This is a genomic window from Streptomyces sp. 4N509B (assembly GCF_052245655.1).
Lineage (GTDB): Bacteria > Actinomycetota > Actinomycetes > Streptomycetales > Streptomycetaceae > Streptomyces.
Genome location: NZ_JBQQBZ010000026.1, coordinates 57,274 through 114,944, shown reverse-complemented (window position 1 = coordinate 114,944; position 57,671 = coordinate 57,274). Strand labels below are relative to the sequence as shown.

Below are 57,671 nucleotides of genomic sequence, written 5' to 3'. Positions count from 1 at the left end.
ACAGTCCCGCAAGGGTCCATTCGGCCGCCACGCGCGCCTTGCGGTTCAGGGTCGGTACGCGCCCGAGGTGGTAGGTGCGGTGGAGGAACCAGGCGGGGTAGCCCTTCAGCCTCCGGCCGTAGACCCTCGCGACGCCCTTGTGGAGGCCGAGGGAGGCGACGGAGCCGGCGTTGCGGTGACGGTACTCGGTGACGGGCCTGCCGCGTAGGGTCGCCTCGATGTTCCTGGCGATGTGCCGGCCCTGGCGCCAGGCGTGCTGCGCGTTGGGCGGGCAGAGCGGGGCGGGCTCGTCGGGGGAGGCGGGGGCGGCGGTGAGGTCGGGGACGGCCGCGGCGTCGCCGGCGGACCATATCCGCTCGTGGCCCTCGACGCGCAGGGTCGGGGTGCAGCGGACGCGGCCGCGCTCGTCGAGGGGGACGTTGAAGTCGGCGAGGGCGGGGTTCGCCTTGACGCCGGTCGTCCAGACGAGGGTGCGAGCGGGGTGGCGTGAGCCGTCGCTGAGGATGACGGTGCGGTCCTCGCAGGACTCCAGGCGGGTGCCGAGGCGGACGTCGATGTTGCGTCCGCGCAGCTCGCGTACCGCGTACCGGCCCATCTGCTCACCCACCTCGGGAAGGATCCTGTCGGTCGCCTCGACCAGGATCCACTTCTGTTCGTCCGGGCGGATGTTCGGGTAGTAACGGCAGGCGTAACGGGCCATGTCCTCCAGTTCGGCGAGGGCCTCGACGCCGGCGTAGCCGCCGCCGACGAAGACGAACGTGAGGGCGGCGGCGCGGACGGCGCTGTCGCGGGTGGAGGCGGCGATGTCGAGCTGCTCCAGCACGTGGTTGCGCAGGCCGATGGCCTCCTCGACGGTCTTGAAGCCGATGCCGTGCTCGGCCAGGCCCGGCACGGGCAGGGTGCGGGAGATCGAGCCGGGGGCGAGGACGAGGTGGTCGTAGGGCAGCTCCACCGGGTCGTCGCCGGTCTCCGCCGTCGCGCGGGTGCGCACGGTCACGGTGCGGGCCGCGGGGTCGACGGCGACGGCCTCGCCGGGGACCAGGCGGCAGCGGTCGAGGATGCGGCGGAGGGGGACGACGACGTGACGGGGGGAGATGTTGCCGGCGGCGGCCTCGGGGAGGAAGGGCTGGTAGGTCATGTAGGGGTCGGGGTTGACGACGGTGATCTCGGCGACGCCGCGGCGCAGCGCGCGCCGCAGGGTGCGTTGGAGGCGGTGTGCGGCGTAGAGGCCGACGTAGCCGCCGCCGACCACGAGAATGCGCGCGACGCGCCGCGTTCGCCTGGCTGTCTCGTCTCCGTTGGCTCCTGTCACCCGTCCATGAGGCACCCCGGGTCGGCCGTTTGTCCACAGCTCGTACGTGATGCTGCGCCGTTCGGGCTGCGCTCGGCAGCGGGCGCGTGTGCGTCGCGCTTCTCACACCTTGCGGCCTGAACTATGTTCGTACTCTCCACTTTCCAGAGGAGTGGCAGACGGGGCGTCTTATCAGGGGGGCGTCCGCGCTACTGGGGGATTCCGGGGGATTCGACATGCGGATAGAGGGGACCGAGGACCGCCGTTCGATGAATGGATCGACCACGTCGGGTGGGTCGAACGGTGGGAGGGCGTCGGGCGGCGTGGAGGGGCTCACGGCTCCTCGTGCCGAGGGTCGGGCCGTGGCGAGAACCGTGGGACGGCAGGGGCCGTTGCGCGTGGACGCGCAGCGGAACCTGCGGCTGGTGCTCAGCGCGGCGCGGGACGTCTTCGGCGAGCAGGGCTATGGGGCGCCGATGGAGGAGGTGGCGCGGCGGGCGCGGGTCGGCGTCGGCACCGTGTACCGGAAGTTTCCCAACAAGGAGGCGCTGGTCCGGTACATAGCGGAGGAGGAGACGCAGCGGCTGACGGACAGCGCCAGGGAGGCGCTCGTGGCGTTGGAGAAGGAGCCGTGGGCCGCGTTGGAGGGGTTCGTGCAGCGGTCGGCGGCGGCGGGGACGGGTCGGCTGCTGCCGCCGGAGCTGCTGGCGGCGAGTGCGGCGGCCGGGGGGTCGGCGGGCGTGGCCGCGTCGGCGGGCGCGGCGTCGGTGAACGTCGCGTCGGCGGGGGCGGAGTCGGTGGGCGGTGCGGCTGGCACCGGTGGGCCGGCCGTCGTGGACCGGGCGGACTGGGCGGGTCGTGGTGGCGGGGAGGGCGGGGTCGAGGCGGCCGACGTCGCCGGCGGTGCTGGCGAGGGGCGCGGGGCGCGGGTGCCGTCGCAGCGTGGGGCCGTGGACCACGGCACCCGCGAACTGCTGGCGGCCGTCGGCCAGTTAGTGGAACGCTCGCGCGCCGCGGGTGAGTTGCGGGCCGACGTGACGGTCGCCGACCTGATGTTGGTGATCGCGACGACGCCGCCACGGCTGGAGGACCCGGCGCGGCGCGCCGTGGCGGGGCGGCGGCTGCTGGAGCTCCTGCTCCAGGGGCTGCGGGCTCCCGGGCCTCGACCGGCGGCGGGGGACTAGCGGTCCCGGTCCCTGTTCCGACCCCGGTCCAGGTCTGTGAGGCCGCTGTAGGACGCTCCGGGCGGTTTACGGCCCGTACGGGCGTGTTCGTGGCGGCATGATCCCCCCGGAAGAGTGGTTCTCCCCTGCGGCGCCCCGGGCGTGACGCGTCGTTGTGGCAACCTGACTGCCGCTGACGGTTGTGTCAACAGCCACTCGCAAGGGGGACTCGTTCATGGGTGTTGGGGATCCGGTGGATCCGGAGGGAGGGGACGTTCCTCCCTCCGATCTCGAACTGCTGGACCGGATACGCGAGGGCGAGGCCGAGGCCTACGACGAGCTGTACCGGCGCCACGCCGCGGCCGTCCGCCGGTACGCGCGCAGCTGCTGCCGTGACGCGGACACCGCGGACGACCTGACGAACGAGGTCTTCGCCGCCACCCTCCAGGCCGTGCGCAGCGGCGCGGGCCCCCGTGCCGCGGTGCGGCCGTACCTGATGACCTCGGTGCGGCGGGTGGCGGCGGACTGGGCCAGGACGGCCCGACGCGAGCACCTCGTGGAGGACTTCGCGGACTTCGCCCTGGCCGTGGCCACCGCCGACCCCGTGAGCCGGCCCGACGTGCGGACGATGCGCGAGGCGGAGGCGAGCATGGCGGTGCAGGCCTTCCGCAGCCTGCCGGAGCGTTGGCAGGCGGTGCTGTGGCACACCATGGTGGAGGAGGCGCCGCTGCGCGAGGTGGCGCCGCTGCTGGGCCTGACGCCCAACGCCGCGGCGCAGTTGGCGCACCGGGCCAGGGAGGGCCTGCGGGAGGCGTACCTCGCGGCCCACGTCAACACGGCGGAGCCCAGGGGCTCCGAGTGTGAGCGGTACGCCAAGCACCTGGGGAGCTACGCCCGGGGGAAGCTGCGGGCGCGGCTGCTGCCGGGGATGCGGGGGCACCTGGCGGGGTGCGACGCGTGCACCAGGGCGGCGTTGGAGCTCCAGGACCTCAACGAGCAGATCAGGAGCCTGCTGCCGCTGGTGGTCCTGGGCTGGTTGGCGGCCGGCTGGTCGGTGAAGTGGGTGGCGTTCCTCTCGGGTGCGGGTGGCGCCGCCGGGGCCGGGGCCGCCGCGGCGGCCGGTGGCGCGGGCGCGGGCGCCGGGGCGGCGGCGGGGGCCGGCGGTGGTTCCGCCGCGGGGGGCGCGGGGGCCGGCGCCGCGGCCGAGGGCCTGAGCGCGCCGGCGAAGGTCGGCCTGGCGGCCGGGGTGGTGGCCTCAGCGGTCGCCGCCGCGCTGGCGCTGGCGCTGATGGGGGGCGAGCCGCCCGAGGAGGTGGCGCGCCCGCCGGCGGAGACGACGCGGCCGACGCCGTCGCCCGAGCCGTCCCGGACCACGTCCCAGCCGCCCGCCGCCACGCCGGAGGAGAGGCCCACGGGCGGGACCTCCCGGTCGCCCTCGCGCCCGACGCCCGAGGAGTCCGCCGAGCCGACGCCGGAGCCCTCGCGGCAGCCGACGCCGACGCCGACGCCGACGAGCCAGCAGCCCCGACCGCCGGCCACGTTGCCGCCGGCTCCCTACGAGGTGAGCGGCCTCCGGTTCGACGTGGCCGGCGGGGACGGCGACGAGCCGGTGATCGCGTTGAGCGAGAGCGGCCCGGTGCGGCAGCGCGACGGGCTGACGATCGGCGGCGAGCGCTACGACCACGGCATCACCGTGCAGGCGCCGTCGTCGGTCACCATCGAGCTGAATCGTCCCTGCCGGGCGTACCGCGCCTTCGCCGGCATCGACGACATGACCGAGGACATCGGGGCGGCGGTCTTCCGGATCTACGGCGACGGGCAGGAGCTGTGGCGCTCGTCGGTGGTCGAGGCCGGCGACCCGGCGGTGCCGGTGGAGGTTCCGCTGACGGGGTTCGACGCCCTCCAGCTCGTGGTGGAGCCCGACGAGGACACGCCGTTGAGCGAGATCACCCAGGGGAACTGGGCGGACTCGGAGATCGACTGCCGCTGAGCTGGACTCCCGTCAGGCCAGAGGGAGAGGCGGGGTCGGCGTCCGGGTCGGGGACGGCGTCCGGGTCGGTGTCGGCGTCGGCGTCGGGGTCACGGGCTGACGCCGCTGGTGACGGCGCGCGGATCGTGGTGCCCCTCGGCGGTCCAGCAGGAGCCGCGCCGCGTCAGCAGGCGGCGCAGCCAGACCTCGGTGGAGACGATGTCGGCGAGGCCGTCGAGCGGCAGCGGCTCGCCCTCGGCGGCGGAGCGCAGCGCCTTGCGGATGGTGCGGGCCTCGATGAGGCCGGCGTCGGCCAGCAGCGGGGCGTCGAAGAGGTCGACGAGGTCCCCGACGTGGGCGCGCAACCCGGCGCGGAGCGTCTCGGCGTGGGAGGCGGGGGTGGTGGCGCCCCAGCCGGGCGGCAGGTCGCGGACGCCGGCGCCGGTCAGGACGGCGCGGAGCACGTCGGCGCGGGCGCCGGGCTGGACCCGGAGGCTCTCGGGCAGGGCCTGGCAGGCGCGGACCACCTGGTTGTCGTAGAACGGGGCGTGCAGCCGCTGGTGACGGACCTCCACGGCCTGCTCGAAGACGCGGTGGTCGGCGGCGTGGCGGGCGAGCGCGGCGCGGGCGCGGCGCGCGCCGGGCCGGCCGCTGGCGGCGGAGGCCCTGGGTCTGGCGGCGACCGCCTCCAGCCGGATCGACACCTCGGCCAGGGCCTCGCCGGTGAGCCAGCGGGCCGCCGGTCCCGGTCTGCACCAGGCGAGGGCGGCGAGGGAGGCGCCGAGCGCGCTGCCGCCGGCGCCGTTGACCTCGTGGGGCTGGCGCAGCAGGTGGGCGGCGCCGGCGATGCCCTCGGTGTAGGAGGTGCGGGCCAGGCGGCGGGCGGCGCGGTAGACCGTGAAGGGGACGACGAAGGCGGGCCGGTTGGCGGTCTCGCCGCGGCTGGCGCGCGCCAGGGCGGTCACCGGCCGCAGCAGGTGGCGACGGCGGCGGTCGAGGAGGAGGTCGGCCAGGCGGGCGGGGTGGGCGTCGAGGACCTGGCGGGCGCCGTTGCCGATGAGGTGGTCGGCGCTGCCGGAGGCGAGGCGGTGCCGGTGGCGGGCGGTGGTCACCAGCGACGGACCCGGCTCGTCGGTCAGCGGTCCGGCGTCGAGGTCGGCGAAGGGCAGGGCCTCCTCGCCGGCGGGCACGACGAGGTGGTGCAGCCGCGGGTTCTCGGCGATGGCGCGGGCGCGCTCCATCTCGGCGGCGCGGAGCACGGCGGTCGGTCCGTTGGTGGCCGCGGCGGTGAGGTCGTTGAACGTGACGGCCAGCAGGCGCTCGCCCGCCAGGGTGGTGCCCGTGCCGTAGATGGTGCCCGGCATGCCGGGCAGGCCGGCGGCGAGGAGGGCGAGGGTGGCGGAGGCGCTGCCGCCCGAGAGGTCGGCGCCGACGCCGGGGGCCGGCTCGGGGGAGCGGGCGGCGCGGCGGTCGGCCGGGCCGAGCCCGGGCACAGGGCCCGGGTCGCGGGTGGGCGCGTGCCGGGGGGCAGCCAGGCGGGTGCGGACGGCCTCGACGAGGGCCTCGCGCACGCCCGCGATGGCCTCCTCGCGCTCGACGGGCGGCGCGGCGACGACGGTGGGGGTGGCGGGCTCGTAGTCCACGGTGACGGCCATGCCGCGACTGCCGCCCTCGCGGAGCGTGAGGGCGTGGCCGGGGGGCACGCGGTGGACGCCGCGGTACGGGGTGCCGGTGCCGGTGGCCTCGGGTGCCTCGGGGCAGGCCAGGAGGGCGGCGAGGTGTTCGACGTCGAGCTGGGCCTCGGTCAGGTCGGCGAGGGGCAGGGCGGCGGTGGCGTACGCCGTGCCGCCGGCCCAGCCGGCGTGGAAGACGGGGCGGGTGCCGGCGAGGTCGGTGGGGATGACGGTGCGGCGGCCGAAGCGGGCGACCGCCGTGTAGCTCCCGGGCCAGGTGGTGAGCTGTCGCAGGGCACCGGCGCGGGCGGAGACCAGGGAGCGGCGCAGCTGGGCGTCGTCGGCGCCGCAGTACCCGAAGACGGCCAGGTGGGTGTCGCCGTCGGCGTAGACCAGGCGGATCTCGTCGGGGCGCCAGTCCCCGACGGCCCACAGCGGGTCGGGGCCCTCCCAGAGCGGCATGGCGCCCAGGGGCTGGATGTCCCGCGCAGCGCTGGCGGAGGCGCCGCACCACCCGACCAACCACCGCATCGCTCCGCCTCCCCCTTGCCAGGACTCTGAGGACGCTCCCGGCGGGTCTCCGGGGAGCTTGTGAACGTCCGGCATCTCACCGTGCGTGCCGCACTCGTGCGCGCCCGGACGCCTTGTAGGACGCTGACAGCCACGTTGGTGTTGAGGCCATGCTGCCACGGGAGGGGCGGGAACGGTGCATGCCGCGGCGCGAGTTCACGGCGTGGCGAAGCGACCGTCGCCCGTGGGGCGCGGCCAACCAGTCGTCAACCGGACGTGAAGCGATCGCGATCGGCCGTTTTCTGGCAGGCACCGACCGGTATCGGGTCACGGGAAACCGGCGATTTTCGGCCAATGTTTGGCCGCTTGGAACGAGCGCACGGTGCGGAGTGGCGCCGCGTGGGGCGTTCCGGTCCGGGAGACGGCGGACGCCTCCCGGACCTGACCGCCGTCCGCGGGGAATGAGACGACGGCTTCCCCCGGCCCACGGATCCGTCAGGACCGCAGGCCGACCCACGCCTCTCCATCGAACGTCGGCCGCCGTCTCCTGCCCAGAGCGCACACCCGGGCGCACGGCCACATGCCGGGAGCACAGTCGCGCACGCAACCGGTACGGGGCAGCGCTCGCACGGGCGTACGGTCAAGAATTCGCCATCCGGGCTTCACCCCCTTAACGGTCAGGAGGCATCGAACTACGCTGGGTTGGCGGAGTTTTTACGGGAAGGCCCCGTGCTGGTCGCGGGGCCGCCGTTGGTGTGGAGTGGGTGCGCGCATGACCAGGGAGCCACGCGGGCCGAACGAGAAGCTCGGAGCGATTCTCGCCCTCGCCGGAATCAGCAACGCCGGACTCGCCCGCCGCGTCAATGACCTTGGCGCGCAACGGGGATTGACACTGAGATATGACAAGACCTCGGTCGCGCGCTGGGTGGCCAAGGGGATGGTGCCGCAGGGTTCCGCGCCCCATCTCATCGCCGCCGCCATCAGCAGCAAGCTGGGCCGGCCGGTCCCCCTCCACGAGATCGGGCTGGCCGACGCCGACCCCGCGCCCGAGGTGGGCCTCGCCTTCCCGCGCGACGTGCGGGCGGCCGTCGACGCCGCGACGGAGCTCTACCGCCTCGACGTTGCCCCCGGCAAGGGGATCTGGCACATGCTCGCCGGCTCGTTCGCGGTGTCGGCGTACGCCACGCCCATCTCCCGCTGGCTGATCAACCCGGCCGACGCCTCGGTCGCCCGGCCCGCGCCCGGCGGCACGGGCGCGGCCGGAGCGGCGGGGCAGCCGGGGACGGCGGGCGCCCTGGGGGCGGCCGGGCCGCGCGCCGGCGGCGCCGGCGCGGTGGCCGGCGTCGCGGGCCGGGTGGGCCACTCGGACGTGAACAAGCTCCGCGAGGCCGCCGCGGAGGCCCGCCGCTGGGACTCGAAGTACGGCGGCGGCGACTGGCGTTCCTCCATGGTCCCCGAGTGCCTGCGCACCGACGCCGCCCCCCTCCTCCAGGGGAGCTACAGCGACGAGGTCGGCCGCTCGCTCTTCGGGGCCACCGCGGAGCTGACGCGGCTCGCGGGCTGGATGGCGTTCGACACCGGCCAGCAGGAGGCCGCCCAGCGGTACTACATACAGGCGCTGCGGCTGGCCCGCGCCGCCGCCGACGTGCCCCTCGGCGGGTACGTGCTGGCGTCCATGTCGCTCCAGGCCACGTACCGCGGCTTCGGCGAGGAGGCCGTGGACCTCGCGCAGGCCGCGCTCACCGGGAACCGCTCCCTGGCCACGGCCAGGACGATGAGCTTCTTCCACCTCGTGGAGGCGCGCGCGCTCGCCAAGGCCAAGGACGCGGCCGGCTGCGGCACGGCGCTCTCCGCCGCCGAGAGCTGGCTGGAGCGCTCCCGCGACGGCGACGGCGACCCCGGCTGGCTCGACTTCTACACCTACGACCGTCTCGCGGCCGACGCCGCCGAGTGCTACATCGACCTGGAGGTCCCTGGGAAGGTCCGACGCTTCACCGAGCAGGCGCTGAGCGAGCCGACGGAGGAGTACGTCCGTTCGCACGGCCTGCGGCTGGTGGTGGCCGCCGTCGCCGAGCTGGAGTCGGGGAACCTCGACGCCGCCTGCGAGGTCGGCGCCCGCGCGCTCCAGGTCGCCGGCCGCATCTCCTCCGCCCGCACCACGGACTACGTCCGTGACCTCCTCCACCGTCTCCAGCCCTACGAGAACGAGCCCCTGGTCAGGGAGCTGCAGGAGCAGGCCCGCCTGATCCTCGCCGCTCCGGCATGATGTCGCACATGACAGCGGCACGGGACGACGGCGGGCGGCGGCCCGCCACGGAGCGGGCGCACGCCGTCGGACGGGCGCGTTCCTCCGGGCGGGCGCGTTCCTCCGGGCTGTCGCACGCCTCGGCGCGGGCCGTCGCGTACGACTGCGAGGTGGTCGTGGTCGGCGGCGGCCTCGTCGGTCTCGCCACGGCGCACGCGCTGCGCGCCGCGCGTCCCGGCGTCGAGGTCATGGTGCTGGAGAAGGAGCCCGCGCCCGCCCGGCACCAGTCCGGACGCAACAGCGGCGTCATCCACAGCGGTGTGTACTACCGCCCCGGCTCGCTCAAGGCGCGTTTCGCGGTGCGCGGCGCGGCCCGGATGGTGGCGTTCTGCGCCGAACACGGCATCCCGCACGCGGTCACGGGCAAGCTGATCGTCGCCACGGAGGAGCGCGAGCTGCCGCGGCTTCGGGAGCTCGCGCGCCGCGCCGGGAGGAACGGGGTGCCCGTCACCGAGCTCGGGCCCGACGGCATCGCGGAGTACGAGCCGCACGTGCGCGGCATCGCCGCGTTGCGCGTGGAGACCACGGGGCTCGCGGACTTCCCCGCCGTGGCGCGGCGGCTGGCGGCGTCGGCGGGCGAGGTGTGGTGCGGCGCGCGGGTGGTGGCGGTGCAGCAGCGGCCGGGGGTCGGGGTCGCGGTGAAGCTCGTGGAGCACGGCGCGGACGGAGCGGACGGAGCGGACGGCAAGGGCGACGGGAACGGGGCGGACGGCGGGCGCGGTCGGGTGCTGCGGGCCAGGATGCTGGTCAACGCCGCCGGCCTCCACGCCGACCGGGTCGCCCGGCTGGCGGGGGACGAGCCCGGCGTGCGGATCGTGCCCTTCCGCGGCGAGTTCCACCGGCTGCGGCCCGAGGCCGCCCCCCTCGTGCGCGGCCTGGTCTACCCCGTGCCCGACCCGGCCTTCCCGTTCCTCGGCGTCCACCTCACCGCCGGCCTCGACGGCGAGGTGCACCTCGGCCCCAACGCCGTGCTCGCCCTGGCCCGCGAGGGCTACGACTGGCGCACCGTCCGCCCCGCCGACGCGGCCGCCACCCTGGCCTACCCGGGCGTGTGGCGCATGGCCCGCCGCCACTGGCGGGCCGGCGCGCTGGAGCTGCGCCGTTCGCTCTCCCGCCGCGCCTTCGCCACCGCCGTGCGCCGCCTGCTGCCCGAGGCGGACGACGCCGACCTGCTGCCGGCGCCCGCCGGGGTCCGCGCCCAGGCCGTCCTGCCCGACGGCACCCTCGCCGACGACTTCCGCATCACCGAGGGCCCGCACGCGGTCCACGTGCTCAACGCACCCTCCCCCGCCGCGACCGCCTGCCTGCCGATCGGCGAGGAGATCGCCGCCCGCGTGCTGCGCCGCCTGGACAGCCCGGCGTGAACCTGGCGTGAGCCTGGCGGGAGGCGGGTCGGCTCGGGCCGGCCGGGTCCGCCTGAGCCGGTCGCCGTGAGCTGGGGCGTGCGGGCCCGGGACGTAGACTCGTAGGCACTGTGTCCGAGATCCACTCCCGCCCCGACGACGCCCGCCCGGCCGCCCAGGCCGTGGTGTCCGAGGCCGCCTCGCCGGACGGCGTCCCTCCCCGCACCGCCCCCGCCGCAGCGCCACCCCGCGAGGGCAGAACGCGCGGCTTCCAGCCCCGGCGCGGGCGGGTCACCCCCGGGCAGCGCCGGGCGTTGGACCGGCTCTGGTCGACGTGGGGCGTCGAGATCGGGGACGGCGCCGACGCGGCGCGCGGCCCGCTCGACCTCGGCGAGCTCTTCGACGGGCGGCCCGTCGTCCTGGAGATCGGCTTCGGCATGGGCGAGGCCACGGCCGAGATGGCGGCGGCCGACCCCCACACCGGCGTCCTCGCCAACGACCTGCACACCCCCGGCCTGGGCAACCTGCTGCGCCTCGCCGACGAGCGGGGCCTGGACAACGTGCGCGTGGCGCGCGGCGACGCCTTCGTGCTGCTGCACCGGCTGCTCGTCCCCGGCTCGCTCGCCGGGGTCCGGGTCTTCTTCCCCGATCCCTGGCCGAAGAAGCGGCACCACAAGCGGCGCCTGGTCCAGTCCGACTTCGCCGAGCTCGTCGCCTCCCGCCTCGCGCCGGGCGCGGTGCTCCACTGCGCGACGGACTGGGAGCCGTACGCGGAGCAGATGCTCCAGGTGCTCGGCGACTGCCCGCTGCTGGCCAACGAGGCGCCCGACGGCGGGTACGTGCCGCGCCCCGGGGACCGGCCGTTGACCCGCTTCGAGCGGGCCGGGCTGGCCAAGGGGCACGTCGTGCGTGACCTGCGTTTTCGCCGCGTGTAGCACCCGCGGGACACGATCGCGGGTCGCGGACGGGGCCTTCGGCGGTCGGCGTCGGCCTGACGGCCGTCGTCAGCGTTGGAAGGCGCGCAGCCTCAGCCGGTCGGAGCCGGTCTGGCTGACGACGTACAGCTGGTGCTCGTCGTAGGCCAGCATGACGTGGTCGCCGGTGCGGTCCGGGTCGAGGGGCAGCTCGCCGGCCGGGTGCTGGGTGCCGTCGGCGGGGTCCAGCCACAGCAGCCGCATCCGGTCGCCGTCCACGTGGCCCAGCAGCGTCATGCCGTTGCTGTCCTCGCCGTGGACGCGGGTGCCGGACGGCAGGCTCGTGGTCCACCGCGGCTGGCCGTCGGCCAGGCCGTACGCGGTCAGCGTGGGCGAGGACAGCAGCAGCACGTCGTCCACGACGGTGACGGCGCCCGGCGTGGCGGTGAGCCCGCCGGCCGGGAGGCGCCACAGCTCCTCCCCCGTCTCGGCGTGCGCCACGATCTCGTGCCCCGCGCCCCCGCCGCCCCGCAGCACCAGCACCGGGTCGCCCGCCAGCAGGCCCGTCAACGGCGTCGCCTCGGCTCCCTCGGCCGACCGGGTCCACAGCAGCTCGCCGCTGTCCGCCGCGTAGGCGCTCACCGCCCGCCGGTCGGGCCCGCAGGCGTGGCTCGCGAGGATCCGCCCGTCGGCGTGGCGCAGCGCGTCCGTCTCCCAGACCCCGCTCGGGCACTCCCCCGCCTCGGCGGGCGGCGGCTCGGGCGGCGGGAGCGCGTCGCCGGTGTCGAGGGCGAAGCGGTGGAAGGCGCCGACCGCGCCGCTGGCGCCGTCGAGGCTCACGTTCACGGTCTCCTCCCCGACGCCGAGCACGGGCGACGCCGCGCCCGTCGCCGGCTCGTCGAGCGTCGCCCACCACCGCAGCCCGCCCCCGGAGGCCCGGGTGTCGACGACGCCGAGCACCGTGCAGGCTCCCGACGCCCCGCCCTCGTAGAGCACGGCTCCGACGCCCGCCACGTTGGTGCCGCGGCTCGCCGCGCAGGGCGCGCCGGCGTCGGGCGGGGCGGCGGCCTGCCACAGCGTCCGGCCGTCGACCGTGTCGAACGCGACGACGCCGCGCGTCGTGACGCGGACGAGCGTCTCGTCGTGGACCCACAACCCGAGCGGACTGGCGTCGACCTCCGGTGTCCGCCACACCTCCGCCAGCCTGGACGGCTCGCTGGGCGGCGCGGCGCTCGTCTCGGCCGTGCCGCCGACGATGTCCCGGCTCAGCACGACCACGCTCACCGTCAGCACCGCCAGCAGCAGCACGCCGACCGTGGCGAGGAGCCCTATCCGTCCCTCGGCGTCCCCGCCGGTGGGGCCTCCGGTGTGACCTCCCGTGTGGCCTCCCGGGCCCCCACCCGACTCCCCGTGCCGTTCCCCACCCGCCGCGCCGCGCTGTTCCCCGTCGTACCCCGTGCCCCGGTCCGTGGCCCGGTCGCTGCTCTGGTCCGTCTGAACGGCCATCGCATGTCCCCCAAGTCCCCCTGCGTCCTTCTGACATGCCTCACGTGCGACGTCGCACGCGACGGCCCGACAGAAGCGACGTCCACTTCCCGGCACGCGGTTCCCGCCTGACACCGGGTGCCCGTAAGGTCAGAGGGGTGCGCCTCCTCGTCCCCCCACTCCGCTGGCCGGAGCCACGCGCCCTCGCGGTCGGCGCGCCGCTCGCGCTGTGCGGCGTCGTGGTGTTGACGCTGGTGGGCCGGGAGACCGGAGGCGAGGGCCTGATCGCGGGGCTGGTGCTGGCCCTGCTTCCCATACCGCTGCTCGTCGGCGTCTTCCGGTGGCTCGACGGCGTGACGCCGAAGCCGTGGGGGCAGCTGGGGTTCGCGTTCGCCTGGGGCGCCTGCGCCGCGACGCTCGCCGCGCTCGTCACCAACGGTCTGCTGGTGCGGCTGCTCACGGGCGACGAGGCGTCGCTGGCACCGGCCGGCTCCGGGCCGTTGGACACGCTGGAGCTGACGGTCATCGCCCCGGTGGTGGAGGAGACCGCCAAGGCCATGGCGGTGCTGCTGCTCTTCCTGCACCGGCCGCACGCGTTCAACGGCGTCCTCGCCGGTCTCGTCGCGGCCGGCGTCACGGCGACGGGCTTCGCGTTCACCGAGAACGTGCTGTACCTGGGCAGCGCGGTCACGCAGGACCGCGCCGGCGACGGGCTGTTCAGCTCCACGGTGGCGACGTTCTTCGTGCGGATCGTGCTCGCGCCCTTCGCCCATCCCGTCTTCACGGCGATGGCGGGCGTCGGCCTCGGCCTGGCCGCGGCGCTGGCGCCGCACCGGCACCCGCTGTGGCGCCTGGCGCTGCCGGTGCTCGGCTTGGCCGCCGCCATGGGCCTGCACTCGGCGTGGAACGCGTCCACCTCGCTGTCGTTCTTCGGCTTCGTCGCCGTCTACGGGCTGCTGATGGTGCCCGTCTTCGTGTCGCTGGCGTGGCTGGCGCTGTGGTCGCGGCAGCGGCAGCTGCGGGCGGTGCGGATCTGGCTGCCCGGCTACGCGGCGGCCGGCTGGCTCAGCCACGAGGAGCCGCAGGTGCTCGGCACCTCGCGGGGGCGGTCGCTGGCCCGGCGTCTGGGGCACAAGGCGCACGGCCGCGCCGGCACGCGCGCGGTCGCGGACTACCAGGCGACGGCCGGCGCGCTGGCCGAGCTGCGGCAGCGCGCGGAGCGGCAGGGGACGGCCGGCACGGACTTCGCGGCGAGGGAACGGGACCTGCTGGCGCGGCTGGCGTGGCTGCGCGAGACGGCGGGGGATCCCACGGTGCGGGCGGCGGGGCAGCTGCGGGAGATGCTGGCCGAGTCCGCGGCGCCGAGCGGCGCGCGGCAGGGTGGGGACCGGGGGCAGGGTGGGGACCGGGGGCAGGGCGCGAGCCCGTACTCGGCGGACCTGGTGTGACGCGGAGATGCGACGCGCGGCCCCGAAGCGGGGCCCTGACGCGGGCCCTCGCCTGACGCGGGCCGCGCTGCCCGTGTGACGGCCGCCCTCCCGACGACGCGCGCCGTCCGGGCAGCGCAGCTCAGCGAAGCGCGATCCGCATCCCGTCGCTGTCGCTGTGCCGCGCGTGGGCGAGGACCCACTGCCGTTCCTCCGGCCGCAGCTGCCCCGGCTGGGAGAAGCCGATCAGGTCGATGCGCGGGCTGACGTCGAGGAAGTCCAACAGCCGCACGACGGTGAAACCCGTCGTGGCGTCGGCCGCCCACCCCGGCTCGCCGATCAGCGCCGCGTCGCGCACCGGCCGGGCCAGCGACTTGTCCCCGACGTAGGTCTGCGCCCCCGGCACCAGGCGGTGGCGGACGGCGTCGCGCCACTGGACCGGCTTGTCGCCGAAGACGAGCCGGATCTCGGCAGGCCGCCGCCACGCCCCCGGGGCGGCGCAGCGGTGCGAGACGGCGTGGAGGTGAAGCCGCGTTCCCGTGCCGGCCGCCGCCCGGCCCGCCTGGCCCACCTGGCCCGATTGGCCCGATTGGCCCGCCTGGAAGGAGTCGAGCCGCACGACGAGGTCGTAGGCGTCGATCTCCTCGCCCAGGCCGCTGGCGGCGACGGCCTCGCCGTTGGCGACGACGCAGACGTTGCGCCCCTTGAGCTGGCTGCGCAACGGGCCGACGCCGATCGGCTCGCTGCCGCCGAGCAGCGGGTCCTCGACGCGCCCCTGGCCGGCGAGCCGCGTGTAGGTGGCGTAGGAGTCGGCGAGCCGGCGCGTGTCGGGATCGCCGGAGCCGTGGTGGGTGAGCCGTTGCTCCACGGCACCCGCCAGCACCTCCTGGAGCTGTCGCGGCGGCTGCTCCGCCAGACGGGCCTCGGGAACGATCCGGCCGGCCGTGGCCAGCGCCGCCCACTGGTCCGCCAGGGTCTCGCGGCGCCGCAGGATCGCGCGGTCGCTGCCGCCGAGCGCCTCGTACCTCTCGTACGCGTCGAGTGCCTCCCGGTCACGGCCGGCGGCGTGCAGCACGTCGCCGCGCAACCGCCACGCGCCCCTGGACCGGGAACGCAGCACGACGGCGGTGTCCGCGAGGTGCCGCGCCAGGCGCGTCTCGCCCGCGTCGAGGGCGGCGCGGCCCGTGGCCAGCAGGGCCGCGTGGCTGCGGTCCTCGTCGGGCTCTGCGGCGGTGTGCTCGACGACGAGCCCGCCGATCGCGGCCAGCAGCGCGGTGCCGTTCGGGCCGGGTGGTCGGGCGGGCGAGACCGCCGCGAGGTGACGGGCGCACTCGCGCACGCAGGCGTGGAGCATGTTCTCCGCACGGGCGACGCTGCCGGGCCTGAGCCTGGCCAACCCCGCTGCCCAGGACGTCTTCATACCGTCGACTCTGCCCCACGGGTGCGTGCGTGACATGACCTGAAAGCGCCATCAAGGTGAACGGTTTCTGACACCGGGAACGCACCCGCTTCCCACCCTCTAGCGGAACGCACCCACTGACCGTAGCGTCACCCTCACACCTCGCCGCGCCGTTCCTCGCTTCCGTCCTTCTGTGGTTCTGGAGCCCGACGTCCGATGTTCACCGAACACCAGCAGCAGCTCCGTGAGCGCTTTCTGGCCGCGCCGGTCACCCCGGCCCCGGCCCCGTGGCGCCCCGTCTTCCGCCCCCACCCTGCCATCCCCATCGGCGGCCTCTTCGGCGTCGGCTTCGCGCCCGACCCCGCGCGAACCGACGACGAACTGCTGATGGTCGTCTCACAGGAGGGCCTGGGCGTCTTCCACGTGGCGACCGGCGTCCTCCTCGCCCGCGACCGGGACCCCGATCCGGGCTCCACCGAGCCGTCGGGGCCGCAGCTGACCGTCAAGGGCATCGGCCCGCTCGCGGGCCTCCCGATACCCGTCGCCGGGCTGTACGGCGGCGGTCTGCACTCGATGACGTCCGACGGCTGGACCATCGACGTCGTCAGCCCGGACTGGCCCCACCACCGCGTCCTCCTCTCCACCGACGGCGGCCTCTACCACGGACCCACCGGCACCCACTGGTGGCACATCCACCACGCCACCCTGGCGCCGCTGCGCACGGCGGGCTTCTCGCCGTCGGGCAACGCCCTCGTCGTCGCGACGAGCACGAGCCTGATGCTGCTGACGCGGGGGTGACCCGCTGGGAGGCGTGCGGGCGGATGTCCGAACGACGACCAGGACCAGTGGCCACACGGTCACCGGAAGGGACCAGAAGCCATAACCTTGGACACGGTGCTGGAGGGGCCGCCACACATCGCGGTCAGCACTCGTGGGGAATGTGGGGAGGATGGCGATGAAAGCCGTGGGTGAGGGGTTCGGGCAGTACGACGTCGCCACGCCCGACGCCGCTGGGATGGTGGCCTCCCTGAGTTCGTTCGGCTACTCGTTGGAAGCCGCGGTGGCCGACCTGGTCGACAACAGCGTCTCGGCGGACGCCCACACCATCGACGTCGTGTTCACCTGGCTGGGACGGGACTCGTGGATCGCCGTCGTCGACGACGGCACAGGAATGACCCCCGCGGAGCTGGTGACCGCCATGACGGTGGCCGCCCGGGGACCGAAGACCCAGCGCTCTGCCTCCGACCTGGGCCGTTTCGGCGTCGGCCTCAAGTCAGCCTCCTTCTCCCAGGCGCGGCAGCTGACGGTCTCCACGGCCACCTCCGGCGTGTGGCACACACGCACCTGGGACCTGGACACCGTGGAGCGACACGGCGAGTGGCGGCTTCTGCACGGGGCCGACGAGGAGACATCGGCCGTACTCGACGAGCTCCGTGATCGGGCGACGCGCGGAACCGTCGTGCTGTGGCGCAGGCTCAACGGCTACCACTCCGACGCCGTTGACGGGCGCGACGAGAAGACCCAGCAACAGTTCTACACGGAGGCCCGACGCACGGAGGCCCACCTCGGCATGGTCTTCGCCAGGTTTCTCAGGGGAAGCCGCCTGCGTCTGACCGTGGCCAGCACACCCGTCGAGCCGTGGGACCCGTTCCTCTCCAACCATCCATCGGTCCATCGACTCCCCGTGGAGGAGTTGCCGCTCGGCACCGAGACCGTCCGCGTCGAGGGGTTCGTCCTGCCGAGTGCGCATCGGCTGGAGAAGGACGAGTTCGAGCGAGCCGGAGGACCACGCGGCTGGCTCGACCAACAGGGGTTCTACGTCTATCGCAGGGACCGCCTCATCGTGGCGGGAAACTGGCTGGGGCTACGTGGCCTGCGGCGTGAGGAGAAGTACGCGCTGGCCAGGATCGCCGTGGACATTCCCGCCGAGACGGATGTCGAGTGGGGCGTCGACGTCCGCAAGTCCAGCGTCGTCCCACCCGTAGGCCTGAGAGGCCACCTGCGACGCGTCGCCCGTCAGGCCCGGCGGCAGGCCGAGGAGGTCCTGCGGTTCCGCGGACGCATCGCGGCGCGGACCCACAGCGGAAGACTGGTCTACGCCTGGAGTGTCCGGCGGCTGGACGAACAGGTCACCTGCAGGATCAACCGCAGCCACCCGCTCGTGAGGGCCGCCCTCCGGCCGGGCGCCGAAAGGAAGGACGTCCACGCGCTGTTGCGGCTGTTGGAGGAGACCGTTCCGGTCATCACCCTGCGCACCATGCACGAAACCGACTCGGGCGACGACCCGGAGCCCTTCGGCGGTGCGGGCCCCGCTGACGCCGACGCCACCGCGATCGCGCGGCGGATCTACGAGGCACTCGTGCTGGAGGGCTACTCCCCGGCGGACGCACGCGAGCGCGTGCGCACGTATCCACCCTTCGACCAACTCCAGGGGTTCTGGAGCTGACAGGCATCACCGAGTCCCCACACCCACGTCCTCGACCACCCCGTGAACTGGAAGGCGCCACGTGAGTCCCGTTTCTGACGAGTCCGCCGACGCATTCGCGAAAGCCCGAAGCATGGTCCTCACCATGCACATGGACGACGATCAGCCGACGCCGGAGGAGCTGCGGCAGACGATCGACGACCTCCTCGGCATCTTGTCCGCCAAGGGCGCCCACGTCGACCGGGAGTTACTCGAGAAGGAGGTGACACAGCTCCTCTCCGTGTCGCAGGACGCCGCGACAGGGCCGAACAACGACGACGGAGGACACCGGGCCTGGCTGGCTGAGGCCAAGACTGATCGACCGTGGGACTTCTGGAAGAGATACCGCTGGTACCTGGACGATGTCCGGGCACTCCCGCGTGCCGTGGTGCGCCGGCTCGACCAGAGCACGGACGACGTGCTGGGGCAGTTGGAGGATCCGCAACGCCCCGGTCCCTGGCGGCGGACCGGACTGGTGATCGGCCAGGTCCAGTCCGGGAAGACGGGACACTACATCGGGCTCGCGGCGAAGGCGGTCGACGCCGGGTACCGCCTGATCGTGGTTCTCGCGGGTATCCACAACGACCTCAGGAGCCAGACACAGCTCCGCATGGACGAGGGTCTACTCGGATTCCACACAGACGAGAAGAAGAGGTTCTCCCGCAGCGGCCAGTCTCCCGTGATAGGCGCTGCCCGCATGCCCGGTGGCAGAAGGCTGGACATCGGCACGGCGACGAACAGCTCCCAGAACGGTGACTTCGGTCGTTCGACGGCGAACACCATGCGGAACCTCCCCGGGCTCGGACACTTCCCGCTGGTTCTTGTCATCAAGAAGCACCACAAGATCCTCGACTACGTGCGCCAGTGGGTCACCGAGGCGAAGGGGTTGACGGACGAACACGGTCAGAGAGTCGTTCGCGACTTCCCGTTGTTCGTCATCGACGACGAGGCCGACAACGCGTCGATCAACACCGCGGACCCGGACGCCGACCCGACGAGGATCAACGCAGCCATCCGAGAGCTTCTCAACAGCTTCGACAAGGCAGCGTACGTCGGGTACACCGCCACGCCGTTCGCCAACATCTACATCGACCGGGACGCGAGGCACGAGAAGTTCGGGGCGGACCTCTTCCCCGACAGCTTCGTTCGCAGCCTGCCGTCTCCTTCGAACTATCTCGGCCCGGAGCGGGTCTTCGGCCTACAGACCGAGGACAGTGACGAGGAGGACATCGAGCCTCTACCTCTCGTTCGAAACGTCACCGACCACGACAGTTGGCTACCGACCAAGCATGAGGCGAACGACGAACCCTCCGAAATCCTTCCGGACTCCCTCCGTGAAGCGGTCATGGCTTTCGTTCTGGCCTGTGCCGCAAGAAGAGCGCGTGGTCAGAAGCAGGAACACAACTCCATGCTCGTGCACGTCACCCGCTTCATCAAGGTTCAGAACCGCGTCCACGAGCAGCTCCAGGACTTCGTCGATTTCCTCCTGGACTCGCTGAACGACAGCTACGGCCAGTCCCGACAGCGTCTGTACGAGTTCCGTAAGCTGTGGGAACGTGACTTCGTTCCCACCACACACCGGTTCCCGGCCGACAGAGCCGAGCGAGTGACCTGGCAGGACGTGGCCCGACAGCTCACTCCCGCGCTCAAGAAGATCCATGTCAGGCCGGTCAACGGCTCGTCCCGCGATGCGCTCGACTACTACGAGAACCGCAGGACGGGTTACTCGGTCATCGCCGTCGGCGGCCAGAAGCTCTCCCGCGGCCTGACTCTCGAGGGCCTCACCGTCAGCTACTATCTCCGCCCGTCGGGAACGTACGACTCGCTTCTCCAGATGGGTCGATGGTTCGGCTACCGCCCCGGCTACGAAGACCTGTGCCGCCTCTACACGACCCCGGGACTCCAGCTGCGCTATGTCGAGGTCACGGCGGCCCTCGACGAACTTCGCCGCGAGATCGAGGACATGGCGGACCAACAGCTCTCGCCCGAGGTCTTCGGGCTGAAGGTCCGCGCATCAGCCTCACGCGGTCTGCTCGTCACTGCCGCGAACAAGATGAGGAGCGGCACCCGGGTCCTGCTCAGTTTCTCCGGGGCGGGGCCCGAATCCGTACTGTACGACCTCGCCCCGGAGATCCGCGAGAACAACGTCTCCGCCCTCAGGGATCTCGTCCAACAACTGGACGCCATCACGACGCCTGACTACGTGGGCAGCAACGTGAAATGGAACGGCATTCCACCCGAGGTGGTCTCGGACTTCCTCCATCGCTACCAGAGCAGGCAGAAGGCGAAGACCGCCCGTCCCGGACTCATCGCCGACTATATCGACAAGTGCACCCAGGCTGGGGAACTACGGAACTGGACGGTGTGCGTCGTCGGGAAGACCGGTGCCGAGAGCACGGAGAAGGTCGGCCGCCACACCATCGGGCTGGTCGAGCGTTCCCCCGTCAACAAGGACGAGTACGAGCAACAGGGCCGCTATGTCCTGCGACGCGTGCTGAGCCCGCTCGACGAGGAGATCGACCTCGATCAGCAGCAGAAGGACGCCGCGTACGAGGCGACCAGAAAGGCCTGGGAGGCGAAGGAGAGAAAGAGCGAACCGAAACGTGCCTCTGGTCGACACCTGCGGCTCCAGCGGCGAGCCGACCAGGCGTTGTTGCTGATCTATCTCTTCGAACCCAGGGAACGGGACAGGCTCCCGACAACGATCGACGTAAGGCCACCGCTCGTCGGCTTCAAGCTGAGTTTCCCCCGCTCCGAGCACCGTGCCGCCACCGAGTACGTCGCCAACGGCGTGTGGCTCGACGAGCATCTCGGACTCGACGACGAGGAGGATGACGAGGAGTGACCACACGAGACGTCCTGTCGGGAGTCCAGCATGTCTGACCAGGAGACCGTCGAGTTCGCCCGTGGCCTCATCGCGGAGGTCAACGCGACCGCCGACGCCGAGGAGGCCAGCCTTCCCGAGGTGTTCACCCGCCGCGTGCTCGACGAGCTCGAGGAGGCCGGCGTCGCGTCCAACACCTTCACCGCATACCACAAGGCACACGGAATCGAGGTCCACGGATACGCGGTGGCCGAGTCCGGTGAGACCCTGGACCTGTTCACCACGGACTTCGACCTCCGGCCGCTGGTTTCGAAGCTCACCAGGACTGACGCGGAGACGAAGTTCCGCAGGCTCCTGACCTTCGTCCGACGGACGCGCGACGGTATGCGTAAGGACCTCGACGAGTCACACGACGTCCATGACATGTGTGCCTCGCTCGAGAAGGCCCTCACCGAGGTACAGCGGATCAGGTTCTTCCTCCTCAGCACGCGGGTCGCGACATCGACGGAGTTTCCGCCGACAACGTTTGACGGTCTGCCCGTGAGTCACGAGGTGTGGGACCTGGCGCGACTCCACCGCCACGCGACGTCGGGCCGCATGGGCGAGCCGATCGTGGTCGACTTCGACCCTCCCCTGCCCTGTGTGGCGGTCCCCAGCACCGAGGAGGACCACTCCGTGGTCCTCACCGTCATCAGCGGCCAGCAGCTCGCCGACCTGTACGCCGAGTACGGAACGCGGCTGCTCGAACTGAACGTGCGCTCCTTCCTCCAGGCCCGCGGCACGGTGAACAGCGGCATTCGGAGGACTCTGCTCAATGCGCCGGGACGCTTCCTCGCCTACAACAACGGCGTCACCGCGACGGCCTCGCGGGTGGACCTGGTGTGGGGACCCGACGGCACGGTCACCGGCATCAGGCGCGTCCACGGCCTCCAGATCGTGAACGGCGGGCAGACCACCGCCTCGCTGCACTACGCGGCCACAAGGGACAGGGCGGACCTCAGCGACGTGAGCGTACAGATGAAGCTCACGGAGGTGGCCCCCGAGCGGCTCGCGGAGATCGTGCCGAAGATCTCCGAGTACTCCAACACCCAGAACCGTGTGACGCTCGTGGACTTCAGTTCCAACCACGAGTACCACGTCGCGTTCCAGAGGATCACACGCTCCCTGTGGGCACCGGCAGCGGACGGCAGTGGCCAGGAGACGCACTGGTTCTACGAGCGGGCGCGCGGCCAGTACACGGACGAGCTGGCCAAAGCCCGCACCCCTGCGAGGCAGCGCGAGTTCAAGCGGCTGAACCCCTCCAGGCAGAAGTTCACCAAGTCGGACCTCGCGAAGTTCGTGAACTCGTGGGACCAGCTCCCTCACCTCGTCAGTAGGGGCGCACAGAAGAACTTCTCCCACTTCATGCTGCGCATTGATGAGACGCCGCCCCACGTCGACGTGCAGTACTGCCAGCGCGTCATTGCGATGGCCATCCTCTTCAGGGCGATCGACCGGATCGCCGCCGCGCACGGGGCCGGAAGCCACAAGAGTTTTGTCACCACCCACACGATGGCCAGGCTCTCCCGCGCGACGAACCGACGGATCGACCTCGACCGCGTCTGGCGGGAGCAGCGTGTCTCGCCCGTGCTCGAGGAAGCCGTCGACGAGCTGTGCCCGCGCGTGATGGGCGTGGTGGCCAACCCGCGTGAAGGTGTCCATGCCGGTGAGTGGGCGAAGAAGGAGGCCTGCTGGATCACCGTCTCGGAGATACCCTGGAGAGTGCCGCGCAGCCTGGCGGAAGAACTTCGCGGCACCCCCCTTGACCAGGAGGAACTCGGTCGGGGGGACACACACGAGAGTGCACCAGCGGAGGTGGCGCTTGTTCCCGCTTCCGAGTGGTTCGCCGTCGAGCAGTGGGCGAAGCAGACGCGGAGCCTCGATCCCTGGCAGCGTCAGGTGGCGCGGAAGGTCGGACAGCGGGTGCAGCTCGGTCAGGAGGTGCCGGTGAACCAGGCCGTTCAGGCTCTCGACATCAGGAAGGAGGCCCAGAAGCTGGGCTTTCTCCCACATGCCCCATCAGGCGAACCCGACACGGAAGGTGTTGGCTCAGCAACTCGGACGGTCTGAGATCACTCATGGGACAAGACGACACGGCGGCTTCGCCTCGGTGGATCAGCACCGACAAGGGGCAGCATCTCCGTGGCCGGAAGGTACGCGACACGAAGCCGGAGATCGCCCTCCGCCAAGCGGTTCACCGCCTCGGACTCCGTTTCCGCCTGCACCGCAGGGTGACCGACCGTTGCACCGCCGACCTCGTGTTCCCGCGCTACGGGGTTGCCGTGTTCGTGGACGGATGTTACTGGCACGGCTGCCCGCACCACGGCCCGGCCGTGTTCCGCGGACCGAACGCGGCCCTGTGGAGGGAGAAGATCGAGACGAACAGGGAGCGCGACCGCCGCAACACGGAGGCCGCCCAAGCCGCGGGGTGGACCGTGATCCGGGTCTGGGAGTGTGAGATCCGTAGGGACGTCGAACAGTCGGCACTCGATGTCGCCCGCAAGTGTCGTCCCCGGGATCAGGAGGCCGACGACACGGCCGGTGCCGACTCCTGAACGAGATCGGGTGCGTCCGTCGCCATGGTGAACAGGGTGGCCTCTGACGAGAACGTCTGTTTCGCCTGCGGCGGAGGCGCCGGCCCCTTCTTCGGACAGTACTCACTGAGCGGGCACTGCTGACACACAGGTCGTGACGGAAGGCACATCGTGTTACCGATCAGACGCAGGGCCGCCATGCGGAGCGGGGCGTCGGCGCCCGAACCAACCAGCCTGACCAGGTCGACGCGGCCGTCGCTCAGCCGGTTCTTCTGGTCCGACGTACTTCCGTTGACCCGTGCGGCCACGCGCACAGCCCCCTGCCCGACCCAGAGTGCGTCGCGTCCGATCAGAAGGTCGTACAGGGTGGCCTCCGAGGGTTTCAGCGGCACGGCCTCGGGGACGTCGTCCCCGCTCTGCCAGAGTGCGGACCTCCCCACCACCGTTCCGAGCCGCTCGAGCCGGGTCCGAGCCGCCGTCGTCGGCGCGGACTCCAGCAAGTCCTTCAGGACCTTTACGGAGAGGACCTTCCGCTTATGGACCATGCCGACCAGTCGCTCCAGCTCAGCGCGGCGCAACTTCGCCCCGGACAACACAGCCACCACGGCTGCGGCAGGTGCGGAGAGCGTGGGCAGCTCGAACCAGTGCGCGTCGCGCTGGCGCCTCGCCCACTCCGTCAGGCGGCCCCGCACCGTCACCCAGTACGGCGCAAGCCCGCCCGGGGATGCCACCACGCCGGGCAGCGGACGCAGCACCCGGGCCGCGGCCTGCCCGAGTAGCGGCGGAACGGCGTTGCCGATCTGTGTGAAGGCGTCGCTCCTGGTGCCGGCGAAGCGGAAGCGGTCCGGGAACGTCTGCACCCGCGCGGCTTCCCGCACGGTCAGCGTGCGGTGTTGGTCCGGATGGATGTACCAGTACCCGTCCTTGGCGATGTGGGCCGTGATCGAGCGACTGAAGTCGTTCCAGCTGAGTCTCTTGTACTTGTCGGTGAAGTGGTCCGCGCGGTACCGCTGCAGTTCACGGGGCACCTGAGAGTAGAGGGTCCGGGAGTCCATCCCGGAGAAGATCTTTAGGTCGTCGGTCCTGACACGGCGGGTCATGTGATCCCAGACCACGTCCTCGGGTACCCCCTCACGCATGATCCCGACGAACGTCGACGGTTCCTCCGGCGGAGCGTAGGGGAGCTCACGCTGTCCCACGCGCTCCCGCGCGACCACGGGTAGCACCGGCAGGTCGCCGATGGCGTCACGGAGACGGACCGGCTCCCGTTCCTGTCCCCAGTCGAACCGCTCCACGTCCCGCCTGGCCAGGAGGATCAACCGCTTCCTGTGCTGGGGCACACCGTACTTCCAGGCATCGACGAGACGAACCTGGGTGGCGTATCCGAGGTTCTCCAGCCTGTGCTCCATGGCACGCACCACGGAGAAGTCGTCGCTGAGGCCCATGTCGGGCACGTTCTCCATGAGTACCGCACGCGGGCTGAGTCTCTCCACCATGTCGAGGTAGGCGAGCCACAGTTCCTTACGGCGGTCGTGCGGGTCGCGGCCGTGCTGGTCGACGAGGCTCCTGATCTTGCTCCTGCCCGCCCTGCTGTAGGGCTGGCACGGTGGGCCTCCCGCCACGAGGTCGATCATGCCCCTGGCGGGTTCGAGGTGGCGCTCCAGCTTCTCGCGCTCCTCGGGGTCCCCCAGATCCATGTGCAGGCTCATGCCGGAGAAGTTCGCGGCGTGCGTCTCCAGGGCCCGCTCGTTCATGTCCACCGCGGCAGCGATGGTCCACCCGGCTCGCTGGAGTCCGAGACTCAGGCCGCCAGCACCGGAGAACAGGTCGACCGCCAGGCGCTTGCCCTGGCCGAAGCCGTCGAGCCACTGGGCGAATCCCTCTGGGGCACAGCTGTGCTCGTTGGGCTCAAGCTTGAGGTAGTCGCTCCGCTCCAGGGGGACGCCGTACTGGCCCTTCCTCACAGCACACCCCCCCGCGGCCCGGACATCGTCGAGCACCAGGGGAACACGGAGACCTCGATCGAATCAAGGGCCGCGGCATGCCGATGACGAACTAAGCGGATGATGCAACGACGCCCAAGGTCCTGGTGAGCGAACGAATCCATGGGACCCCCCTGACCTTGGTTCGAACCGATGTTCTGACGAGGTGAAACCTGATCAACTCTAAGGGATAACGTCCACGGAGGCAGCCCTCGGCCCGTTCCGGACGGTCACTTCCGGTCGGGTGACATCACGTTCAACGACTCAGTGACCAGCAACGACATGCTTCCGAGCATGCCCGCCTCCCACGATGCCGACGCTGCCCCCAGCGGGATCACGGGTTCACTACAAGCTGGCCCTGAGTACAATCGGCCCACTGCGGTGTGCAGTCGACAGAGAACGGTCCGTTAGTGGGGGCGCAGGTGGACTCGGAGACGTCGAAGGCCTACCTCCGGCCTCGGGCTCGACTGATGAGCACGCTCGGGGTGGAGCTGATCAGCAACGAGCGGGTGGCCCTCACCGAGTTGGTCAAGAACGCGTATGACGCGGACGCCAGCCTCGTCGTGATCCGGTTCGTCGACCCCCTGGAGGCGGGCTCCGGGGCCATCGAGGTCTGGGACGACGGCCACGGTATGTCGCCCGAGACGGTCAGGGGGACCTGGCTGGAGATCGCGACGCCCCACCGCCACCGCGCCCCCCGCAGCGAAGGGCTAGGGCGCCGCGTCCTGGGAGCGAAGGGAATCGGCCGGTTCTCGGCCGCCCGTCTGGCCTACCTCATGTCGCTGACATCGCGTCGGAGGGACGAGCGGGAGGTGAGCGTCCGGGTCGACTGGGGCGAGTTCACCGACGACGACGCGTATCTCGACCAGGTTCCCGTCGGGTGGTCAGTCGCCGAGCCGGACGTCTTCGCACCCGGTGGCGTGGCACAACAGCTCTTCGACCGCGTCACGCAGGGCTTCCAGAGGCCCACGGCGGCCAGTGACGGCGCTGGCGAGGAGGGGGCAGGGCCGCAGGGGACGGTCGTCCGGCTCCAGGGTCTGCGGCAGGGCTGGACAGAAGAGTCGATCACGGTCCTCAAACGGTCCCTGTCGCGGTTGCTGCCACCACCGCCGCCTACGGAGCTGTCCGTGCCCGACCAGCCGGAGTTCGCGATCTACGTGGCCACACCGCAGGGCCCGCTTCAGCACCTCTCGGGTTTCGTGGCGGCCAGCGAGGCCCTGGCCCACCCGCACCACCGACTGGTCGGCTCGGTCGACGCCGACGGCGAGGCCAGGTTGACAATCGAGGTGGGGAAGCACTCGCACGAGGAGACGATCCGGGAGAACCTCGCCTCGGGCTCGGCGGGCCCGACGTGCGGACCGTTCAGGCTCGACATCCGCGCGTGGGACCTCGACGCCGACTCGATGCGCGAGTTGATGAAGATCGATCTCGGTGCCTCCAACGTTCCCGAGATGAGAAAGCACATCCGGGGCAACAGTGGCGTTGCGCTCTACCGTGATGGCTTCCGCGTCCAGCCCTTCGGCGAGCCGGAGTTCGACTGGCTCAACTTCGACCTTCGTCGCGTCAACAACCCGACGATGCGGTTTTCCAACAACCAGGTCGCGGGATTCGTCTACATCTCCGCCGACGAGAACCCAGGGCTCCAGGACAGGTCCCACCGCGAGGGCCTGATCGACTCGCCCGAGTACGAGGAGCTCAAGCGACGCATACTCCAGGCGGTGAGCCGGCTCGAGTCCCGACGTTACAGGCTCAGGCGCCCCCTGGGGACGGTCTCGCAGGCCGCGACCCCCGGTCTCGTGTCGGATCCGAACCGCGGGACGAGCGTCTTCGACGCCTTCAGCCTGGATCCGCTGCAGAGGGTGGTGAGCCGCCGGTATCCGGACGACGTCGAGCTCAGCAGGGCCGTGGAGCGGGCCAACGAGACGATCCAGTCCGGAGTCAAGAGGGTTCAGGAGATCATTTCCCAGTTCTCCCGGCTCGCGACTCTGGGAACGCTGGTGGACGCCGTCCTCCACGACGGCCGCTCCGCTCTGGCCAAGATCGCTTTCGATCTCTGGAAACTCAACAAGCTCGTGAAGGGCCTCCAGGACAAGGATCCCGACCTCTCCCGGGAGCTGATGAAACTGCACACGGGTTTCGCGACGCAGGAAGCCGCGATCGACCGCCTGTTCACTCGTCTCGAGCCCATGAGTGGACGACGGCGGGGGCGTCCGCAGGAAATCTCCCTCCAGAAGACCATCAAGCAGGCGGTTTCCGTCCACCAAGCCGACATCGACAGGCACGGCGTGTCGGTCACGTACGGGGGGGAGGACGTAACGGTGACGGCCGAGCCCGGAGACATCAACACGCTGATCCTGAACCTGGTCGGGAACTCGATCTACTGGCTCAGCACCCTCCCACCCTCCGCCGAGCGCATCATCCACGTCGAGACCGAGCGCACCGGTGCCGGCGACGTGGACATCATCGTCAGCGACAGCGGGCCTGGAGTTCGGGAGGAGATAAAGGACGTGATCTACGACGCGTACTTCAGCGACAAGCCCGACGGCATCGGCCTGGGGCTCAGCATCGCCGGCAGCGTCGTGAAGGACTTCTACGACGGTGAACTGTCCCTGCTCGCTCCGGGGCCTCTCCCCGGCGCGTGTTTCAGGGCCCGACTCCGAAGGAGGGTTGGGTGACCCCATCACCCGTGAACCACCGTCTGCTCATCGTCGACGACGAGGCGGACATGGCTGAGCGACTCCAGGAAATGCTCACGGAGGAGCTCGCTGACCTGGGAGACCTCAGTCTCCAACGCAGGGAGAGCTTCGACGAGGCCGAGCATCTGCTGAGCAGGGAGCAGTTCGACCTGGTAATCCTCGACGTGCGGGACTCGGGAGGAAACGGAGACCTCGCCCGGACCCTCGAGGGGCGGGGCCGCGAGCTGTTCGAGAGAATCTCGGGTTCCCGGTGGGTTCCGGTCGTCTTCTACACGGGCGTGCCGGAGCAGGTGCGGAGCCTGGAACAGCCCCCACTCGTCCAGGTCGTCACGAAGAACCGGTTACCGGAGATCGTGGAGGCGGTCCGCGTCGGCCTCGAGTCCGGCGTCCCCTCGTTGACCCGACGGATCGGTGAGCTCGTGGACGGGGTTCTGCGCAGCTTCCTCCGGGACGAGATCGCTCCCCACTGGTCAGATCTGTCAGAGAACGACAGGGACGAGATCGCGCCCGTGCTGGTCCACCGGCTGGCCGCGTGGCTCAAGGAGAACGCGATCAGGGAGCTCGACCGCGTTCTGGACGGCTCAGGCGGCAGTACCGTCGGACACTCGTCCGCGGCCCGCGTCTATCTGAAGCCCCCGGTGACGCACCACGTCACCGCTGCGGACATCCTGCTCGACCCCGCCGGACAACGCTGGCTGGTGCTCACACCCGCCTGTGACCTCTACGAGGACCCGCCGTCCGCGATGGTCGCCAGCCCGAGGACGGCCAAGGCAGAGTTCGTCCGTCTGGCGAAGGCGGATCCCCTTTCTGAGTCGCAACTCGTCAGGGAGGTGAAAGCCGGCGTGCGAAGCAAGGATCAACTCAGGGACATTATCAGGGAGAAGTCGAACAGGTTCCGCATTCTGCCCAAGTACCTCGACATTCCCGATCTCCTGGTCGACTTCGAGAACGTCACCTCCGTCCCGCTGTCGGACGTCAGCACGTGGGGGCGGGTGGCCACGCTCGACAGCCCGTTCGCCGAGGCATGGCTGACGACCCACAGCCGCGTTGTGGGACGAATCGGGACACCGGACATCAGGCTCGAGCACATCGAACAGGAGTTCAACCTCGTGAAGATCAAGAAGGCCAGGAAGCAGATCTCGCTCCCTGGCCCGCGTCCGGGTGAGCTCCAAGCCGCTGGCGACTGAGCCTGTTCCGATTCCGAACCGCCCCCGCATCGTCAGTAGACGATCGAGACGATCTGGCGGGCGGTTCGGCCCGAGGTGTGGTCGTCGGTGAGGCGGGGTGTGGGTGAGGCCATGGAGGGGGTGAAGCCTCGGATGCACAGGCGTCAGGCGGTCTCCGAGCGAGGCGGACGTTGGTGGCGGGCTGTCGTTGACAGCGCTGGGCGCAGAGGCAGAGGGGTGCGGAGTGGACGGGCCAGATGAGGGACCTGGGCCTGGAGCGGCTGGTAATGGCATGATGCGCACCGTGTCGCACGAATTTTCCGCAGCGCGCCGCCCGCCCCTGCTGTGGGAGCAGCACTGCTGCCTGCCGCTGAAGCGGCGTGCGGAGGTCGGCGAGCTGGCCCGCTACCGCAGGCCGGGCGGCAGCTTCGTGTCGGTGAACGTCGGCTACGCGCCGCACGGCGCCGACGACGTCACCGGCCTGATCACGAGCTGGCGCGAGCGCATCGCCGCGGACGACCGCCTGCGGCTGGCCGCGAACGTGGACGACGTGGACGCCGCCGGGCGCGCGGGCGACGTGGCGGTGGCCTTCGACCTGGAGGACTCCGCCCCGCTCGAAGGGCGGCTGGAGCGGGTGCGCCACTTCTATGAACTCGGCGTCCGCACGATGCTGCCGAGCTACAACAACCGCAACGCGGCGGGCGGCGGCTGCCTGGACGAGGTCGACGAAGGGCTCACCGCGTACGGGCGGGCGCTGATTCGGGAGACGAACGCCGTCGGCATGGTGGCGGACGGCTCCCACTGCGGCGCCCGCACCGGGCTGGAGATGTGTGAGGTCTCCGAGCAGCCGGTGGTCTACAGCCACTCCTGCATGCGCGCGCTGTGGGACCACCCCCGCAACATCACCGACGAGCAGGCCAAGGAGTGCGCCGCCACCGGCGGCGTCGTCGGCATCACCGGCGTCGGCATCTTCCTCGGCCCCAACGACGCCAGCGTCGACGCGCTCGTCCGCCACATCGACCACGCCGTCGACCTCGTGGGCCCGGCACACGTCGGACTCTCGACGGACTTCCCCTTCGACCACGACGACTTCAACGCCCTGCTCGCCGAGAGCCCGGAGCTCTTCCCCGACTGCTACACCCGTTGGGGACCGATCGACTTCATGCCCCCGGAAGGGCTGCTGACCGTCGAGGCCGCCCTCCGCTCCCGCGGGTACCCCGACGACGCCGTCACCGCGATCCTGGGCGGCAACTTCCGCCGCGTGGCGGCGGAGGTGTGGCGATAGCGTCTCGGCGCCTCAGTAGACGACGGAGACGATCTGGCAGGCCGCCTCGGCAAGGTGTCGGTCGCCGGTGGTGTGGGCGCGGGTGAGGGCGGTGTCGGGGTCGATGCCGCGGGCGCACAGGCGCCAGGCGGTTTCGGGATCCAGGCGGACGGTCGCGGCGGGAGGGCCGTCGGGCGTCTCGGCCAGCGACCAGCGGCCACGCTCGCCGGTGGCGGTCGCGGTCCAGGTGCCGCCGGCCGGGCCGTCGACGGTGAAGGCGAGGGACGTGCCCGGCGGGGCCGGGGCGCCGCGCAGCGTGTGCGGCAACGCCCGCAGGAAGGTGTCCAGGACGGTGCCCATCGCGCGGGGCTCGGCGTCCGTGGCGAGGCCGACGGCGTGGCGGATCTGCTGGCGGTGGGTCCAGTACTCGGTGAACTCCCGGGCGATGTCGAGCCACGCCGGGGCCGGGTCGGCCCCCGCCCAGGACACGCCGATCGGCGCGCTCGCGTGGAGGTCGGCGCTCTCGTAGTGGCGGGCCAGCTCCGTCCCGCTCTCCTCCAGCGCGGTGAGGAGCCTGGCCGGGCCGTGGTCGGCGTGGCGGTCGACCCACTCCTGGTTGGTGCGATGGATGAAGGCCGCGAGGCTCTCGCCTGGCGCGGGCGCGCCTCGCCAGTTCCCTCCGCGCCCGAGGCGGCCGTGGAGGTCGCCGAGGAGGTGAGCGGCGAGATCACGGACGCTCCAGCCGGGGACGGCCTCCCTGTCCCAGTCGGCGGGTGCGAGGCCACGCAGGAGGTCGAGGAGCGAGGCCAGTTCGGGCCGGAACAGCGGCCGAGCGTCGATCGGCGCGCCCAGCCAGGCGAGGTCTGAGGGGTCGAGCTGCGCGTCCATGGGTCAGAGCCTGTCATCGGTGACGGGCGAGCTGCCAGCGAATACGTTCACCGCGACGGGCAGTGGAGGGCGAAGTACACCGTCTTGCCCGTGGGCTGCGGGCCGCCGTGGATCTTGTAGCCCCAGGAGGAGGCGCAGTGCTGGAGCAGCGCCAGGCCGCGCCCGTGCTCGGCGCTGAAGGCCGTGGCGGGGTGGGGCGGCGGGGTGGGGAGAGGCGTGGGATCGGTGTCGTAGACGGCGACCCGGAGGGCGGCGGGGCGGATGCTCGTCGTCAGGCGGATCACGCGGGTCGGGGTGTGCTGGTAGGCGTTCGTGACGATCTCGGAGACGAGGAGGCGGGCGGTGTCCACCTCGGCCGGGCATGCCGTGTGGCGGAGGAGGAGCGCCACGTGGTCGCGCGCCAGCCTGGCGGCGTCCGGGGTGTTCAGGGTGGCGAGGTGGTAGATCCGGAGCCTCGGCTCGGAGATAGGTGGCGCGGAGATCGTCATGGGAAGCCCTCGGTGTGCGGACGACGGGGCCTCCGTAGGCCCACGGTAGGGATTAAGCTAAATCCCTAGGCAACGAAGTGCCAATGAAGGCACATAAGTTCATCCCTGTGGGTGACTTCGCTGCTCCGACATCGTTGGGCTCGGCAGACGTCCGAGCGCCACGAGGGGAGGGAATGATGGGCCTGCGCGCCAACCCGACGCAGCGGCAACGGCGTTTGGGCACGGAGCTTCGCAGACTGCGGGACGAGAGTGGCCTGACCGCCACCAGCGTGGGGCGCGAACTCGGCTTCAGCGCCGCCCACCTGAACAACATCGAGTCGGGGCGCACAGGGATCTCGGCGACCAAGCTGAGGACCCTCGCTGAGCTCTACGGCTGTCGGCACGCCCCACTCATCGACGAACTGGTGGCGATGAGCCAGTCCAACGGTAGGGGCTGGTGGTCGGAGTTCAACCACCCGCCGCACAACGACAGCGCCCGCGACCTGGCCGAGCTGGAGGCGATGTCGGTCAGGCACCGCAACTTCCAGTGGGTCAACATGCCCGGGCTACTCCAGACCAGCGAGTACATGAAGGCCCTGTTCCGGAGCGGCCAGCCGGACGGCGACGAGGACACCTGGGACCGCTTCGTTCAGTTCCGTCGCCGCCGCCAGCGACTGTTGACCGAGGCGCGACCTCCCACGTACCACGCGATCATCCATGAGGCGGCGCTGCGTATGGAGTTCGTCCCGCGTGGTGTGATGCGGCGCCAGATCGAGCATCTGGTCGACATGGCGAGGCTGCCGAACGTGACCGTCCAGATCCTGCCGTTCCACGCCGACGAGTACCCTCCGGCCTTCAGCAGTCCGTTCAACTGCCTCGACGCGGCCCTCCCCGAGCTCAACACGGTCTACGTGGAACACCCGACACTCTGTCCCTTCGTGATCGACCAGGGCCATCTCACACAGTTCTCCGACGCCTTCCAGAAGCTCAGCGAGGTCGCCCTGCCCCCGATCGATGTCGACGATCGGGACCGAGGTCGATCGAGGAGAACCTCCCTCGGACTCGTCCAGCACATCCTCTACGAGCTATGAAGGGCCATCTGATGTCCGCGAATCCGTGGCAGAAGTCAAGCTTCAGCTCCAACGACGGCAACAAGGACTGCCTGGAGCTCGCCTCCACCGGCGGTGGGCCGTTGCTCCTCCGCGAGAGCGACGAGCCTGAGGTGGTCATAGCCAGCCATCCCATGCGCGTCGCCGCGCTGCTCGGTGCGATCAAGGGCGGGCTCCGGCCGTAGCCGGGGCAGTAGCCGACTCCACATCCGTCCGGTGGGCGAGTTCTGAGGGTTCCCGGGACATGGGGATCTCGGGTGACGGTCAGGGGGTGTACGACCTCAGAGGGAGAGGCGATTCAGTAGCGCGAGGGATGTGGGGGGTGGGGAGGGCGGGAGAGGGTGGGGGTGTGGGTCCGCCCCTGACAAACGGGCGGGGGGCGGACCTCCTCCTCGTTCCGTTCGCGGACATGAGCGGACGTGAGCGGACATGAGGGGGCCGGCGGCCCTGGCGTCGGGGGGAGCCACCAGGGCCGCCGGCGGTCTTGTGGGAGGACGCGGCGGAGCGGAGGTGTTCGGCTAGATGGTGAGGCCCTTGTCGCGGAGCCAGGCCAGGGGGTCGATCGGGTCGGAGCCGCCCGGACGGACCTCCAGGTGGAGGTGAGGGCCGGAGGAGTTCCCCGTGGAGCCGACGTAGCCGATGACGTCCTCGGTGACGACCTCCTGGCCGACGGACACGTTCATCGACGACAGGTGGCAGTACCAGACCTCGGTGCCGTCCTCCAGCTCGATGATGATGCGGTATCCGTAGTCCCCGGCCCAGGCGGCCTCGGTGACGACGCCGGTGTGGATGTTCTTGATGGGCGTGCCGGCGGGGGCGGCGAAGTCCTGGCCGGTGTGGGTGGAGGCCCAGTACGAGCTGACCTCGCCGAAGTACGAGGAGAGGCGGTAGTCGCTGAGGGGGAGGGTGTAGCTCGCGCGCAGGCGCTCCAGCTCGGCCTGGCGCTGGCGCTCCAGCTCGGCCTGCCGCTCGGCCTCCGCCAGCGCGGCGGCCTCCTCGGCGGCCTCGGACTCCGCCTCCGCCAGGGCCTCCTCGCGGGCGGCGTCGGTGGCGGAGGACTCCTGCTGGTCCGCCTGCTGCATGATGCGGGCGCGCAGCGCCTCGCCGGCGTCGGTCTGGCCCGCCTCGACGTCGGAGGCGGTGAGGCCGGCGGTGGTGAACGGGGACTGCGCCACCATCTCGGCCGGGGTGGCGAGGGTGTCGCCGCCGTCACCGTCGGAACCGGGGTCGGAGGAGTCCTCGCCGGAGAGGCCGCCCACGAGGGGCAGTCCCGCCGGGATGGCCTCGCGCACCTTCTCCGCGGCACCGCCGAGACCGGGCACGGAGCCGGCGCCCTCCTCGTTGGCCGTGGCCATGCCGCCGGCGCCGACTGCCGCGATCACGCCGACGCCGAGGACGGCGCGGCTGCGGGCGATGGTGCCGCCGCGCTGGCGGGAGACGCGGTGCCGGCCGCGGAGCGGGCGGAGGCTGTCCTCGCTCGGGTTCCACTCGCCGGGGGCCGCCTCGGGCTGGTCGTCGCTGTCGGCGAACGACACGGGGGCCGGGGCGGGCGCGGGGGCGGGAGCCGGAGCGGCGACGGGGGCCGCGAGGGTGGCCGTGGCGGCGTGGCCGTCATGCGGCTCGAAGCTCTGCGGTCCGAAGGGGTCGAACGAGGTGAGCGGGGCGTCGTAACCCGTGTCGTACGGGGCGCCCGCGGCGGCGTAGGCCGTGTCGTACGCGGGGGCCGCGCCGTAGGGGGAGGGGGAGGGGGCCGGGACAGTGGCCGTCGCCGCTGTGGTGGCGTACCGGTCGTCGAAGAACTCGCCGTAAGGATCGCCGTATGAGTCGCCGTAGAGATCTGTGGGCGTGCCCGCGAAGCCATGCTCGGGGGCGGCATACCGGTTCGACGCCACGGAGGCGCTCTCCTTTCCTTCCCTCGCCTACCGGGTTAGCTGACGGGTTCGGAGCAGGAAGGTCTCCTACGGGCGGCAGGCCATGGTGGCTACCTGCTGTCCGATTCACCCCGGATAGTGGTTCCCCGGTTCCTTTGGTGCAGTTGTGACGCACACGCCGGATTCAGCGACAGAGCACGGTGCCGTCCTTGCGACGGCGGTGACGACCGCGCTGCGTTATCGAACGTTAATAGACGCCCCCGCCAGATTCAAAGGCCCTGAGAAAAATAAAACCCGGATCCGGTAGGGACTTTCAGCGCCCAAGCATGCCAAACCGGGCATACGTACTGCTGAGTACGGGCGGGATGTGGCCCACGCCTCACCACGGAAACAATCTGACGCTGCGTCAATTGTTATCGCAGTGGCGTATGGTGCTCACCCTCGGTGAGAAATTCCGCCGCGAACATCCGACCGCGTGCGAGGAAGTGAAGGAAGAAGGCTGCGCGAACCAGCCAGAGCCGGAGCGGAGTCGGAGTCGGAGGAGCAGAAAAGAGTAAAGAAAAGTAAAGAAAGAGAGAAAGGCGGCGGAGGCTCGGTCGTCGAGCGTCCGCCGCCTCCGCGCTCTCGCGCTCAGCCCTCGGCCGGCTCGGGCAGCTCCAGGCGCGGGAAGATCGGCGGGGACTTCTCCAGCGTGCGGCCGGTCAGCTCCGAGGCCGCCGCGCCCTCGGGCGTGAGGTCGGGGGCCTCCCCGATCGCCGTGAGGATCCGCGCGCTGGCGCCCGGCACGAACGGCCGCAGCAGGATCGCCAACTCCCGCACCGCGACCAGGATCGTGCGCAGCACGACGTCCAACGACGCCTCGGCCTCCGGCGTCTTCTCCTTCGCCAGGTGCCACGGCGCCCGCTCGTCCACGTACGCGTTGACCCGGCGGACCAGGTCCCAGACGCGGCTGAGGGCCTGCCGGTGGTCGTACCCGTCCATGGCGGCGGCGGCGTCCCGCGTCACGGCCTCGGTCAGCTCCGCGAGCTGACGCTCCAGCTCGCCGACGGCCTCCTCGCGCAGCGGCGGCACCACGCCCTCGCGGTACCGCACGGTCATGGCGGTGACGCGGCTGACCAGGTTCCCCAGGCCGTTGGCCAGGTCCGTGTTGTACCGGGTGACGAGGCGCTCCTCGCTGAAGTCGCCGTCGCCGAAGGGCGAGAAGTCCGCCAACAGGTAGTACCGGACGGCGTCCTGGCCGTAGACGTCGACCAGGCCCATCGGGTCCACGACGTTCCCCAGGGACTTGCTGAGCTTCTGGCCGGCGGTGGTGATGTACCCGTGGACCACCACGTCCGTGGGCAGCGGCAGGCCGGCGGAGAGCAGCATGGCGGGCCAGTACACCGCGTGGAAGCGGAGGACACCCTTGCCGAGCACGTGCACGCGCTTCTCGGCGTCCTCCCAGTACCGCGCGTACTTCTCGTCGCCGCGCGTCCAGCCGAGCGCGTTGGTGTAGTTCGCCAGCGCGTCGATCCAGACGTACATCACCTGGGAGGGGTCGTCCGGGACGGGGATGCCCCAGCCACGGGCGCGCTCGGTGGAGCGCGAGATGCTGATGTCGGCCAGGCCGGAGCGGATGAAGCTGAGCGTCTCGTTCAGCCGCGTGTCGGGGACGACGCGGAGGCGGCCGGACTCGATGGCCTCGACGAGCTGGTCGGCGTAGCGCGAGAGACGGAAGAAGTAGTTGTGCTCGCGGATGATCTCGGGCTCGGTGTGGTGCTCGGGGCACTTCCCGTCCACGAGCTCGGACGGGCTGTAGAACTGCTCGCAGCCGACGCAGTACAGGCCCTCGTAGTCCTTGGCGTAGATGTCGCCGGCGGCGTCCATGCGGCGCCAGATCTCGGCGGCGCCCGCGAGGTGGTCGGGGTCGACGCTGGTGCGCACGAAGCCGGAGCGGTCCACGCCGAGGACGCCCTGGAGGTCGAGGAAGCGGGTGACGTTCTGGTCCACCAGCTCCTGGGTGGTCAGGCCCAGCTTCTCGGCCGCGAGCACGTTCTTCAGGCTGTTCTCGTCGGAGCCGCTGAGGAGGAAGACGTCACGGCCTCGCAGGGTCATGTGCCGCGCGAAGGAATCCGCCTGGAGGAACTCGAACGCGTGGCCCACGTGCGGGCTCGCGTTGACGTACGGAATCGTCGTGGACACGAAGGCGGTGGCGGACATGATCTCCTCGGCTCTGACGGCGCCGGCGGCTTGGGCCGTCGGCTTCGAAGTCTAACGAACGGCGGGTCGGCGGGCCGAAGCCTCGCGTCCCGCCGCGAGGCGGCCCGGCGGGGCCGGGGGGAGGGCCGGCCGGGGGGCGGACGGTGGCGCCGTCGCGCGCCGTCGCCGGCCGCCGCCATGTCGCCGCCGGCTATGGCGCCGCCGGCGAGCGGGGCCACGACGGGCGCGATCCCGCCGAGGGTCATGAGGAGGCCGAAGAGCCGGGCGGCGGTGGCGCCGCTGGCGACGACGGCCCAGCCGACGACGACACCCGCGGCGCCGGCGAAGCCCGCCACGAAGCGGGCCGCGACGAGCACGCCGAGCGTGGTGGCGAGGGCGCAGACGACGGTGGCGAGGAGGTTCCGCACCGCCGTACCCGCGCTGCGTTCGCTCGGCGCCGCGTTGCGCGAACGCGGCGCGGCGGGCGGCGAGAGAGACGCCGGGGGAAGTCGCGGTGGCCGGGAAGGCGATCTTCGCTGACGGGGGGCCGGATTACGCCGTGGTAAAGACGTCTTGTCGACGAGCTGTAGGGAGAACGTGCGGGAGTGTTCCGAGGGGTTGCGATTCGGCTCGCGCTGCCGATTTGATGTCTTCCGACACGCCGAAGGGACCGGAGGAGGGGAACCGGACCGTGGTGGTGATACGCCAGTGTGAGTCCGCCGTACGGCGGGCGTTGCTGGTGTTGCTGTTCACGGGTGGTCTCCTCGTCCTGGCCGGCCTCATGGCGGAGCGCGCCGAGGCGGCGGTCCATCCGCAGACCGGCGCGGTGGCCGAGAGGCCGGATCGCGGCGTGGCCAAGCCGGACGTCGTCGAGACGTCCGACGTCTCACCGCCGTCCGAGACCGGAACCGAGACCGAGACCGAGGTGTCGGGTACCGAGGGCGTCGAGGACGGTGGGGGCACCGGGGACACCGGGGACGTCGAGGCGGAGCCCGACACGGACGCCGTCGCGGAGACCCCGGACGTCGAGCCCGACACGGACGCGGAGGACGTGACCCCGTCGGAGCCGGAAGCGCCGCAGGAGCCGTCCACGGATCCTCCCTCGACGGGCACCGGGAGCCCTGGCACCGACGATCCCGGGACCGGGGACCCCTCCCTTCCCGACACCGTGGACGGTGAGGGGACCCCGGACGGCGAGGACGACGGGGACGACGGGGACGGCGACGACACCCCGGCCCCCTCCGACGGGGTGACCCCTCCCGGTCACGGCTCCGTGTCGGCGCCGGGGAACCGGCCCACGTCGCCCGGCAGCAGCCAGGGCAGCGGGCAGGGCCAGGGCAGCTCCCCCGGGACGGACGCCCCCTCCGGAGGCGGAACCGAGCCCGTCCCCGACACCGACCCCGTCACCCCGATCGTCGACCCCCCCACCGACGAGGTGCCGCAGGACCCGACCGACACCCCCGGCTCCGGCCCGTCGACGGGCACGCCCATCGACACCGGGGGTATCGACACGGGGAGTGAGGAGCCGTCGACGAGCGGCGGCGGCGCGTCCGGAGGCTCCGGCTCCGGCACAGGCGCCGGCTCCGGCTCCCAGGGCGGGAAGCCGCCGTCGGGCCAGGCCGCCCAGGCGGTCTCTCAGTCGGCGCAGTCGAACGCGAAGCCCGACCGCCCCGCCACGCGACCCGTGACGCCCTGCACCGCGGCGACCTCGTCGTTCGGATCGGGCGGCGACGCGGAAGCCCGTTCCTCGGGTCACGCGCGTCACCTCGGCTCCGGGGGCGACGCGGACGACCGCTGGTACGCCGACGACGGCCTCCTCTCCGAGGCGCCGCCGTCCACGCCGCAGCAGCGGGAGCCCGGCACGCCGGGTCCGCTCTCGCCGGCGGTGCCCGCCCCCACGCCCGCCTCGACCGCCCACCTGGTCGGGGGCGGCGACCACTCCCAGCGCACGCTCGACACCTGCGCCGCCTTCACCACGTTCCAGATGCCCATGCCGGCCTGGGGCATCCACCGGCACGGCGACGTCGCCTCGCCCCTCAGCGAGCGGCCGTACGACTGCACCGCTCTCCCCGGCTGACGCGGACCCGCCTCCGCACCCGTCAGTCCGAGCCAGAGAGCGCTCTCACGCTCTCGCGAACGGGGAGATCGTGACGTGAAGAAGTCAGACAAAGAGATCATCGACATTCTCGTGGCGTACGACGCCACCGAATCCGTCTACGCGGCCGCCCGGATCACCGGCTGCGACCCGAAGACCGTGCACCGCTACGTGACCGCGAGGAACACCGGCCGCCTGGCGACGGGACCGTCGCGCCGGCCGCGCCTGGCGGATCCCTACTCGGCGAAGATCGAGGAGTGGGTGGACCGTTCCCACGGCCTCATCAGTGCCACGGCAGCCCATCAACGCCTGCTGCGCATGGGCTTCACCGGAAGCGAGCGCACCACGCGCCGCATGGTCGCCGAGGCCAAGGACCGCTGGCGGGAGGGGTCGAGCCGCGCCCGGCGGTCGTGGACGGCCGAGCCGGGTCTGTGGCTGGAGTTCGGTTGGAGTTCGGGACCGGTCGTGCCGGGGCCCGACGGCAGCCCGCGCCGGTCCGTCATATTCAGCGCCTGGCTGGGGTGGTCGCGGTTCCGCGTCGTGATCCCCTGCCGGGACCAGACGTTGGCCACGCTGATCTGCTGCCTGGACGCGACGTTCCGCACCGTGGGCGGCGCGCCGACGTACGTGATGAGCCGGCCGACGGCCGGCGCGGGGAACCGGCATCCCCTGCTCGTCGAGGCGGCCCGCCACTACGGCGTCCAGTTGCAGACCTGCGTGCCGGACGACGTGGCGGCGGACACGGCGCCGGGCAGCGTGGCGCTCGGCCGCGACGACCTGCTTCCCACGGAGGTGGTGTGGCTGCGACCCCGCTACTGGTCCTTCTCCGAGTTGCAGGACGCCTGCCGCGAGGCGACGATGCGGATCAACCAGGGGGCGCCACGGCAGCGGCTGCCGGTGGAACGCACCCGCCTGCACCCGTTGCCTCCGGTGCCGCACACCCGGGCGCTCGGTCCCGCCAGGTCGGTGCGGCCGGACCACACCATCGAGTTCGAGTCGCTCCGGTATCCGGTGCCGGCGGCCCTCTCCGACGGTGAGGTCTGGGTCCGGGTGACCCACGGCGAGCTGGTGGTCGTGGCCGACCTGGGGGCGACGCCGAGCCGGCCGGGGTGGCTGACCGGCCGTTCCGGGCTGACCGAGGTCGCCCGGTACCGCGTTCCCGCGCCGCGGTGAGCGCGCGGTGAGTGCGGTGAGCGCCGAGCCGGTCGCGTTACGCCGGAGCCGGAGCGGGGTCCGGCGTGAGGGCGGAAACGGGGGCGGGAACGGCGGCGGGGACGGGGAGGGGGCCCGGGAGCCGAGGCAGGAGCGGAGGCGGCGCGTTCGGGGTCGGGCCGTGCGGGTGCGCCCGGCACGGCACGGTGGTGGCCGGGGCCACGGAGCGGCCGTGGCCGTCGCCGCGCGAGCGTTGACGGGGCGGAGCGGGCCTCGCCACGCTGGGAGTGCCCTGTTCCCGCCCCCGGGAACGGCCCCGGGCACAATCCCCTAGTGCCCGGGGCACCCTCCCCCCTCCCGTCCCCCCCGCGACGCGTCACCGCCTCCGGTACGGGGTCCAGTCGCCGAGCCAGTCCGCGATCTCGTGGTCGGCCGCCTCCTCGTCGCTCAGGTGCGGCCGGTCGTCGGTCTCCGGGCCCGATCCCGGGCCGGTGTTCTCGTACTCGGCGAAGCGGTCCTCCCGCCACGAGAAGCCGCTCATGTCGGTCCACGGCGTCGGGCGCACGGCGGCGCCGAGTTCGGTGTCGCGGACGGTGGTCTGCGGGTCGAGCGAGGCGTCACCCCCGGCGTGCCAGGGCCGCCCGAGGTAGTACGTGGCGTCGTCCACGTCGCCGGTGATGGTGCTGTCGACGATGAGGAAGCCGGGGAACTGCGGCGCGGTCGACGGCGCGGTGACGTAGCCGGAGGAGCTGCCGTCGGGCCGGCGGGTCACCTCGATCACGCTGTCGGAGATGACGGCGGTGGCGCGTCCGAAGACGAAGTCGACGTTGCCCTGGATGAGGGAGTCGGTGACGTAGACCCGGCCCTGGGTCTCGCGGTTGGCGCTGTCGAGCAGCAGCGTGTCCTGGTCGCCGGTGACGACGACGGTGTCGAGGACGACGCGGTCGGCGCGGGTGCGCAGGGCCACGGCCTGGTGGCCGGACTGGTCGGCGTGGGCGACCTCGTCGAAGTCGTTGGCGATGGTGAGGTTGCTGGCGCGGAAGTCGTCCGCGTCGGCCTTGAGGGTGGCGCTGCCGCTGGTGCCCCAGGTGCCGCCGTCGGGGTTGGCGGTGCCGGCGGAGTTGTCGTAGACGATGGTGACGTCCTCGGGGCCCTCGCCGGTGCCGGTGAGGTGGATGTGCGGCTTGTCGGAGGGGATGGTGACGAGCTCGCGGTAGGTGCCGGGGGCGACGGCGATGGTGACGAGGCTGTCGTTGCCGGCCGGGACGGCGTCGATGGCGGCCTGGACGGTCGTGTGGTCGCCGCTGCCGTCCTGCGCGACGGTGATGTCCGCCTGGCGTGGGGTGGGGGGACCGCCCGGGGCCGCCCCCGCGCCCGCGGGGACGAGGGCGAGCGCGGCGCCCGCGGCCGTGGCCGCCGCGACGGCTGACAGGGCGGCGCGGGAACGGTGCCTGGGGCGCGCGGGGGTGCTGGCGCGCTTCGTTTCGCGGCTCATGGGTTGCTTCCTCCACAGCTGTCGCGTCTCCAACATCCCCTTAGTCGCCGCCGGGACGGCGCAGGTTGCCGTGTCGCCGCACGTCCGTGTGGGGTTCACCGGGCCGACACCCGTACGGACCCGCCGGCGGGGATGAGGCGGGCGTGATGTGGGCATGCCACTTCACACCCGGGCCGTCGGGCCGTCGGGCCGTCGGGTCGTCGCCGGGTCATCCCCTCGGGAGGCGTGGATGAGGACGGGTTCCGTGCTGGCCAGGACGTCCGTCGTGCTCGGTGGCGCGCTCGCGCTGGTCATCGCCCTGCCGGGCACCGCGCTCGCCGCGCCGCCGCCCGCGCTGCCGGGCGACGCGGAGGCGTTGGAGGAGACCTTCCAACCGGCCTACGACTACGACACCGACGGCTGCTACCCCACGCCCGCGATCGGCCCCGACGGCACCGTCAACGCCGGCCTCAACCCGAGCGGCGCCCTCGACGGCGACTGCCGCGACGCGGCGGACCTCGCCAACACCAACGGCTACGCCCGCGCCAGCTGCCAGGGCGAGTGGTGCGCGGTCATGTACGCCCTCTACTTCGAGAAGGACCAGGCCCTGCCCGGCATCAGCCTCGGCGGCCACCGCCACGACTGGGAACACGTCGTGGTGTGGGTGCGCGACGGGCGGGCCGAGTACGTCGCGACCTCCGCGCACGGGGAGTTCGACATCCACCACCGGGACGCGATCCGGTGGGACGGCACGCATCCGAAGATCGTCTACCACAAGGACGGCATCGGCACCCACGCCTTCCGGGCCGCCACCGCGAACGACGAGCCGCCGGAGAACCACGCGCACGTCTGGCAGTTCCCGACGCTCGTCGGGTGGGACGGATACCCGGCGGGCGTGCGGGAGGTGCTCAGCCAGCACGACTTCGGCAGCGCCACCTTCGGGCTGAAGGACGCGAGCTTCGCCTCCCACCTGGCGCTGGCGCTGCCGGCGGGCGTGCCGTTCGACCCCCACGCCTGAGCCGGCGCGGGGGGGCGCAGCGCGGGCATGCGCCGTGCGCCGCGCCGTCGGGGCGGGCCGTCAGGGCGTGCGGTCAGGGCGTGCGGTCAGGGCGTGGCCGGGTCCGGCGGCTCGGTGAGGGTCCGGCTGCCGAGCACCCGACCGTCGTCGTCGAGGGCGCTCACGCGGAGCACCACTCCGCCCGCGTCCGCCGTGACCCGTGTCGTCGTCTCGAAGCCCGACCGGTCGACGGTCCGCAGCTCCCGGAACGCTCCCCCGTCCGCCGAGCGCGCCTCGACGCGCCAACGCTCCACCTCCGTGGCCCCGTTCCAGCTCATAAACACCTCGTACGCCTCGGCGCCCGGGTCCGCGCGGCGCCACGCGACGTCGGGCGGCGCGGCGGGCGTGCCCACCCAGTCGGTGGACCGGGTGGCCCGGTACGTGGCGGTGCCGTCGAACGTCGCTGTGAAGACCGGCCCCGCGCCGTCGAACTCCACCATCGTGCCGGTGTCCCCGAAGCTGACGAGGTGGTTGCCGTTGGCGGTGGGCTGGTGGGAGCCGGTGAACTCCGCGAAGATCGGCTCCTCCGGCCGGAGGTCGCGCACGAGGTCCGCTGTCATCGCCCGCTCGTCGAGCTCCCACACCGCGCCACGCGACTCCTCGGGGACGCGGCCCACGCCGTTGTCGAACGCGACGAGCCGGCCGTCCGGCAGGCGGGAGGCGTCGTGCTGGTGGCTGGGCGCGTCGCCGGGGTCGGCGAAGGTGAAGTCGCCGTTCTCGCCGCCGAACCGCCACACCACCTCTCCGCTGTCGGTGTCGATCTTGTAGATGGTGCTGGTGTGGCGGGCGCTCATGAGGATGTCGCCGTCGGTGTCGTAGGCCACCGAGTTGGTGTGGAGGTAGTCCACCTGCTCGCCGGTCAGCGGCTCGTGGGTCTCCTCGACCGGGACGTGGTCCAGGCCCCGCCACTCGAAGGTGACCTCCCCGGTGGCGGTGTCGATCTCCTGCACCAGCACGTCGACGACCTCGGCGGTGGCCAGGCCGCCGTGCTCGCTCAGGTCGTAGGGCCCGGGGACGAGGCTCGTCATCAGGACCCGGCCGCCGTCCGCCGAGAAGGCGAGGGAGTGGAAGTCGGCGTCCCGGCCGCCGTCCATCGCGAACGAGGCCACCTCGGTGTAGCTGGCGTCCAGCACGACGGCGCGGCTGCCGTCGGCGTCGGTGTCGAGCACGGCGAGGGCCGGCTCGCCGTCGTAGAGGATCTGCTGGAGGTTGGTGTGGCTGCCCTGGCCGAACCAGACCGGTTCTCCGGCGTTGTCGTAGATGACGGAGCCGGCGCCGTAGGGCGTGGTCAGCAGCAGGCCGGGGTCCTCCCGGCCGGTGGGGGACGTGGTGAGCTCGGGCGCCTGGCGCAGCTCGGGCCGCGAGAGGTAGGGGCCGGTGCCGAGGGCCGGCGTCGCTTCCGGTGGCGCGGAGTGGGGTGAGGAGTCGGGCGCGGAGCGGGGACCGGGGTCGGGACCGGGGTGGGGCGTGGACGGGGCCGCCCCCGCGGCCGGCGTGAAGGGAACCACCAACGCCACCGAGCAGAGCACCGCGGCGCTCCCCCACCGCGTCCGACGAACGGCGGCACGCCTCCGCCTCGCTGCTCGCGCCACGGTCAACCTCCTTGGACCCGGGGCCAGTTGGCTGCGAGGGTAACGACGGTCCGGTGACCGGCAGAAGAACGCCCGAGCCAGCGCCGAGCCGCCCGCCGGGACGGGCTACGGAGGAGATGCGGGGACGCGGTGAGCGGCGCGTGGACGGCGGCGCCCCGGCCTGGGACGCCACCGCCGCCGCGTCGCGCCGGCTCCGCCGACCGCTCCCGCCGCCTTTACGAAATCGGAACCGAGCGCAGAAACCCCACACCCTTCGGGCACGTCCAATCGCCGTTCGCACGCCCGTTCATGACGCGCCCCAGGGAGCCGACACCATGAGTAAGCCGCCTCGATCCACCACCACCCACCGACGCCGTGTCGTCCTGCCGGTGCTGGCGCCGCTCGCGCTGACGCTGACGCTGTCGCTGACCGGCTGCGGCGGCGGCACGAGCGAGGACCTGGGCGCCACGGACGCCGAGATGGGCGCCTCCCAGGAGCTGATGCCCCAGGACGGGGGAGGCGGCGCGGCCGGGGACGCGGCGGCGGAGGCGGCGGGCGAGGCGGACCTCGCGGGGACCGACGAGGCCGGTGCCCGCGACGGCGCGGCCGGCGCCGCCGACACCCCCGCCCTCACCCCGGAACACCTGATCGTCACGGCCCGGCTGACCGTCGTCACGGACGACGTGCCGGACGCGTTCGCGGAGGCCGTCTCCCTCACCGAGGCGGCCGGCGGCCACGTCAGCGGCGAGTCGACGGACCGGGCGTCGCGTCGCCACGAGAGCTCCTCCCTCACCCTGCGCGTCCCGCAGGAGCGGTACGAGGAGCTCATGGCGGACCTCGCCGGGCTGGGCGAGCTCTCCCAGCGCGAGGTCGAGACGGAGGACGTCACCGACCAGGTGGTGGACGTCGAGAGCCGGATAGAGACGCAGCGGGAGAGCGTCGACCGGGTCAGGGCGCTGATGGACGAGGCCGTGACGATCGACGACATCGTCACCATCGAGGGGGAACTCAGCACGCGGCAGGCGGAGTTGGAGGCGTTGCTGTCGCAGCAGGCCACGCTGCGCGGCCAGACCGCGATGGCCACCGTCCACCTGGAGCTGCACACGCCGGGCAACGAACCGAGGGAGAAGAAGGACGACTCCTCGGCGCCCTCGGTGGGCGACGCGCTCGCGGGCGGCTGGAACGCGTTCGTCGCGACCCTCGCGTGGTCCGCGGCCATCCTCCTCGCGGTCCTGCCGTTCGCCGTCGCCCTGTTCCTCGTCGGCCTGGTCGCCTGGCGGCTCCAGCGCCGCGCCGCGCGGTCCCGCGCCGCCGCCGGGGCGTCGGCGGCGAGCGACGCGGGGGAGGCGGGGGACGCGGGCAGCACGGGCGACGCGTGACGCCGGAGGCGGCGACGCGGGCGACGGGGCTGACGGGCCGACGGGGCGGCTCGCGTCTCAGACCTGGTCCGTGTCCTCGCCGAGGCGCGCGTCGTGGGCCAGGAGGGCGAGGTGCAGGCGGTTGTCCAGCCCCAGCTTGGTGAGGGCGCTGGAGAGGTGCGCCTTGACCGAGCCCAGCGAGAGGTAGAGCCGCTCGCCGATCTCCCCGTTGGACAGGCCCTGGGCGACGGCGGCGGCGACCTCGCGTTCCCGCTCCGACAACACGGCGAGCCGGGCGCGCGCACGCGTGACCCGGCCGCCACCGTCGACGCTGCCCGCCGCGTGGTCCATCAGGGCGCGGGCCGCGGACGGCGAGAGGACGGGCTCGCCGCGCGCCGCCCGGTACACGGCCTGGACGATGTCGTCCGGATCGGTGTGCTTGAGCAGGTACCCGGCGGCGCCGGCCCGCATCGCCTCCAGCACGGTGGTGTCCGTGTCGAACGTCGTCAGCACGATGACCCGCGGAGGCGCCGGTGCGCCCGCGCCGTCGGCCGTCAGCAGGCGGGTCGCCGCGATGCCGTCGGTGCCCGGCATGCGGATGTCCATCAGCACGACGTCGGGCTGGTGGGCGCGGGCGGCCTCCACGGCCCGCGCGCCGTCGGCCGCCTCCGCGACGACCTCGACGCCGTCGGCGCCGCGCAGCATCAGGCGCAGGCCCGCCCGGACCAGGGGGTCGTCGTCGGCCAGAAGTACGCGAATCATCCGGTCACTCCCTCAGGGCCACGGTAGCCGGGCTCTGAGGGAGAAGGTGCCGTCGGTGCTGCCGTGCTCGAGCCGGCCGCCGTCCAGCTCGACGCGTTCGGCGAGCCCGGTCAGGCCGGCGCCCGCGCCGGGGATCTCGGAGGCGGTGACGCCGACGGGCAGGGGGTTGAGCACCTCGACGGCCAGGCCGCGGCCGGGAGAGCCGGACAGCCGTATGGTCAGCTGGGCGCCGGGGGCGTGCTTGCGCGCGTTGGTCAGGCCCTCCTGGACGACGCGGTAGACCGTGCGCTGGAGCTGCGGGCGCAGACCCGCGGTGGCGGCGGTGGCGGGCAGTTCGTCGCGCAGTTCCACGCGCTGGCCCGCGGCGCGCGCCTCCTCGGCCAGGAGCGGGATTTCGGCGAGCCGTGGCTGGGGCGGGGCCGTGCCGTCGAGTGCGCGCGCCGCGAGCGCGGCGGTGGCCGCCGGCCGGAGGGCGCGGTCGCGGGTGCGGTCGCGGGCGTGACCGTTCACGGTGCCCGCGCCGTCGCCGACGCCGAGGTCGACGCCGTCACCGCCGACCTCTCCGTTGACGTCACCGTCACCCCCGACGTCGCCGTCACCGCCGCCGTCGACGTCCTCGACGGTGTCCGCGCGCAGCACGTGCAGCACCTGGCGCAGCTCCTCCAGCGCCTGGTGCGCGTTGTCCCTGATCACCTCGACGCTCTCGATGATCTCCGCCTCGTCCAGCGCCGGCCCCGCCCCCGCGCCCGAGCGCCGCGCGCGGTAGAGCAGGGCGCCCGCGTGGACGGAGAGCAGCGAGATGCGGTGCGCCAGCACGTCGTGCATCTCGCGGGCGATCGCCTGGCGCTCCGCGCGGCGGGTGTCCCTCAGCCGCCGGGCGTGGTCGGCGCGTTGCCGCTCGGCGTCCTCCCTGAGCCGGAGGACGAGCAGCCGCCGCGCGCGCAGCGCGGTGCCCCAGGCGAAGAAGACCAGGTGGTACGCGACGACGATGATCGCCGTCGCCCAGCCGCCCTCGTGGGGCACGGAGAAGACCAGCACGTACGGCGCCACGGCCACGAGGTAGAGGCCCAGCATCGGCGCGGCGCGCTGCCACGGGACGCGCAGCGCCAGGTTCATGATGATCACCATGCCGGCGCCGACGACGCTGTTGGCCACGGCGGCGCTCGGCACCGCGAGCAGCGCGACGCCGAGCGGCCAACGCCGCCGCCACCACAGGGAGAGGCAGGACAGCGCCCCCAGGGGAGCGTCGAGGGTCTGCATCCAGTCCGGCAGGTGGCCGTAGTCCTGGGTGTGGCGGAGGGTCGTCGCCCACAGCGTCACGGCCCAGGCGAAGAGCAGCGTGTCGACGACCCAGTCCCGCGCGGTGCGCCGGCCCGCGCCCGCCCCCGCCGTCACCCCGGAGGCCGCCGTCGCGCCGTCCGCCACGAGGTCGCCGGGCAGCAGGAAGCGCGGCACGGCGTCCGGGAGGGAACGGTCGGGAGGGCTGCTCACCCCCCGAGAATAGGCACGTCGCCGCGCCCTCCACCGTGGCCGAACGGCCAGGAGTCCTGGCCGTTCGGCCACTGGCGGCGCGCGGGAGCGCCGGGCAGCGTGGGTCCATGACACGACCACCCGTGCCCGAGCCCGAACGCGCCGGCGGCCCGCCCGCCTTCGAGCTGGACGGGCTGACGAAGTCCTTCAACGGCGAGCGCGCCGCCGACGCCGTGACGCTGTCGGTGCCACCCGGCTGCCTGCTCGGCCTCGTCGGCCCCAACGGCGCCGGGAAGACGACCTCCCTGTCGATGGCCGTCGGCCTCCTGCGGCCCGACGCGGGGACCGCCCGCGTCCTCGGGGTCGACGTGTGGCAGCGGCCGGAGGAGGCCAAGCGCCTGCTCGGCGTGCTGCCCGACGGCCTGGCGCTGCCCGAGCGGCTGACCGGCGGCGAACTCCTCGGGTACTGGGGCAGGCTGCGCGGCATCGACCGCGCCGTCGTCCAGGCCCGCACCGCCGAGCTGCTGCGGGTGCTGGAGCTGGACGGGGCGGAGGAGGCCGGCACCCTCGTCATCGAGTACTCGACGGGGATGCGCAAGAAGATCGGGCTGGCCACCGCGCTGCTGCACGCGCCGAAGGTCGTCGTGCTCGACGAGCCCTACGAGGCCGTCGACCCCGTCTCCGCCCGCGTCCTGACCACCATCCTGCGACGCTTCACGGCGGCCGGCGGCTCGGTGATCCTCTCCAGTCACGTGATGCCGCTGGTGGAGCGGGTGTGCGACCGCGTCGCGATCATCGCGGGGGGAAGGGTGCACGCCCACGGCACGGTCGCCGAGGTGAGCGGCGACGGGACCCTGGAGGACGCCTTCGTGAGCCTGGTGGGTCGGCGCGAGGTCGGCGAGGAGGACCTGGCGTGGCTGGTCTGACCCGCACCACGCACGTGACGCGCGAGCTGCTCGGGCTGAAGTTCACCATCCTCGGCCACTCCTCCGAGGGCACCCGGCTCGCCAGGCGCCTGTGCTGGCCGGCCGCCGTCGCCGCCACGTGGGCGGCCGTGCTGCTCGCCGACGGCGAGTCCGCCCGGCACGACGTGCTCCTGCTCCTCCTCGCGGTCTGGTGCGCGGGCTGGATGCTCGGGCCGGTCCTGGCCTCGGGCGCGGGGGTGCTGCGGCCGGCGTTCTTCGCGCTGATGCCGATCGAGCGACGGCGCCTGGGCCTCGCGCTGCTGGCGGCGTCCTGCGTCGGCGTCGGCCCGGCGGTCACCGTGCTGTCGCTGGCCGCGCTGACCGTCCACGCGGCGGACGTGTCGTCGGCGGCGTCGGCGTCGGCTTCGGCTTCGGCTTCGGCGACGGCTTCATCGACGATGGCCACGCCCGGCGCGATCGCGGTCGCGCTGCTCGCGGTGCCGCTGTCGCTGGTGCTGATGGTGGCGCTGTCCCGGCTGGTCTACGCGCTGATGGGCTCCGCGATGGGCTCACGGCTCGGGGTCACGATCACCGCGATCCAGTACGGGGCGCTCCTGGCGGGGCTGACGACGGGCTGGATGGCGGTCGCCGGCGTCGAGCAGGGCCTGCGGACCGTGATCGAGGACGGCCTGCCGAGCGAGAGCGCGGCCCGCGCGCTGGAGGCGTCGCCGACGTCCTGGCCGGTGCTCGCCGTCGAGGCGGCGGGCGACGGCCGCTGGGGAACGGCCGCCGGCTGGCTGCTGGCGCTGGCCGGCGCGGCGCTGGTCCTCGCCGTGCTGTGCTCGCTCGTCCTGACGCCACGGCTGCCACGGCACCCGCGGCGCGGCCGTCGCCCGTTGGGCAGCCGCGTCGCCACCGGCAGGCCGCTGCTGCCCGACACCCCGCTCGGCGCGGTGACGGGCAAGGAGCTACGTCAGTGGTGGCGGGACCCGTGGCGCTCGCTGGAGCTCCAGTGCGCCGCGTGGATCTCGGTCTTCCTCGTGGTGATCGCGCTGCCCAGCGGGAACGCGGAGATCCTGCCGTTCGCCGGGGTCGCGGTGGCGCTGATGGCGACGCTGTGCGGCTGCAACCTGCTGGGGCAGGACGGCACCGCGTTCTGGATGACGGTGGTCGGCGCCGGGCCCCGCACGGTGCGGGACGACGTCCGGGGGCGGCAGGCCGCGCTGCTGATCCTCTTCGGACCCCCGTCGGTGGTGCTGACGGTGGTCTTCACGCTGCTGTCGGGGGCGCACTGGGCCTGGCCGCTGGTGGCGGCGACGCTGCCCGCGCTGCTGGGCGCCGGGATCGGGTCGGCGGTGCTGCTGTCGGTCGTCGCGGCGACGCCCGGCGTCGACCCCAGGTACCGGGTGGGGCCGAACGACGCGGGTGACGTCTCGTACCAGTTCTGGATCGCGATGTCCGTGACGCCGCTGCTGACGCTGCCGACCGTGGCGCTGGCCGTCGCGGGGCACGCGAGCGGCACCGCCTGGCTGGCGGGGGCTGCGATCCTCGTCGGGCTGGCCAACGGCGTCCTCGTCGCCTGGCTGCTGGGGCGGATCGCGCACCGCAGGCTGGCGGCCCGGCTGCCGGAGACGTTCGTCCGCCTGCGCTACGGCAGGTCCGTCGCGTCCCAGCAGCAGCCGTCGGGGCGGGGCTGGCTGGACGCGATGGAGCGCAACGCCATCAGGAGCAACCAGGAGCGCAAGCCCATCGGGACGTGACGCGCGGCGGACGCGACGGGGACGGACGGGCTCACGTGGGCCGTCCCCGTCACCTCGTCATACGGTGAGTGGATGAGGCCCTCCGCCACCCCTCCGCCGCCGCCGTCGCCGTCGCCCTCGTCGCAGCAGCCGCCCTCGCCGCGGCCGCCGTCGTTGTCAGGGCTGCTGTCGGCGGCGGCTCTGCCCTCGCCCGTGACGCCGCTCTCCGACCCGCGCCTGTCCCGGGCCGGGGTGGAGCTGCGGCTGAAGCGTGACGACCTCATCCACCCGCTGGTGTCGGGCAACAAGTGGCGCAAGCTCCTGCCGAACCTGCGGGCGGCCCTCGCCGAGGGCCACACCCGGCTGCTCACCTTCGGCGGCGCCTACTCCCACCACGTCCGCGCCGTCGCGGCGGCGGCGAACGCCTGCGGCCTGTCCGCCGTCGGCGTCATCCGCGGCGACGAACTGGCCGACGCGCCCCGCAACTGGTCGCTGCGGCAGGCGGAGGAACACGGCATGCGCCTGCACTTCGTCGACCGCGCCACCTACCGCCGCGTCCTCGGCGGCCTCGACGACCCGGAGACCGTCCGCCGGCTGACGGAGCGCTGGGGTCCGTGCCGGGTGCTCCCCGAGGGCGGGTCCAACGCGCTCGCGGCGCGCGGCGCGGCGACGCTCGTCGCGGAGCTGCGCGAACAGGAGTGGGAGCCGGGGCGGGGGGCGCTCGGCGAGCGGGACGTCGTCTGCTGCGCCGTCGGCACCGGAGGCACCCTCGCCGGCATCGCCGCCGCCCTGCCCCCGGGCTCCCGCGCGCTGGGCGTCGCCGTGCTGCGCGGCGCGACGTACCTCGACGGCGAGGTGTCCCGCCTCCACGCGCGCGGCTGGGGCGGCCGGAGCTTCACGAACTGGCGGATCGACCACGACCACCACGGCGGGGGCTACGGCCGCGTCCCGGCCGAACTGGAGGCGTTCGCGGCGGACTTCGAGCAACGGCACGGCCTGCGCGTCGAACGGCGCTACGTGGCGAAGATGCTGCGAGCCGTCCACGGCCTCGCCGGCACGGGGGTCCTTCCTCCCGGCACCCGCGTCACCGCCGTCGTCACGGGTCCGCCCGACCCGCCCGCGGCGGCGTCGTAGGGGGCAGCGCGGGCAGCGCGATGAGCCCCGCCTGGGTCGGCTCGAAGCCGCACGCCCCGAAGTAGAACGGCCGCAGGTGCTCCTCGAAGTCGACGTGGAGCCACTCGCAGCCCGCCGACCGCGCGCCCGCGACCGCGGCGGCCACCAGCTCCCGCCCCACCCCCGCCCCGCGCTGCTCGGCGGCGACCATCGTGTCGAGGACGAAGGCGTGAACCCCGCCGTCCCACGCGACGTTGACGAACCCCGCCAGCCGGCCGTCCTCCCGGCGGGCGCAAACCCAGCCGAGGCTGTGGCGACGCAGCTGCGTCTCCCAGTCGATGGGCAGCTCGGCGTGCTCGAACGCCTCCGCGTGGAGGGTGTTCACCTCACCGTTGTCGAAGCCGCCGCGCCACTCGTAGGTGATCGCCATGGCCGCATCGTAGGCGGGCTGCCGAGCCGCCGGGCCGCCGGGCTGCCGGCCCGAACCGCCCGGCCCGAGCGGCGCGCAGCCGTTGACGGGCCGCGACGGGCGCGCGCCGGGGAGGGGCCGCGAGCCGGACGCCCCGGGCGGACGCGTCGGTGCTTCCCCGGGTCGGCACGCCCACCGCATCCGGCCGACCACCCCGGGGAATCCCGACCGATGAACGCCCTCACCCCCGCGCCGTGAGGGCCCGAGGAACGGAGCGTCCCATGACCCGTCCACGCATCAGGTCCGCCCTCGCGGTGGGCGTCGTGGCCGCCGCCGCGACAGCCGCTCTCGCCGCACCACCGTCCCTGCCCGAGGCGTCGGCGACCCCCGTCGGCGTCCCGCTCCAGACGGGGGTCTGCGCCCACGCGACCACCGGCCTGGCCTGCGTGGACCCGGTCGACACCCAGTGCCACTCCACCCCGGCGACCACCTTCGCCCTCTCCAACTGGTCGAACCTCCGCGTCTTCTACTACTCCGGCACCACCTGCGCCGGCACCGGGACGAGCCTCCTCCCGGGCCTGACCGTCTTCCTGCCCCAGGGCCAGTACTCCTGGCGAGCGGCCATCAGCTAGCAGACTCCCGGCGCACCGCCCTCCGCAACGGCCCGTGCTGGTCCCGGCCCACGCCGACCGACGAGGACGACGTCCGGCGCGGGCCCCGCCGTACCGGGCGAGGCCCACCCGCCTACGACGACATGGTCCAGCGCTGGTGGCTCCTCGCCGCGACGTCCCGAAGGATCGCGCGCAACTCCTCACGCGTTCGCCCCCGCGTCTTGATCGCGTGGCAGTTGGGGCAGAGAGCGACCATCTGGCTGGGGTGGTCGCGTACGGGCGAACGCCCCGCCGCTGTTCGCGGCGGCACACCGGTTCCTGTGGGCTTCACTCCTGTGGAGTGCACGGCCCGGGGCCGCCGAGGGCGGCTCCCGCTCCGGGGCACTGGGCTGGGACCGTGTCGCCTTAGCGCCGGCTCCTCGGCGGCTCGTGCGGGCGCGCGGCACCTCGCCGACCGTCGCGTTCCGTCGCCTTCCACCGTGTTCCGCCCCTGGTGCGGCGCGGATACGCTGATGGGTCGAGGGCAGTACGGGAGCGCTCCCCGCACGACCGCGTCCGGTGGCCCGCACGGGTCGCGGGCGTCCAGACATCACGCGGCAGAAGCGTGTAGCAGCGAAGGGAGCCCGTCGGCATGTCCCGTTCCCCGTTACCCCGCCCGCGCGTTGGAGCGCCGAGACGAGCGCCGCTGCGGGCAGCGGTCGTCGCGCTCTCCGCGACGCTCGCGCTGCTCGCCGCCTTGGCGGCCGTGTTCTCCCCCGCCGCCGCCCAGCCGCCACCCCCGACGCCGACGCCGACGCCGTCGCCGAAGCTGGACAACCCCTACGCCGGCGACGCACGGGTCTACGTCGATCCCGAGTGGTCGGCCCAGGCCGCCTCCGAGCCCGGCGGCGAGGCGGTCTCCGGCCAGCCGACGGCGGTCTGGCTGGACAGCGTCGACTCGCTCGTCGGCGACGGCGTCACCATGGGCCTGCCCGACCACCTCGACACCGCGCTCGCGCAGGGCGCCGACGTCGTGCAGCTCGTGCTGTACAACGCGCCGGGCCGGGACTGCGCCCTGACGCGCTCCGACGGCGAGTTCGCCCACGACGAGATCGACCGGTACCGCTTCGACTTCCTCGACCCCGTCGCCGAGATCCTCTCCGACCCCGCCTACGCCGAGCTGCGGTTCGTCGCCGTGATCGAGCCGTTCTCGCTGCTGCCGTACCTCACCACCCACGTCTCGCCCCGCCCGGAGGCCACCCCCGAGTGCGACGCGATGCTGGCGGGCGGCGGCTACGCGCGGGCCATCGGCCACGCCGTCGCGACGCTCGGCGCGCTGCCCAACGTCTACCCGTACCTCGACATCGCCCACCACGGCTGGTTCGCCGAGCAGGACACCGCCGCCCTCCTGCCGGCGGCCGTCGACCTGCTGGCCGAGGCCGCGACCGCCGCCGGCGGCAGCCTCGCGGACGTCCACGGCCTGGCGACGAACGTGTCCAACCACGGCCTGCTGACCGGCGACGTCGACACCGTCTTCGACGGCGAGCTCGCGTACGCCGCCGCCTTCCGCGCGGCGGCCGTGGCCGCGGGCTTCGACGCCGGCCTCGGCCTGCTCGTCGACACCTCCCGCAACGGCTGGGCCGACGGCCGCGACCTCCGCGCCGACCGCACCTACTGGTGCAACCAGCCCCACGCCGGCCTCGGCGAACGCCCCACCGCCGCGCCCGCGCCCGGCGTGGACGCCTACGCGTGGCTCAAGCCCCCCGGCCGCTCGGACGGCTCTCCGGAGGCCGGCACCGACGGCCAGGGCTTCGCCTTCGCGGAGTGCGACCCGGACAGGACCGGCGCCCTCCCCGACGCCCCACCCACCAACCACTGGTTCTCGGCCCACTTCCGGCAGCTCCTGGCGGCCGCCCACCCACCCCTGTGAGAGACGCCGAGACCCGGTCACGAGATCGTTCGGTGCGGGGGCGTGACGCTGGCGGCCCCACGCCACGCGAAAGCCCCACCGCGGCGGGAAGCCGCGGGTGGGGCTGTTGTACGCGCGTAGGCCGCGAGGGACTCGAACCCTCAACCAAAGGATTAAAAGTCCTCTGCTCTGCCAATTGAGCTAGCGGCCCGTGGAAGCAGCATAGCCCGGACGGCACCGGCGGGCCCGAGGTGTTTCGGGCCCGCCGGTGCGCCGGGTCAGTTGTTCGAGTCGCGGTCGAGCCGGGACCGAGTCGGGGCCGAGCCGGAATCAGCCGCGCTTCCAGCGGGGCTTGTCGGAACGGCGGAAGCCGTCACGGCTGTGACCGCCGCCGTGGCCGCCGCCGTGCCCGCCACCGTGGGAGAACGGGCGCTGGTCGCGGCCGTGGTGCTCGCGGAAGCCACCACGGCGGTCGCCGCCACGGTCCCCGCGCTCCCCGCGGTCGCGGAAGTCCCGGTCGCGGTCGCGGTCCCGGTCGCGCTGGTGGCCGAACGGGCGGCGGTCGCGGTCCCGATCACGGTCCCGGTCCCTGTCGCGGTCACGGAAACGGTCGCGGTCGCCACGGAAGTCCCGGTCACGGTCACGGTCGCGGTCCCGGTCACGGAAGTCCCGGTCGCGGTCGCGGTAACCGCCACGGCGGTCGCCGCCACGGTCCCCGCGGTCGCCACGGTCGCGGAAGTCCCGGTCGCGGTCGCGGCGGCGTTCCTCGGCGCGCGCCTGGCGCGCCGCCTCCCGCGCCTGGCGGGCGGCCTCGGCCTCCGCCTCGCGCGCCTCCCGCTCGGCCTCGCGCTCCGCCTCGGCCACGGCCTGGGCGATGGCCTCGGCCGGGTCGTCGCCGCGCTCGCGCGCCGCGCGCCCGATGAGACGCTCCGCCTCGCCGCGCAGCTCCGCCGCGCGCTCCTTGGCGCGGTCCAGCTCGCGGGCGAGCCGTGCCGCCTCACGCTCGGCGTGGCGGGCGGCCCGCGTGGCGGCCTCGGCCTGCACCTCGCTCAGCGAGCGGGCGCCGACGATCTCGGCCAGCTCCTCACGGAAGAGGTCGCCGCGCCCGATGACGTGCCGCTCGGCGTCGACGCCCGCATCCTCCATCAGCCGGAAGATGGTGCGCCGCTGGTGCGGCAGGGCCAGCGAGACGACGGTGCCCGAGCGCCCGGCGCGCGCCGTGCGGCCGGAGCGGTGGAGGTAGTCCTTGTGGTCGCCGGCCGGGTCGACGTTGAGCACGACGTCCACACCGTCGACGTGGATGCCGCGCGCGGCGACGTCCGTGGCGACGAGGGCGCGCACCTTGCCGTCCTTGAAGTCGGCGAGGGTCCGCGTCCTGGCGCCCTGCGTCATGCCGCCGTGCAGCGCGTCGGCCCGCACGCCCGCCTCGCGCAGCTGCTCGGCGACGCGGTCGGCCCCGAGCTGGGTGCGGACGAAGACGATGGTGCGGCCCTCGCGGGCGGCGATGGCGGCGGTCAGCGGCGCCTTGTCGCGCGGCTTCACGACCAGCACGTGGTGGCTCATCGTGGTGACCGCGCCCTGGGCGGCGTCGACCTGGTGGCTGACCGGGTCGACCAGGTACCGCTTGACGAGGGTGTCGATCTCGCGCTCCAGCGTGGCGGAGAACAGCATCCGCTGGCCGCCGGCCGGCACCATGTCGAGCAGTTCGGTGACCTCGGGCAGGAAGCCGAGGTCGGACATCTGGTCGGCCTCGTCGAGGACGGCGATCTCGACCTCGTCCAGCGAGCACGCGCCGCGCTTGATGACGTCACGCAGCCGGCCGGGGGTGGCGACGAGGATGTCGACGCCGCGCTCCAGCGCGTAGATCTGGTTCCCCATGGAGGTGCCGCCGCACACGACCTTCATGCGCAGCTTCAGCAGCTCGCCGTAGGGCTCCAGCGCGGCGGAGACCTGCATCGCCAGCTCGCGCGTCGGCGTGAGGATCACGGCCCGCGGGTGGCCCGGCCGGGTCCTGGCGCCGGCGAGGCGGGCCAGGGTCGGCAGGCCGAAGCTGAGGGTCTTGCCCGAGCCGGTGCGGCCCCGGCCGAGGATGTCGTGGCCGGCGAGGGCGTCGGGGATCGTGGCCGCCTGGATGGGGAACGGGGTGGTGACGCCGTGGTCGGCGAGGCGGCGCACGACCTGCTGCGGCAGGCCCAGGTCGGCGAAGGTCATGGTCGGCTCGTCGTCCGCCTCGTCGAGGGACGCGTCGTCGAGCGTCGCGTCGTCGAGGGCGGAGTCGTCGAGCGTGGAGTCGTCGAGACCGAGGACGCCGTCCTCAAGGTCGTCGGTGGTGATGATGGTGGCAGGAGCGGACATGCGAGGTGAAACACCTTCCGGAGTCGGTCTTGGTCGGCACGCGCCTTGGCTCCGGTTCCGCAGGTGCTCATGACCGCCTGGATGCGGTCGGCCCCGGCTTGGGCGAGGTACGCGCCACACGGCGCGCTTCGGTGGGGGCGCCGGGCAAGTGGGATCAAACGATCTACAAGCATACGCACGGTGTCACGCCGCGAGCAAATCCGTTATCGGCCGTGCCTCACTCTCCCACCGACTCGGCCTCGACCGCGCCACGACCCGGACCCGACCCGCCCCGGACCCGGCCGGCGAGCTGGAGCAGGTACTCCGTGCGGTTGAGCGGGTTCCGCCCGGTCCGGGCCCTGGCAGGGGCGCGGCCCCGAACGGGGGCGTGACGGCTGGGAGTGAGATCCAACACGCCCTCGCCGCGCGTCAACGCCGGCAGCCGTCGCTGCACCTCGTGGGCACGGCGCGCCGGGACCTCGCCGGTCACCTCGCACAGCGGGCCGCGGGCGGCCGGTGGCGCGTCCGGGACGGCGCCGAGCCGCGCCAGCAGGGGCAGCACCTCGGAGACGGTGTCGACCGGGGCCTCCAGCCGGAAGCGGAGGATCGGCTCGCAGACGACGGTGCCGGCCCGTCGCAGCGCGGCCATCAGCACCAGTGGGGTGAGGAGTTTCACGTCCCGCGCCGTGGTCCCCGGGGGGTCGTAGCCGGATCGGGTCAGGGTGACGAGGCAGTCGGTGACCTGCCAGCCGGCGAGCCCCTGCCGCAGCGT

At 72.9% G+C, this 57,671-nt stretch carries 42 protein-coding genes, 1 tRNA gene and 1 riboswitch (2 of these 44 only partly in view); of the genes, 26 read left to right on the top strand and 17 right to left on the bottom strand.

The genetic code is table 11. From position 1 onward, the window contains the following. Positions 1-1,312, bottom strand: the 5' portion of a protein-coding gene (locus ACTWP5_RS22480) for an NAD(P)/FAD-dependent oxidoreductase (RefSeq protein ID WP_443222868.1). The gene continues 110 nt to the left of window position 1, outside the view; only the first 1,312 of its 1,422 coding nucleotides appear in the window; its start codon is at positions 1,310-1,312; its stop codon lies off the left edge, out of view. A gap of 248 nt (positions 1,313-1,560) precedes the next feature. Between ACTWP5_RS22480 and ACTWP5_RS22475 the strand changes: the two genes are divergently transcribed. Together ACTWP5_RS22475 and ACTWP5_RS22470 are read left to right on the top strand one after the other, a co-directional pair. Further along, positions 1,561-2,475, top strand: a complete 915-nt coding sequence (locus ACTWP5_RS22475; RefSeq protein WP_443222867.1) for a TetR/AcrR family transcriptional regulator — start codon at positions 1,561-1,563, stop codon at positions 2,473-2,475. A 214-nt stretch (positions 2,476-2,689) separates the two neighbouring features. Next, on the top strand, positions 2,690-4,444 hold the full coding sequence (locus tag ACTWP5_RS22470; RefSeq protein ID WP_443222866.1) for a sigma-70 family RNA polymerase sigma factor: 1,755 nt from the start codon (positions 2,690-2,692) through the stop codon (positions 4,442-4,444). Positions 4,445-4,533: 89 nt separating this feature from the next. Here ACTWP5_RS22470 and ACTWP5_RS22465 read toward each other — a convergent pair whose 3' ends face one another. Continuing rightward, positions 4,534-6,627, bottom strand: a complete 2,094-nt coding sequence (locus ACTWP5_RS22465; protein ID WP_443222865.1) for an asparagine synthase-related protein — start codon at positions 6,625-6,627, stop codon at positions 4,534-4,536. Positions 6,628-7,378: 751 nt separating this feature from the next. Here ACTWP5_RS22465 and ACTWP5_RS22460 point away from each other — a divergent pair. The 3 genes from ACTWP5_RS22460 (at position 7,379) to trmB (ending at position 11,189) form a co-directional block, all read left to right on the top strand. Then, entirely contained in the window at positions 7,379-8,872 is a 1,494-nt protein-coding gene (locus tag ACTWP5_RS22460) for an MFS transporter (RefSeq protein ID WP_443222864.1), read from the top strand. A gap of 8 nt (positions 8,873-8,880) precedes the next feature. Then, positions 8,881-10,275 carry an FAD-dependent oxidoreductase gene (locus ACTWP5_RS22455; RefSeq protein WP_443222863.1) on the top strand — a complete coding sequence of 465 codons (1,395 nt, stop codon included), beginning with the start codon at positions 8,881-8,883 and terminating at the stop codon, positions 10,273-10,275. Positions 10,276-10,385: 110 nt separating this feature from the next. Further along, positions 10,386-11,189: a tRNA (guanosine(46)-N7)-methyltransferase TrmB gene (trmB, locus tag ACTWP5_RS22450; RefSeq protein ID WP_443222862.1), complete on the top strand. Its 804-nt coding sequence runs from the start codon at positions 10,386-10,388 to the stop codon at positions 11,187-11,189. A gap of 69 nt (positions 11,190-11,258) precedes the next feature. On the opposite strand, the gene ACTWP5_RS22445 is transcribed toward trmB, so the two are convergent. Then, the gene (locus tag ACTWP5_RS22445; RefSeq protein WP_443222861.1) at positions 11,259-12,674 is read right to left on the bottom strand and encodes an outer membrane protein assembly factor BamB family protein; all 1,416 of its coding nucleotides are present in this window, start codon (positions 12,672-12,674) and stop codon (positions 11,259-11,261) included. 137 nt (positions 12,675-12,811) lie between these two features. On the opposite strand from ACTWP5_RS22445, the gene ACTWP5_RS22440 reads away from it, so the two are divergent. Further along, positions 12,812-14,101 (top strand): PrsW family intramembrane metalloprotease, encoded by a 1,290-nt coding sequence (locus ACTWP5_RS22440; protein WP_443222860.1) that lies wholly within the window; start codon positions 12,812-12,814, stop codon positions 14,099-14,101. 121 nt (positions 14,102-14,222) lie between these two features. Here the strand turns inward: ACTWP5_RS22440 and ACTWP5_RS22435 are convergent, their stop codons facing one another. Next, entirely contained in the window at positions 14,223-15,500 is a 1,278-nt protein-coding gene (locus tag ACTWP5_RS22435) for a hypothetical protein (RefSeq protein ID WP_443222859.1), read from the bottom strand. A gap of 195 nt (positions 15,501-15,695) precedes the next feature. Between ACTWP5_RS22435 and ACTWP5_RS22430 the strand changes: the two genes are divergently transcribed. The 5 genes from ACTWP5_RS22430 to ACTWP5_RS22410 all read left to right on the top strand — a co-directional run bounded on the left by ACTWP5_RS22430 (position 15,696) and on the right by ACTWP5_RS22410 (position 23,361). Next, entirely contained in the window at positions 15,696-16,277 is a 582-nt protein-coding gene (locus ACTWP5_RS22430) for a hypothetical protein (RefSeq protein ID WP_443222858.1), read from the top strand. Between the two features lie 151 nt (positions 16,278-16,428). Beyond that, positions 16,429-17,925: an ATP-binding protein gene (locus tag ACTWP5_RS22425; protein ID WP_443222857.1), complete on the top strand. Its 1,497-nt coding sequence runs from the start codon at positions 16,429-16,431 to the stop codon at positions 17,923-17,925. Between the two features lie 124 nt (positions 17,926-18,049). After that, on the top strand, positions 18,050-20,788 hold the full coding sequence (locus ACTWP5_RS22420; protein ID WP_443222856.1) for a Z1 domain-containing protein: 2,739 nt from the start codon (positions 18,050-18,052) through the stop codon (positions 20,786-20,788). 135 nt (positions 20,789-20,923) lie between these two features. Next, positions 20,924-22,876 carry an AIPR family protein gene (locus ACTWP5_RS22415; protein WP_443222855.1) on the top strand — a complete coding sequence of 651 codons (1,953 nt, stop codon included), beginning with the start codon at positions 20,924-20,926 and terminating at the stop codon, positions 22,874-22,876. Positions 22,877-22,884: 8 nt separating this feature from the next. Beyond that, positions 22,885-23,361 carry a very short patch repair endonuclease gene (locus ACTWP5_RS22410; RefSeq protein ID WP_443222854.1) on the top strand — a complete coding sequence of 159 codons (477 nt, stop codon included), beginning with the start codon at positions 22,885-22,887 and terminating at the stop codon, positions 23,359-23,361. Here the strand turns inward: ACTWP5_RS22410 and dcm are convergent. Beyond that, positions 23,325-25,340 (bottom strand): DNA (cytosine-5-)-methyltransferase, encoded by a 2,016-nt coding sequence (dcm, locus tag ACTWP5_RS22405; RefSeq protein WP_443222853.1) that lies wholly within the window; start codon positions 25,338-25,340, stop codon positions 23,325-23,327. The genes ACTWP5_RS22410 and dcm overlap by 37 nt on opposite strands. Before the next feature lie 452 nt (positions 25,341-25,792). On the opposite strand from dcm, the gene ACTWP5_RS22400 reads away from it, so the two are divergent. From ACTWP5_RS22400 to ACTWP5_RS22390, 3 genes are all read left to right on the top strand, one after another. Further along, the gene (locus ACTWP5_RS22400) at positions 25,793-27,997 is read left to right on the top strand and encodes a sensor histidine kinase (protein WP_443222852.1); all 2,205 of its coding nucleotides are present in this window, start codon (positions 25,793-25,795) and stop codon (positions 27,995-27,997) included. Beyond that, the gene (locus ACTWP5_RS22395) at positions 27,994-29,205 is read left to right on the top strand and encodes a hypothetical protein (RefSeq protein ID WP_443222851.1); all 1,212 of its coding nucleotides are present in this window, start codon (positions 27,994-27,996) and stop codon (positions 29,203-29,205) included. Before ACTWP5_RS22400 ends, ACTWP5_RS22395 begins: the two co-directional genes overlap by 4 nt. 274 nt (positions 29,206-29,479) lie before the next feature. Further along, positions 29,480-30,469 (top strand): dipeptidase, encoded by a 990-nt coding sequence (locus ACTWP5_RS22390; RefSeq protein WP_443222871.1) that lies wholly within the window; start codon positions 29,480-29,482, stop codon positions 30,467-30,469. A gap of 12 nt (positions 30,470-30,481) precedes the next feature. Here the strand turns inward: ACTWP5_RS22390 and ACTWP5_RS22385 are convergent, their stop codons facing one another. Together ACTWP5_RS22385 and ACTWP5_RS22380 are read right to left on the bottom strand one after the other, a co-directional pair. Then, positions 30,482-31,336 carry a maleylpyruvate isomerase family mycothiol-dependent enzyme gene (locus ACTWP5_RS22385; RefSeq protein ID WP_443222850.1) on the bottom strand — a complete coding sequence of 285 codons (855 nt, stop codon included), beginning with the start codon at positions 31,334-31,336 and terminating at the stop codon, positions 30,482-30,484. Positions 31,337-31,383: 47 nt separating this feature from the next. Next, entirely contained in the window at positions 31,384-31,824 is a 441-nt protein-coding gene (locus ACTWP5_RS22380) for an ATP-binding protein (RefSeq protein WP_443222849.1), read from the bottom strand. Between the two features lie 173 nt (positions 31,825-31,997). Here ACTWP5_RS22380 and ACTWP5_RS22375 point away from each other — a divergent pair, with 173 nt between their 5' ends. Together ACTWP5_RS22375 and ACTWP5_RS22370 are read left to right on the top strand one after the other, a co-directional pair. Beyond that, positions 31,998-32,894: a helix-turn-helix domain-containing protein gene (locus tag ACTWP5_RS22375; RefSeq protein WP_443222848.1), complete on the top strand. Its 897-nt coding sequence runs from the start codon at positions 31,998-32,000 to the stop codon at positions 32,892-32,894. An 11-nt stretch (positions 32,895-32,905) separates the two neighbouring features. Next, positions 32,906-33,097 carry a DUF397 domain-containing protein gene (locus ACTWP5_RS22370; protein WP_443222847.1) on the top strand — a complete coding sequence of 64 codons (192 nt, stop codon included), beginning with the start codon at positions 32,906-32,908 and terminating at the stop codon, positions 33,095-33,097. A gap of 333 nt (positions 33,098-33,430) precedes the next feature. Here the strand turns inward: ACTWP5_RS22370 and ACTWP5_RS22365 are convergent, their stop codons facing one another. Together ACTWP5_RS22365 and metG are read right to left on the bottom strand one after the other, a co-directional pair. Beyond that, positions 33,431-34,804 carry a M23 family metallopeptidase gene (locus ACTWP5_RS22365; protein WP_443222846.1) on the bottom strand — a complete coding sequence of 458 codons (1,374 nt, stop codon included), beginning with the start codon at positions 34,802-34,804 and terminating at the stop codon, positions 33,431-33,433. 9 nt (positions 34,805-34,813) lie between these two features. Beyond that, a riboswitch (cyclic di-AMP (ydaO/yuaA leader) is annotated at positions 34,814-34,983 on the bottom strand. Positions 34,984-35,413: 430 nt separating this feature from the next. Continuing rightward, the gene (metG, locus tag ACTWP5_RS22360) at positions 35,414-36,982 is read right to left on the bottom strand and encodes a methionine--tRNA ligase (protein ID WP_443222845.1); all 1,569 of its coding nucleotides are present in this window, start codon (positions 36,980-36,982) and stop codon (positions 35,414-35,416) included. Between the two features lie 243 nt (positions 36,983-37,225). On the opposite strand from metG, the gene ACTWP5_RS22355 reads away from it, so the two are divergent. The 3 genes from ACTWP5_RS22355 (at position 37,226) to ACTWP5_RS22345 (ending at position 40,229) form a co-directional block, all read left to right on the top strand. Then, positions 37,226-37,501 carry a hypothetical protein gene (locus ACTWP5_RS22355; RefSeq protein ID WP_443222844.1) on the top strand — a complete coding sequence of 92 codons (276 nt, stop codon included), beginning with the start codon at positions 37,226-37,228 and terminating at the stop codon, positions 37,499-37,501. A gap of 151 nt (positions 37,502-37,652) precedes the next feature. Then, positions 37,653-39,038, top strand: a complete 1,386-nt coding sequence (locus ACTWP5_RS22350; RefSeq protein ID WP_443222843.1) for a hypothetical protein — start codon at positions 37,653-37,655, stop codon at positions 39,036-39,038. A 75-nt stretch (positions 39,039-39,113) separates the two neighbouring features. Continuing rightward, positions 39,114-40,229: an IS21 family transposase gene (locus tag ACTWP5_RS22345; protein WP_443222842.1), complete on the top strand. Its 1,116-nt coding sequence runs from the start codon at positions 39,114-39,116 to the stop codon at positions 40,227-40,229. A 355-nt stretch (positions 40,230-40,584) separates the two neighbouring features. On the opposite strand, the gene ACTWP5_RS22340 is transcribed toward ACTWP5_RS22345, so the two are convergent. Then, positions 40,585-41,703, bottom strand: a complete 1,119-nt coding sequence (locus ACTWP5_RS22340; RefSeq protein WP_443222841.1) for a pectinesterase family protein — start codon at positions 41,701-41,703, stop codon at positions 40,585-40,587. 229 nt (positions 41,704-41,932) lie between these two features. On the opposite strand from ACTWP5_RS22340, the gene ACTWP5_RS22335 reads away from it, so the two are divergent. Next, the gene (locus ACTWP5_RS22335) at positions 41,933-42,700 is read left to right on the top strand and encodes an NPP1 family protein (RefSeq protein WP_443222840.1); all 768 of its coding nucleotides are present in this window, start codon (positions 41,933-41,935) and stop codon (positions 42,698-42,700) included. 86 nt (positions 42,701-42,786) lie between these two features. Here ACTWP5_RS22335 and ACTWP5_RS22330 read toward each other — a convergent pair whose 3' ends face one another. Further along, a complete protein-coding gene (locus ACTWP5_RS22330; protein ID WP_443222839.1) occupies positions 42,787-44,268 on the bottom strand; it encodes an arylsulfotransferase family protein in 1,482 nt (493 codons plus the stop codon). 377 nt (positions 44,269-44,645) lie between these two features. Here ACTWP5_RS22330 and ACTWP5_RS22325 point away from each other — a divergent pair, with 377 nt between their 5' ends. Then, the gene (locus tag ACTWP5_RS22325; RefSeq protein WP_443222838.1) at positions 44,646-45,689 is read left to right on the top strand and encodes a DUF4349 domain-containing protein; all 1,044 of its coding nucleotides are present in this window, start codon (positions 44,646-44,648) and stop codon (positions 45,687-45,689) included. 57 nt (positions 45,690-45,746) lie between these two features. Here ACTWP5_RS22325 and ACTWP5_RS22320 read toward each other — a convergent pair whose 3' ends face one another. Together ACTWP5_RS22320 and ACTWP5_RS22315 are read right to left on the bottom strand one after the other, a co-directional pair. Then, positions 45,747-46,430: a response regulator gene (locus tag ACTWP5_RS22320; RefSeq protein WP_443222837.1), complete on the bottom strand. Its 684-nt coding sequence runs from the start codon at positions 46,428-46,430 to the stop codon at positions 45,747-45,749. A gap of 12 nt (positions 46,431-46,442) precedes the next feature. Next, positions 46,443-47,921 (bottom strand): sensor histidine kinase, encoded by a 1,479-nt coding sequence (locus tag ACTWP5_RS22315; RefSeq protein WP_443222836.1) that lies wholly within the window; start codon positions 47,919-47,921, stop codon positions 46,443-46,445. Between the two features lie 107 nt (positions 47,922-48,028). On the opposite strand from ACTWP5_RS22315, the gene ACTWP5_RS22310 reads away from it, so the two are divergent. The 3 genes from ACTWP5_RS22310 to ACTWP5_RS22300 all read left to right on the top strand — a co-directional run bounded on the left by ACTWP5_RS22310 (position 48,029) and on the right by ACTWP5_RS22300 (position 51,678). After that, positions 48,029-48,826 (top strand): ABC transporter ATP-binding protein, encoded by a 798-nt coding sequence (locus tag ACTWP5_RS22310; protein ID WP_443222835.1) that lies wholly within the window; start codon positions 48,029-48,031, stop codon positions 48,824-48,826. Next, entirely contained in the window at positions 48,814-50,565 is a 1,752-nt protein-coding gene (locus tag ACTWP5_RS22305; protein ID WP_443222834.1) for a hypothetical protein, read from the top strand. The genes ACTWP5_RS22310 and ACTWP5_RS22305 overlap by 13 nt, the downstream gene beginning before the upstream one ends. Before the next feature lie 72 nt (positions 50,566-50,637). Further along, on the top strand, positions 50,638-51,678 hold the full coding sequence (locus ACTWP5_RS22300) for a 1-aminocyclopropane-1-carboxylate deaminase/D-cysteine desulfhydrase (protein WP_443222833.1): 1,041 nt from the start codon (positions 50,638-50,640) through the stop codon (positions 51,676-51,678). On the opposite strand, the gene ACTWP5_RS22295 is transcribed toward ACTWP5_RS22300, so the two are convergent. Then, positions 51,641-52,087: a GNAT family N-acetyltransferase gene (locus ACTWP5_RS22295; RefSeq protein WP_443222832.1), complete on the bottom strand. Its 447-nt coding sequence runs from the start codon at positions 52,085-52,087 to the stop codon at positions 51,641-51,643. The genes ACTWP5_RS22300 and ACTWP5_RS22295 overlap by 38 nt on opposite strands. A gap of 260 nt (positions 52,088-52,347) precedes the next feature. On the opposite strand from ACTWP5_RS22295, the gene ACTWP5_RS22290 reads away from it, so the two are divergent. Further along, on the top strand, positions 52,348-52,698 hold the full coding sequence (locus ACTWP5_RS22290) for a hypothetical protein (RefSeq protein WP_443222831.1): 351 nt from the start codon (positions 52,348-52,350) through the stop codon (positions 52,696-52,698). 610 nt (positions 52,699-53,308) lie between these two features. Further along, a complete protein-coding gene (locus tag ACTWP5_RS22285) occupies positions 53,309-54,586 on the top strand; it encodes a glycoside hydrolase family 6 protein (RefSeq protein WP_443222830.1) in 1,278 nt (425 codons plus the stop codon). A 117-nt stretch (positions 54,587-54,703) separates the two neighbouring features. Here ACTWP5_RS22285 and ACTWP5_RS22280 read toward each other — a convergent pair. The 3 genes from ACTWP5_RS22280 to ACTWP5_RS22270 form a co-directional block, all read right to left on the bottom strand. Next, positions 54,704-54,776, bottom strand: a tRNA-Lys gene (locus ACTWP5_RS22280). Between the two features lie 119 nt (positions 54,777-54,895). Further along, positions 54,896-56,920 (bottom strand): DEAD/DEAH box helicase, encoded by a 2,025-nt coding sequence (locus ACTWP5_RS22275; protein WP_443222829.1) that lies wholly within the window; start codon positions 56,918-56,920, stop codon positions 54,896-54,898. Between the two features lie 217 nt (positions 56,921-57,137). Then, on the bottom strand, positions 57,138-57,671 hold the final stretch of the coding sequence (locus tag ACTWP5_RS22270) for a GTP-binding protein (protein WP_443222828.1). 1,560 nt of this gene lie beyond the right edge of the window; only the last 534 of its 2,094 coding nucleotides appear in the window; its start codon lies off the right edge, out of view — the gene reads right to left on this strand; the stop codon is at positions 57,138-57,140.

Excerpts from the sequence above, each read along its gene's own strand:
- ACTWP5_RS22475 (WP_443222867.1), top strand. The coding sequence starts at position 1,561 with ATGAATGGATCGACCACGTCGGGTGGGTCGAACGGTGGGAGGGCGTCG.
- ACTWP5_RS22470 (WP_443222866.1), top strand. The coding sequence starts at position 2,690 with ATGGGTGTTGGGGATCCGGTGGATCCGGAGGGAGGGGACGTTCCTCCC.
- ACTWP5_RS22465 (WP_443222865.1), bottom strand. The coding sequence starts at position 6,627 with ATGCGGTGGTTGGTCGGGTGGTGCGGCGCCTCCGCCAGCGCTGCGCGG.
- ACTWP5_RS22460 (WP_443222864.1), top strand. The coding sequence starts at position 7,379 with ATGACCAGGGAGCCACGCGGGCCGAACGAGAAGCTCGGAGCGATTCTC.
- ACTWP5_RS22455 (WP_443222863.1), top strand. The coding sequence starts at position 8,881 with ATGACAGCGGCACGGGACGACGGCGGGCGGCGGCCCGCCACGGAGCGG.
- ACTWP5_RS22445 (WP_443222861.1), bottom strand. The coding sequence starts at position 12,674 with ATGGCCGTTCAGACGGACCAGAGCAGCGACCGGGCCACGGACCGGGGC.
- ACTWP5_RS22435 (WP_443222859.1), bottom strand. The coding sequence starts at position 15,500 with ATGAAGACGTCCTGGGCAGCGGGGTTGGCCAGGCTCAGGCCCGGCAGC.
- ACTWP5_RS22430 (WP_443222858.1), top strand. The coding sequence starts at position 15,696 with ATGTTCACCGAACACCAGCAGCAGCTCCGTGAGCGCTTTCTGGCCGCG.
- ACTWP5_RS22425 (WP_443222857.1), top strand. The coding sequence starts at position 16,429 with ATGGCGATGAAAGCCGTGGGTGAGGGGTTCGGGCAGTACGACGTCGCC.
- ACTWP5_RS22420 (WP_443222856.1), top strand. The coding sequence starts at position 18,050 with ATGCACATGGACGACGATCAGCCGACGCCGGAGGAGCTGCGGCAGACG.
- ACTWP5_RS22410 (WP_443222854.1), top strand. The coding sequence starts at position 22,885 with ATGGGACAAGACGACACGGCGGCTTCGCCTCGGTGGATCAGCACCGAC.
- ACTWP5_RS22400 (WP_443222852.1), top strand. The coding sequence starts at position 25,793 with ATGAGCACGCTCGGGGTGGAGCTGATCAGCAACGAGCGGGTGGCCCTC.
- ACTWP5_RS22390 (WP_443222871.1), top strand. The coding sequence starts at position 29,480 with ATGCGCACCGTGTCGCACGAATTTTCCGCAGCGCGCCGCCCGCCCCTG.
- ACTWP5_RS22385 (WP_443222850.1), bottom strand. The coding sequence starts at position 31,336 with ATGGACGCGCAGCTCGACCCCTCAGACCTCGCCTGGCTGGGCGCGCCG.
- ACTWP5_RS22380 (WP_443222849.1), bottom strand. The coding sequence starts at position 31,824 with ATGACGATCTCCGCGCCACCTATCTCCGAGCCGAGGCTCCGGATCTAC.
- ACTWP5_RS22375 (WP_443222848.1), top strand. The coding sequence starts at position 31,998 with ATGATGGGCCTGCGCGCCAACCCGACGCAGCGGCAACGGCGTTTGGGC.
- ACTWP5_RS22370 (WP_443222847.1), top strand. The coding sequence starts at position 32,906 with ATGTCCGCGAATCCGTGGCAGAAGTCAAGCTTCAGCTCCAACGACGGC.
- metG (WP_443222845.1), bottom strand. The coding sequence starts at position 36,982 with ATGTCCGCCACCGCCTTCGTGTCCACGACGATTCCGTACGTCAACGCG.
- ACTWP5_RS22355 (WP_443222844.1), top strand. The coding sequence starts at position 37,226 with ATGAGGAGGCCGAAGAGCCGGGCGGCGGTGGCGCCGCTGGCGACGACG.
- ACTWP5_RS22340 (WP_443222841.1), bottom strand. The coding sequence starts at position 41,703 with ATGAGCCGCGAAACGAAGCGCGCCAGCACCCCCGCGCGCCCCAGGCAC.
- ACTWP5_RS22335 (WP_443222840.1), top strand. The coding sequence starts at position 41,933 with ATGAGGACGGGTTCCGTGCTGGCCAGGACGTCCGTCGTGCTCGGTGGC.
- ACTWP5_RS22325 (WP_443222838.1), top strand. The coding sequence starts at position 44,646 with ATGAGTAAGCCGCCTCGATCCACCACCACCCACCGACGCCGTGTCGTC.
- ACTWP5_RS22320 (WP_443222837.1), bottom strand. The coding sequence starts at position 46,430 with ATGATTCGCGTACTTCTGGCCGACGACGACCCCCTGGTCCGGGCGGGC.
- ACTWP5_RS22310 (WP_443222835.1), top strand. The coding sequence starts at position 48,029 with ATGACACGACCACCCGTGCCCGAGCCCGAACGCGCCGGCGGCCCGCCC.
- ACTWP5_RS22300 (WP_443222833.1), top strand. The coding sequence starts at position 50,638 with ATGAGGCCCTCCGCCACCCCTCCGCCGCCGCCGTCGCCGTCGCCCTCG.
- ACTWP5_RS22295 (WP_443222832.1), bottom strand. The coding sequence starts at position 52,087 with ATGGCGATCACCTACGAGTGGCGCGGCGGCTTCGACAACGGTGAGGTG.
- ACTWP5_RS22290 (WP_443222831.1), top strand. The coding sequence starts at position 52,348 with ATGACCCGTCCACGCATCAGGTCCGCCCTCGCGGTGGGCGTCGTGGCC.
- ACTWP5_RS22285 (WP_443222830.1), top strand. The coding sequence starts at position 53,309 with ATGTCCCGTTCCCCGTTACCCCGCCCGCGCGTTGGAGCGCCGAGACGA.
- ACTWP5_RS22275 (WP_443222829.1), bottom strand. The coding sequence starts at position 56,920 with ATGTCCGCTCCTGCCACCATCATCACCACCGACGACCTTGAGGACGGC.